The following is a 55,636-nucleotide window of genomic DNA, read 5'->3' as shown; positions in this document are numbered from 1 at the left end:
ACGCGCTCAAGGCGCTCTATCATCTGGCCGGGCAGCCCGCCTCCCAGCCGGTATTGATTTCCGACCTGGCCAAGGCCGGGAACATCCCCAAGAAGTTTCTGGAGTTCATCCTCCTGTCCCTGCGCAAGGGGGGCATCCTCCAGAGCAGGATCGGCAAGGGGGGCGGCTACTACCTGGCCTCCCCGCCCGCCAGGATTACCCTGGGCAGCGTGGTGCGGATCCTGGAGGGTGACCTGGCGCCGGTGCAGTGCTTGAGCGAGACCAACTATGCCAAGTGCGACGAATGCGACGACGAGGCGGTCTGCGGCATCCGGCTGGTGATGGTGGATGTCAACCAGGCCCTGGCCCGGGTGCTGGACAGCCTGACCCTGGCGGACATGCTCGAGCGGAGCGAAACCGAGCGGAGCAAACGGGCAAACGTGCTGGATTTCAGCATCTGAGTTTTTTTGCCCTTTTTATCTAGTATTTCTATAGGTAACAAACACCTGAAAGGAGAATAACCATGAGCACCATCTACGCAGACAACTCCCAATCCATCGGCAACACACCGCTGATCAAACTGAACCACGTCGTTGACGGGGCCAAGGCCACGGTCCTGGTGAAGGTCGAGGGGCGCAACCCCGCCTATTCGGTCAAGTGCCGCATCGGGGCCAACCTGATCTGGGATGCCGAGAAGCGCGGGGTGCTCAAACCGGGCGTGGAGATCATCGAACCGACCAGCGGCAACACCGGCATCGCCTTGGCCTACGTGGCCGCGGCCCGGGGGTATAAACTGACCCTGACCATGCCGGAGACCATGAGCATCGAACGCCGCCGGGTATTGGCCGCCCTGGGTGCCAACCTGATCCTCACCCCGGGCGCCGAAGGGATGAAAGGCGCCATTGCCAAGGCCGAGGAGATCGCCGCTTCCGACCCCAAGAAATACTTCATCCCCCAGCAGTTCAAGAACCCGGCCAACCCGGAGATCCACGAGAAGACCACCGGCCCTGAGATCTGGAACGACACGGACGGGGCGGTGGACGTGGTCGTGGCGGGGGTCGGCACCGGCGGCACCATCACCGGCATCTCCCGGTACATCAAGAACACCAGGGGGAAGAAGATCGTCTCCGTGGCGGTGGAGCCCAAGGAGAGCCCGGTCATCAGCCAGTTCCTGGCCGGGCAGCCCATTAAACCCGCTCCCCACAAGATTCAGGGCATCGGCGCGGGTTTCATCCCGGACACCCTCGACCTCAAGGTAATCGACCGGGTCGAACCGGTGGAGAGCGCCGAAGCGATCGAATTCGCCAAGCGGCTGTCCCGCGAAGAAGGCATTCTTGTGGGCATCTCCAGCGGTGCCGCTGCTGCGGCGGCGGTGCGACTCGCCACGCTGGACGAATTTGCCGGCAAGACCATTGTGGCCATCCTTCCCGACGCGGCAGAGCGCTACCTCTCCACGCCGCTGTTCGAGGGCATCTGATGGCCGCCCCGACCCCTGAGCCATGGAGCCGGGACCTGGAGCAGGTCGTGCGTGAGGCGCTGAGCTCGATCCGTTTCGGCACGGTGACCCTGGTGGTGCAGGACGGCCGGGTGATCCAGGTGGACAAGAGCGAGAAGATCCGGCTCAACAAGGTCGGGTATGTGGACGGCGGCGGGATTTAATCCTCAAACGGCTGCAACGGGGTTCCGCTTGCAACTTTATTAAACAACGATCAATCATCTCATCCGTGCTGACCGGATAAACCGGAGGCCGGGGTTCATGTCCCTTCCATGGGCATCCCCCGGCCTCTTGCTTTTCACGTATCCGGAATCCTGCGACGGATTGCCGGATGGGAAACGAGGCGACCCATGACAGAACACATCGCATTATACGGCAAGGGTGGAGTGGGGAAATCCACCTTGACCTCCAACCTCAGCGCCGCCCTGGCAGAAGCAGGTTTCAGTGTCCTGCAGGTGGGGTGTGATCCGAAAGGCGACTCGTGCAGTCTCCTCAACAGCGGCGATCCCATCCCGACGGTGTTCGATCTTTTACGGGAACGGGGCGAGATCACTGGTGATGCCGTTGCCCACAAGGGGTTCAAAGGGGTCACCTGCGTCGAGTTGGGTGATCCGTTCGGCTCGGGCCAATGCGGGTCGTCCGAGATAGCCCGCGCGCTTGCGGAGTTGAAGAGGATCGACCTGTTCGGGGCCATCGCGCCCGACTTCGTGCTCTACGACATCTCCGGCGACAGCACCTGCTCCAGCTTCTATGCCCCGATCCAGCAGATCGGCGTCCGGCGGGTATTTGTGGTCACAACGGCCGATTTCATGTCGCTGCATGCCGCCAACGCCATCTTCAGGATGTTGGACCGCTATGGCGAATCGAATGTGCCGGTCCCGGTGGGGGGACTGATCCCCAACAGCATAACCAGTTCGTTCGAGGAGTCGTTTATCGCCGATTTCGCCGTGCAGACCCGCACCCGCACCATGGGGCGCATCCCCCGTTCCCTGATGGTCAGGCAGTGCGAACTGTACGGCAAGACCGTCATCGAGGCGTCGCCCCTCTCCAACCAGTCCTATTTCTACCGCAGGCTGGCCAATCAGATCGTTGACGAGGCCACGTCCCAGCCGGGCCTGGCTGTGCCGATGCAGCCCGAAGAACTGCGGGCATGGGCGCGGACGTGGGGAGACCGGATCTATGCCCTTGAAAACGGACTGGTTACCGATGGGGCTGCGATTTGACCGCAAGGGCGCAGGTGATGTTGCTGCGCAGGGAAGTGTGGCGGGGAGGAATGGTGGGCACAGTCGGGATCGAACCGACGACCTGCCGATTAAGAGTCGGCTGCTCTACCAGCTAAGCTATGTGCCCGTTTCGGGTACACTAGCCTAATTCGAAACGACAGTCCAATTGGTATAATTAATAAATACGATTGAGGTAATTCAAAAAACCGTACCAATAGCCAGAAAGATGCATTTGGAGTGTTGTGCCGTCTACGGCAAGGGGTGGAACGTGGCATCATCGGGTGACTGTTGTGGACGTGGCAGGCAACCGGGCCGTTGGGCGGGTTTTCGTGGAGGCAGCGGCATTTCGGTCACAGCATGCCTGCTCAAAGGATATGTCGATTATTTTTCTTGACAGGTTTTATCTTCGCATGTTATTAGTCTATTAAATTTATAGTTATTATATTTTAAATAAGGAGGGGGGCGCGATGGCAGCCGTAGCCGAGAGTGTGAAACGTTATAGCCGTTTCTTCAAAAAACAGAATGCCGCAAAGGTCCTGGACTACGGGACCGGCACCATGCGCAACGCCCTTTACCTGGCACAGGAGGGGTTCCGGGTCTATGCCGCCGACCTGCCGGAACAGGTGGAAAGGCTGGGAGGGTGCCCGGCCGTTCGCCATGTGGAGCGCCTGCTTGCCACCGATGAACTGTCCCGTAGCGACCTGAACGTGGATCTGGTGCTGTCCACCTATGTGTTCAACATCATCATGAATGGCGCCGAACGGCACGCCTACCTGAAAAATGCCGTCGCCAACCTGCGGCCGGGCGGTTACCTGTTGATGGAGGTGCGGTGCCGCAAGCCGCAGGAGCGCTGCGACACGACCTGCAACGACTATTTCTCGTGTGCGGAATGCTCCAAAACCCTTACCCACGAGGAACTCGATACCCTTTTGGCCCCCCACGGCCTGCGGCGCATCAGCCATTATTACCGCAGTCATGCGGTGGCAGCCATCTACCAGATGGACCGGGCGTAGGCCCGTAACTACAGAGCGGCCCCCCACGGCCTGCGACAAACGATTCTGTGCTGACCGGAAAAACCGGAGGCCGGGTTCAATGTCCCATACTCATGGGCATTCCCCGGCCTTTTTCTATTCAAAAGGAGACGTGCCATGAACACAAAACCGATCCGTATTATTTTCACGATCCTGGCCCTGCTGAACCTGACGTTGGTCAGTGCCGTTGCCGGAGAGTCCGGCTACAAGGGGTACCCCCGGGGGAACGCCTTGATCAGCGTCCAGGAACTGAAGCGCTTGATCGATGCCCGCACCCCGAAGCTGGTGATCCTGGCGGCTGAAAACAACCTGGAGTACCGCCTGGGACACATCCCCGGTTCGTACCAGGTGGATCGCCCGGATATCGAAGCGCCCCCGGAGACCCAGAACGGCGTCGCCGGCAATATCATCGCTGCCGCCGGTTTCAGCAGGTTGGCGCAGGGGCTCGGTATCGACCGGAACTCTGTTGTGGTGGTCTATGACACCAAGTACGACGCCACCCGCCTCTGGTGGGCCTTCACCTATTACGGCAAGGGTGATGTCAGGGTGCTGGACGGCGGGGTCAAGGCGTGGCGGGCCGCCGGATATCCGGTCGATATCCTGGCCCCGGACGCCCCGGCCCGCAGAGGCGGTTTTGTCGCCCGCATCGCCGAGCCGCGGCTGCGGGTCGATACCCCGGAGATCGATGCCGTGCGGGGCAGTGCCGCCGCCCAGTTGTGGGATAACCGGGACCTGAAGGAGTTTACCGGCGAGGAGTTGAAGAAGGGGGCCTACCGCGCCGGCCGGATTCCAGGGAGCAACCACAGCAACTGGGCGCTGTTCAAGAAGAAGGATAATCAGGCCGAGTGGCTGAATGCCGCCGAAGTTGGGCACCTGCTGCACACGCTCGGCTACGACAGGAATAAGGAACAGTACTTCTACTGCCAGTCCGGGGTGCGCTCCACCCAGGCGCTCTTTACCCTGTACCTTGCCGGCTGGCCGCTGGAGAAGCTGCACAACTACGACAGCTCGTGGATCGGCTGGTCGAAAGACGCCGCGCTTCCGCTGGAGCAGGGAGCGCCGCAAGGTGTCCGCTTGACGGAAGCCCGCTAGTCATCAGGTAACCAAGCGGATCGAAGGTTCGCGCGGTTTAGCCATAAGCCAAACGCTTCGGCGTTCATCCCAGCCAATGGAGGCACACAAATGAGCGATTCTCCCGCATATCAAGCGGAAACCCTGGCCCTGCACGCAGGGCAGAAACCGGACCCCACCACCAACAGCCGTGCGGTCCCCATCTACCAGACCTCGTCCTATGTTTTCAACGACGCCGACCATGCCGCCCGGCTCTTCGGGTTGCAGGAGCCCGGCAACGTCTACACCCGTCTGATGAACCCCACCTCGGACGTTTTCGAGCAGAGGGTGGCGGCCCTGGAAGGCGGCACGGCGGCGCTGGCCACCTCTTCCGGGGCGGCGGCCATCAGCCTGGCCATCCTGACCCTGGCCCATGCCGGCGATGAGATCGTTTCCGCCACCAGCCTGTACGGCGGCACCTACAACCTGTTCCACTATACGTTTCCCCAACTGGGGATCACGGTCAGGTTCGTCGATCCCTCTGACCCGGAGAACTTCCGCAAGGCCATCACCCCCAAGACCAAGCTGCTCTACGGCGAAACCGTGGGCAACCCCAAGCTGGATACCCTGGATATCGAGAAAGTGGCGGCCATCGCCCATGAAAACAATATCCCGCTGATCATCGACAACACCGCTCCCTCCCCCTATCTGGTGCAGCCGCTCAAACATGGCGCCGATATCGTGGTGCATTCCGCCACCAAGTTCATCGGCGGCCACGGCACCTCCATCGGCGGCGTGATCGTGGACGGCGGCAGCTTCAACTGGGGCAACGGCGCATTCCCCCAGATCGCCGAGCCGGACCCCTCCTACCACGGTCTCAATTTCTGGGAGGCCCTGGGCAACGTGGCCTATATCACCAAGGTGCGCGTCCAACTGATGCGGGACATCGGGCCGACCGTGTCGCCCTTCAACTCGTTCCTGTTCCTCCTGGGGCTGGAAACCCTGCATCTGCGCATGGAGCGCCACAGCACCAATGCCCTGGCCGTGGCCCAGTTTCTCAAGAACCATCCCAAGGTCAGCTGGGTCAACTACCCCGGGCTGCCGGACCACCCTTCGTACGCGGTGGCCAAAAAGTATCACACCCGCGGCCTGTTCGGCGCCCTGGTCGGCTTCGGCATCAAGGGAGGCGGCGTGGCAGAGGGGAAAAAATTCATCGACCACCTCAAGCTGCACTCGCTTCTGGCCAACATCGGCGACGCCAAGTCTCTGGTGATCCATCCGGCATCCACCACCCATCAGCAGTTGAACCCCGATGAGCAGCTCGCCACCGGCGTAACCCCCGATTTCATCCGCCTGTCGGTGGGCGTCGAGAACGTGAATGACATCATCGCCGATCTGGAGCAGGCTCTGGCCCAGGTGTAAGGGGGGAAACCGATATGGGCATGTGGCGAACCGGGATTATCGCTGTCGGCGTTTTTGCCGCCCTGGCGGCCGGCATGGGGGGGGCGGTTGCGGCCCGCAAGGAGGCCGCCCCCGCCAGGATCATCATTGCCGACGCCAAAACAACCAACCACCTGAACCTGTATGTGGCCCAGGAGCGTGGGCTGTTCCAAAAACACGGGCTTGACGTTGCCATCGTGGAGGCCAGGGACCCGGCCCTGGCCCGCGATCTGGTGATCTCCGGCCAGGCCGACGTCTTCTGGTCCTGCCCGTCGGTAGCTGTTTCGGCTATCGCCAACGGCGCACCGCTCAAGATCATTGCCCAGGTCAAGGCCCCCTGTTCCTCGCTGCTGGTCGTTCCCAAGGGCTCTCCCATCAGGTCCTACAGGGATTTGAACGGAAAACGCATTGCCGGCAGCGCCCCGGCCTGCGAGGCGGTTATCGCCTACGAGAAAAAGGCCCGTGAAGCCGGCGCCCGCTTTGTCCTGGAAAAGTTGGCCGGAGGTCCGGCTATCGTCGCGCTGGATGCCGGCAAGGTGGATGGCGCCATCCTGGAGGACCCGCACCTCGCCATCGCCGAGATCAAAGGGTACAGGGCAATCCTGCGCGACGCTCCGCAGAAGTTCCCCTGCCGGACCATCAATGCACGCACGGCCTATCTCAAGGAAAACCCGGACGCGCTCAAACGCCTGGTTGCGGCCATCCGGGAGGCCAATACCCTTATCAACAAGGCCCCCGCCTCCCGGCAGATCGCGGAGATCGCCCAGAAATACACCGGCGCTCCGCAACAGGCCATCACGCGTGCCGCCCGCCGCTTCACCTTCAACGACAGGATCGATGAAAAAGGTTTACACGTCTTGGGCGAGGATTTGGCGGCCATTAAGGAGATTCGGGAGAATCCGAAGGAGAACCTGTATGCCGCGGCATTCAAGGGGATTACCTGGGGTGCCGCCCGCTGAATATCTGGCACGGAGTCACAGAGACAGGGAGGATTCGCAACGGATGAACCGGAAAAGACAGATGCTCGCCCCATGGATTGTGCTGCTCTTCACAACGATACTACTGTGTGCGGCGTGCCGGAAACAGAATCCGCACCAGGGTTCCCTCCAACCTGGCCCGGCTCAGTCGCCGCCGTCCGTCCGCATCGGTTACGGTGACAGCCCCCTGCTCGGGCCGCTGTACGCCGCCGATGAGCGCCAGGCGGGCCGGCCGCGTGCCTGGCAAGCGGTTCCCATCGGCAGCGGTGGCGACATCGGCTACTCCCTGATCTCGGGCGCGGTCGACGCCGGTTTTGTCGAGACCAACAAGGCGGTGAAACTGCTCAAGGCACCCGGAGGCGAGACCCTCAAGGTGGCTGGTGCCGTACAGTTTCCCTACGGTGCGACGCTGGTGATCCGCAAGGATCTCAACATCCGTCTGGGGGATCTTGCCGGCAGGACCATTGCGGCTCAGGAACCGGACTGCAAGCTGCTCCACCAGTTCAGGAGGGACGCCAAGCGCCTGGGCGTCGACGTGGATCGGATACGCACCCGTTTCATGTCCTTCGACGAGATGGTGCCCGCCCTGGAGGCGGGCAAGGTCGATGCCGTGCTGGTGAAGGGTTCCTACGCGGTGCTCGCCGAGCACCTGGGGCACAAGGTGCTCTACCAGAATTGGGACATCAAGGCCGGCGACGAGTGCTGCCCGGCCGCCCTGGCCCAGAGCGATTATTTTCTGGTGGTCAGGGGAGGGGCCGTGGAGGCGCTCAAGCCGGTGGTGCAGTCGCTGCTGGCGGCCAGCGCACTGCCCCCTGCCGAACTACGCAAGGCGGTAAGCAAACGGCTCGGTTATTCCCGGGAAGACCTGGAACGGCTGCCGACGGCAAACTTCGTGACGGTGGGCGATGACCTGCGCAAGGAGTTGGGAGATGGGCGATGCCTGGTGCTCCGCTGATCGCGGGTGGGACTGAAGGCCGCTGGCGGCGGCTGCCGGCCGAGGTGCGGCTCTTCTGGCGGTCGTCCTTCGGCAGCCTGCTGTCCCGGGAATCCCTGACCGTGCTGATGCCGTTGCTGATCCTCTGGGAACTCCTGCCCCGGCTCGGCCTGGTGCCGGCCTCCCTCGTTCCGCCACCGTCAACGCTCTTTTCCACCTTCGGCCAGATGCTCCAGAAGCAACATCTGCTGGGGCACCTGGGGGAGAGCGCGCTCCGCTTCTTCCTCGGCTTCACCCTGGCGGTGGCGACCGCTTTTCCCCTCGGGGTACTGATGGGGTGGAACCGGTTCATCCGCAAGCATTGCCTGCCCCTGTTCCAGATCCTGGCGCCGATCCCGCCGCCGGCCTGGGTGCCGGTCACCATGATCGTGCTGGGCATCGGCCTGCCGATGCAGGTGTTCCTCATCTTCCTGGGGGTGTTCTATCCGGTGCTGTTCAGTACCTACCAGGGGATCAGCGAGACCGACCCCCGGTACATCGCCTCGGCCCGCGTCTTCGGCGCCAGCGAATTCACCATCATTACCCACGTTCACATCTGGCACGCCCTCGGTTCGGTCATCATGGGGATCAGGATCGGCATCGCCCTGGGACTGGTCATGCTGGTGGTGGCCGAGATGCAGAGCGGCGGCAGCGGGATCGGCTACCTGCTGCTGCGGGGCAAGGAATATTTCCAGATCGACCGGATGGCGGTCTGCATGCTGATCCTGGGCGCTGCCGGATGGCTTATGACCGAAACAGTGAAATACGCCGAGTCGAAGCTGGCCGTATGGCGCATCGAACGGTGACGCCATGATCGAGGCGGTCGCCATCACCAAAACCTTTCCCACTTCAAGCGGGCAGGGGCGTACGGCGGACAAGACGGTGCTGCAGTCGGTGTCGCTCACCATCGCAGACGGCGCCTTTGTGTCCCTGGTCGGTCCGACCGGCTGCGGCAAGTCCACCTTTTTGGAGATCCTGGCCGGGCTTCAGGCGCCGTCCCACGGTGAAGTGCGTATCGACGGCACACGGGTATTGGAGCCGCTCCCCGCAACCCAGGCCGGGATGAAGGCGTACCGGAAAAAGCACCGCTTCCTCTCCCCCATCGCCAACAGCCTCTTCCGCAACAAGCCCCGGCACGACATCGCCATGATCTTCCAGGACTACGCCGTCTTCCCCTGGATGACCGCCCGTCAGAACGTGCAGTTCGTCCTCGGGCTGCGCGGCGTCCCCCGGGGCGAGCGCGAAAAACTGGCCCGCCACTATCTGGCCATGGTCAGTCTTGAGGAGGCCGCCGACAGCTACCCGTCCCACCTGTCGGGCGGCATGCGCCAGCGGCTGGCCCTGGCGCGGGCCTTTTCCGCGGAACCCCGGATCATCCTGATGGATGAGCCCTTTGCAGCCGTTGACGCCCTGACCCGGGAAAAACTCCAGGACGATCTGGTGCGCCTCTGGGAGACCAGCGGCATAACCATTGTCCTGGCGACTCACGACGTGGGCGAAGCGGTCTGCCTGTCCGACGAGGTCTACATCTTCTCCCCGGCGCCCGGAGCGATCCGTGGCCGGGTCGCCATCGACGTCCCTCGGCCGCGCCGGCATCGGACCGTTGCCATTGAGACGCTTAAAGAGCAGGTACTGTCCCACTTTTGGGGCCAGTAACCCGGCCGTGTGACCTGCACCCGGTCGTGGCAGTGCCACGTCACCACCCATGATTATCCCGTTGATTGCTCAACAAAACATGGCCGGAAATTGGCGTATCTTGGCCTCTTTTTTGCGAATAGTCAGATAAAATACAAAATAGATAGACATAATATTATTTTTTTTATTGACGAAATCGCATACAAATGTTAATTTTATCACCACTTAAGTAACACTGATTAAGTCAAGAAATGTGATCTGACAGTTTCCGCTTCACACACAAACACATCGATAACGGCCGACCAGACACACTGGAGGTCAAGGCAGGGCGAGAATTACGCCCATACCTTGACCTCTTTTTTTTATTTTCAACCCCAACGAGGAGTTTGGCCCATGGATGTAAAGATCGCCGTGGCAAGCAGCGACGGGACGACGATAAACGAGCATTTCGGCAGGGCGCGGGCCTTCCGCATCTACCGGCTGCACGACGAAGGGCATGAATTTCTGGAACTGCGGAAAAATACCCCGGCCTGCGGGGGGCAGCAGCATGACGACGATGTTCTGGACCGGGCCGCGCAACTCATTGCCGACTGCCGAGGGGTGGTTGCCGCCCAGGTCGGCCCCGGCGCCATCGACGCCCTCATCGGTCACCGGATTCTGGCCTTCACCATGGGCGGCCTCATCGACGAGGCCCTGGAAACATTGCGGGCGTCGAAGCGTTTCACCTACATCAAATAACCGGAGGAACAGATGGCAAAAAAACCGAAACAGATAGCGATCTACGGCAAGGGAGGCATCGGTAAATCCACCACCACCTCCAATATCACCGCCGCCCTGTCGGTGGCAGGCTACAAGGTCATGCAGGTCGGCTGCGACCCCAAGAACGACTCCACCGTCACCCTGCGGGGGGGGAACTACATCCCCACGATCCTGGATACCCTGCGGGAAAAGAAGAGCGCCAAGGCCGGCGAAGTGATCTTCTCCGGTTTCAACGGCGTCCACTGCGTGGAGGCCGGCGGACCCGCGCCGGGGGTCGGCTGCGCCGGCCGCGGCATCATCACCGCCATCGAGCTGCTCAAACAGCAACGGGTCTTCGAGGAACTGGACCTGGATTACGTGATCTACGACGTCCTGGGGGACGTGGTCTGCGGCGGCTTTGCCGTGCCGATCCGGGAGGGGATCGCCGAGCATGTCTTCACGGTGTCGTCGTCGGACTTCATGGCCATTTACGCCGCCAACAACCTGTTCACCGGCATCAAGAAGTACTCCAACAACGGCGGGGCGCTCCTGGGCGGGGTGATCGCCAACTCCGTCAATGCACCCTACGCCAAGCATATCATCGACGACTTCGTGGCCCGCACCAACACCCAGGTGATGGAGTATGTGCCCCGTTCGATCACCGTCACCCAGGCCGAGTTGCAGGGCAAGACCACCATCGAGGCCTTCCCCGATTCCGAGCAGGCCCAGGTCTATAAGAAGCTTGCGGACAGGATCGCCAACCACACTGAATCCAAGGTGCCGGAGCCGCTGAGCGCGGAGGCGCTGCGCAAGTGGGCCGCCGACTGGTCCGATCAGATCCTGGCCGTTGAAGCCGGGGAGGTGCGCAGCAACGGGGCAAGCATCTAAGAGGTTGTTGAAAAACAGCCATCTCGCCGCCCTCATCGAAAGCCCTTTCGTGCGGCGTAGCGCTGCTACGCCTCCTTAGGGCCTTCTCCGGGTGCGACGATCTGACTATTTTTGAACAACCTGAGCTTTTCAACAGTCCGATAATACCATCCTTCGGAGAGAACCATGGCCAAGAAAAAGAACGTACTGACCTGTGGCGACTGCGCCACCGTCAACTGCAACTCGCGGACCTCCGTTTTTCCCGCCTTCTGCCTGACCGAGGCCGAGGACAAACAGGAGATCGAGGAGGTCAGCCGCATCTACCGCGAAGATCCGCTGGTGTCGAAGATCTCCAACGCCGCCGCAGAGGTCGAAGGGACCTATTACGGCAGGTTGACCCGCGTGGAGGAGGTGGCCGCCTTTGCCCGCCGCATCAAGGCAAAGAAGGTCGGCATCGCCACCTGCGTCGGCCTGATCAACGAGACCAAAAACTTCATCAAGTTCCTCGATGCCCAGGGGATACAGAGCTATACCGTGGCCTGCAAGGTCGGTTCGGTGGATAAGACCGAACTGGGCATCCCGGAAGAGCACAAGATCAACAAGGGCCAGCACGAATCGGCCTGCAACCCGGTGCTCCAGGCCCGCATCCTGGCCAGGGAAAAGACCGATCTGAACATAATCGTCGGCCTGTGCGTCGGCCACGATTCCATGTTCATCAAATACTCCAAAGCGCCGGTCACCTACCTTGTGGTCAAGGACCGCGTGTTGGCCCACAACCCGGTCGGCGCGCTGTACACCAGCCACTCGTACTACAAACGGCTGGCCGACAAACGGGATCTGTGAGGATAGCTCCATGTACGAAGTGACATTGTCCAACGTTAATTATTCCTACGGTGACCAACGGGTCCTGCAGGACATCACCTTTACCGCCGAACCGGGGGATTTCGTCTGCCTGCTGGGGCCGTCCGGCTGCGGCAAGAGTACGCTCCTGCGGCTTCTGGCAGGGCTTTCCTTTCCCTCGTCGGGGGGCATCACCCTGGACGGGAAGCAGATCAGCGGTCCCGGCCTGGACCGGGGGGTGGTCTTCCAGGATTACTCCCTGTTTCCCTGGATGACCGCCGGGCAGAACATCGTCCTGGCCCTGGAACAGGCCTTCCCCGGGAAGAAGAAGGAGGAGTACCGTGAGACGGCGGCCGGCTACCTGGAGATGGTCGGCCTGCCGGATGCCTACGACAAACTCCCCGGCCTGCTTTCGGGCGGGATGCGCCAGCGGGCCGCCATTGCGCGGGCCTTTGCCATTAACGCGCCGGTGCTTTTGATGGACGAGCCCTTCGGCGCACTGGACGCCATCACCCGCGCCCGGCTCCAGGACCTGTTGCTCCAGCTCTGGCAGCAGCGGCAGGACGAGCGCAAGACAGTCTTCTTCGTCACCCATGACGTGGAGGAGGCCATCCTGCTGGCCAACCGCATCGTGGTGCTGGGCGTCAATCCCGGCACCATCAAGGGCGTATTCGAGGTTGACCTGCCCCGTCCCCGCATCCGCCAGGAACTGTACCACAACCAGACCTTCCAGGCACTGCGGGACCGCCTGGTCACGGTGCTGTACGAAAACATCCTCTCCGAGCTGGATGCCGGTCAGATAGTCGCATCCCAGGGGGATGGGATATGAGTCCCGGGCGTGTCCGCCGGATAGCGGCACCGCCTCTCATGGCGGTGCTGTTGCTGGTCTCCGGCGTCATGCCGTGCCGTGCGGCGGGAAAAATCTTCCGCCTGGGCTACCTGGACCACCCCGGCAGCGCCCTGTGCCGCGTTGCCGCGACATACGGCCATTTTCGCGAAGAAGGATTGCAGGTCAAACTGGTCAAATTTCAGGATACCGCCGGCGGCCTGGCCGCCCTCGAGGCGGGCTCCATCGACGCCGGAGCCTTCATGGTCGGAGAGGCGCTGGGGCAGATAGCCAAAGGAAAGGAATTCCGCATCATTGCCGGAGGCGGGACCCCCGCCGACGCGGGGCCGCTGGCTAACCTGGACGAAAGCGCTCAGCGCGAACAGGAGCGCAGGGGGATTGTCGTGCTCGTTCCGGCAGGCCGGCCGGCGGCCGAAAAGGGCACCATCATCGGCTTGACCGCCGCCCTGATCCGGGCCCACCGCACGCTGCACCAGCAACCGCCGGCAGTCAGACAGGCAACGCTGCAGAAGCTGGCGCAAGGAACGGTTGCCCCGAATATCCATTTCGACCCCAACCCGGACTATTGGCGCATGCTCCGCATCTGGCAGGGGCTCGGCCTCCAGGATGCCGCCATGCCGGGTGATTTCCTGGCAAACCATGTCTATGAAGAGATTTACTGCGATGCACTGGACCGCCTGTTGATGGGTCCCATGGACCCTGTCCTGCACGACCTGTTCTCCAGGGCGGTCTGCACGCCCAATTGCTGCCCGGCAAATTCCGGCAGACTATTTTCGTTACAAGGAGGCAGTACCCAATGAAGAGGATCATCGCCGCATTCCTGCTGTCAATGTTCATGGTGTCCGTCGCCGTTGCCGCAAACCTGCCCAAGCTTCGGGTGGGGTATGTCCCGGAGCCGGCCCACGGGTTGTACTTCGTGGCCAAGGAAAAGGGCTACTTCAAGGAAGAAGGGGTCGACGTGGAGCTGTTCCAGTTCGGCAGCGCCTCCGAGGGCATAGCCGCGCTCAAGGCAGAAAAACTGGACGTGGGCACCTTCGGCACCACCGCGCCGCTGTTGTTCATCTCCAAAGGGTCCGACTTCACCTTCTTCGGCGGCATGATGATCGGCGGACAGGCCATCGTCACCCGGCCGGAGCGTCTGGCCGAACTCTCGGGCAGGAACCTCAAGGTCTACAAAGGGAAGAAGATCGGCTTGGTGAAGCTTTCCACCGGTGATGTCATCTTCAAGGGCGCCCTGAAAAAGGCCGGCATCGACTGGAAAAAGGATATCACGTTCGTTGAGCTGGGCTCGGCCACGGCGGTGGTGGAGGCGATCAAGAAAGGTGCCGTGGATGCAGGGCTCCTGTGGCCGCCTCACTTTTCACTGGCCGAGAAGAACAGCGGCCTGAAGGTTGCCCACTACCTCGAAGAATACTACCCCAAGTACACCTGCTGCCGCATCGTTGCCCCCACGGCCAAGCTGAATGCCGACAAGGATACCTATCGCCGTTTCCTGGCCGCGCTGATCCGTGCCTACAGGTTCTATAAAACCAACCCCGAAGAGACGGTCCGGATCTATACCAAGTCCCTGAAGATCGACGAAGGCATCGTCCGCAACGAAACGTATGTGAAAAAGGTGTCCGAATCGAACCCCGACCCGCTCCGCAAGGGGATACTGGATTTCTGGCAGCATATCCGTGAGGCGGGCTACATCCCCCAGGACTACCCGATCGACAAGCATATCAACACCGACATCTACAAGCAGGCGCTCGATTCGGTGATCAAGAAAAACCCTAAGGACAAGGTCTATCAGCAGATGCTGAGCTTCTACAAAAAGAATGATTGAGAAGGCATTCCGGGGCTGCGGCCCGGAACCGCACATCCATACCCATCAGGATATACCCATGAACCAGATAGCAACTGCATCAAACCTGCTCTTTGTCACCCTGCTGGCGACCATTTTCTGGCCGTCGGCAGGGCAGGTCCCCTGGCATCTTTTGACCGCCGCCCTTGTGGTCAAGGCCATTGATCTGATCATGCTTGCTACCGTCAAAAATGAAGCATCACGTCGGGGAGCCGGCGATGTGAGCGCCATCATCCTTGCCATTCTTCTGGCATGGTACGTGGCCACCTCCCGCTTCATTGTGCTGGACAAGATGCTCTTCCCCCAGCCGGAAGCGGTATTGACCCTGTTTGTCGCCGAATTGCCGGACATGCTGAAAGGGCTGGTGAACTCCCTGATCCTGTTGGTGAGCGGGTATCTGCTGGCCGTGGCGACCGCCCTGCCGCTGGGGCTTCTGGTCGGCTGGCGGGTCCGGCTGTTCCATGCCGTCAACCCGTTCACCAAGGTGCTGGGCCCCATTCCGCCCATTGTCTATATCCCCTATGCCATTGCCCTGTTGCCGAGTTTCCGCGCTGCCTCGATCTTCGTGATCTTCATCGGCGCTTTCTGGCCCATTTTCATCAACACGGTCAACGGTGTCTTCAACATTCCCAAGGGGCTGTTGGACTCCGCACGGGTGCTCGGCTTGAAGGAGCGCACGCTGTTGCGGCGGGTCATCCTGCCGGGTGCCATGCCCTCCATCTGCACCGGGGCCACGCTTGCACTGGTTTTTGCCTTCGTGCTGTTGACCGCCGCCGAGCTGATCGGCGCCAACTCGGGCATCGGCTGGTATGTGAAGAACTTCGCCGACTTTGCCGACTACCCGCGGGTGGTCGTGGGCATCATCTTCATCAGCCTGGTGGTGATGGTCATCACCTTCGGCACGGAACGCCTTGAACGCCATCTACTGCGGTGGCGGAACTAACGTTAGTCCATTTTCATACTACCCAAAGGAGAATCAGATGAGGTTGAAACAAGTGGTACTGGCAGGCAACATTATCGCCCTGGTGCTGGTCGCGCTGCTGCTGACCATGGCCCGGGCCGAGGCCAAACAGCAGGGAAAACTCAAGGTCGGCTATACCCCCGGCGGCGCCAGCATCCTGGCCTTCGTCGCCCAGGATCAGAAGCTCTTTACCAAGGAGGGTGTCGAGGTCGAATTGGTGCAGTTCAGCAGCACCGGCGACGGCCTGAATGCGCTCAACAGCGGCAAGATCGACATCGGGATCTCCTTCGGCACGGCGGCGCCGTTGACCTTTATCTCCAAGGGCTCCGACTTCACCATCATCGGCGGAGCCCTGGCGGGGGGGCATCCGGTCATAGCCCTTCCCGCGCGCGCCGGACAGTTCAAATCCATCAAGGATTTCAGGGGTAAAACGGTTGCCGTTCCCCGGCTCTATACGGCGGACGTGGTCTGGCGCGGAGCGCTCAAACGTGCCGGGATCGACCCGAACAGGGACCTGAAGATCATAGAACTGAAGAATCCGCCCGCGGTCCTGGAAGCGGTCAAATCGGGCAAGGTCGATGTGGGCATCGGCGCGTCGTCCATCTTTCTGCAGGCCAAGGAATCCGGCCTCGCGATCGTCGGGTGGAGCAACGACTTTTTCCCCCAGCATCCCTGCTGCCGCATCGTCGCCAAGGGCAGGGCGGTCAACGGCGCCCCGGACGTCTACCGGGCTTTCCTGCGGGCTCTGCTGCAAGCCGAGAAGATCAAGGACACCAACCCCAAATTGGCCCAGAACATCACCAAGCGCTACATGAATATCGACGACAACCTGGCTGCCACCTTCGTGAGCGAACCGCATCAGCATGTCAGCGTCGATCCCGACAAGCACCGGGTCAAACAGATGTGGCATGAGCTGAAGGATATCAACTATGTCACGTCGGAACTGGACATCAATCGCTACATCAACACCCAGTTGTACCGCGACGCGCTCGGTGAATTGATCCGCCGCAACCCCAGGGATCGTTATTACCTGAATGCGAAAAAACACTTTGAAAAGCAGAACAGTTAGAGGAAATAGCCCGTGTTACTGACCAGAATCGCTAAAAAATACGCCGGGACAGCCGTCATCATCCTGATCTGCGTGGCCCTCTTCGAACTGGCCACCGATATCACGGGATGGCTGGAACCGGTCCTGTTCCCGGGGCTGTCCAGGATTCTCCCGGCATTCGCGGAGGCGTTCCCCAAGCTCATGGAAGGCCTGGTGAGCTCCTTTGCCCTGCTGCTGCCCAGCTATGTCCTGGCGCTCGTCCTGGGGGTCAGCCTGGGACTCTTCGTCGGTTATCACCAGGCCGTGCGGACCACGCTGATGCCGCTTTTCAGGGGCGTCAGCCCGATCCCCCCCACGATGCTGATCCCCTACGCCATCTCCGTGCTGCCCACGTTCTGGCTCTCGTCGGCATTCATCATCTTCATGGGCGCCTTCTGGCCCATACTGATGGGGACCATCCATGGGGTGGTGCTCCTGGAGGAACGCTACCTGGACAACGCCAGGGCGCTGGGGCTGCACGGCAGCCGCCTGCTCCGCCTGGTGGTCTTTCCGGGCGCGCTCCCCCATATCTTTGCCGGCGCCGGGATGGCGCTGGTCTTCAGCTTTATCCTGCTGACGGTTGCGGAGATGTTCGGGGCCAAATCCGGCATGGGGTATTTCATCCAGTACTATTCGGACTTCTCCGATTATCCCCGGGTCCTGGCCGGCATGATCTTCATGTCCCTCTTCATCATCCTGATGATGGAACTCTTCGATACGATCCAGCGCAGAGCCCTGTACTGGACCGGGAAACGATAAGGAGACCGCCATGTCCGACCAGACTTCATCTGGAAGCACGTCGCTGTTTGTCAATGAGATCCCCAAATGGGGCGAACCCTACCCGAACATCCTCAACCGCCGGTCGGTGTTCGAATGTCTGAAAGACTACATCCTCCAGGCAAACTACTATGGCTACCGGCCCGACCGGCGCAAGGTGCTTGCCGTGCGGACGGCGGACCGGACCGCCACCCTGCGCAACGCGAGTACCCCCATCCGCCAGGAGGTCTACTACTTCATCGAGGGAGAACTGTTCCCGGAAGAGGGTGCCACCCGCCTGCACGACGGGCAGAGCGCGACGGAACTGGCCGAGGCGTTGCTGGGGACTATCTACGAACAACTTTATATCTGGACCGCCTATGACTTCACCAAGGGGTCGCCCCCCGGCTTCAGAAAACCCTTTGACGCCCCCCTCATCGTCAAGGGATCGCCCCATCCCAACCCGGAGCGGAAGACCAGGAGGCGGGAGATAGCGAAGGGGATCAACCCCCAATTCTTCCTGCCCGATCCGGTGCCGGAGCATGCGGTTGACGGAGAGATTCAGCCCGATGTGCCGTACGATGAGCTGCTCGGTTTCGTGACGAACCTGGTGAAGACCGATTTCCGCAATGCCCTCCCGGAAGGGCTAAATCCGCCGATATGGTCAGAACCGCTGATCGGCATCGCCTCTGCCCATGACCCCCTGTTCGAGCGCTTCCAGGACCCGGAGGTGGTCGGTCCCGGGCACCGTCTCCCCTATGAGTGGCTGCCGGGTGCCCGCTCGGTCATCAGCGTTTTCCTGCCGTTCACGGAGCACATATCGGCAAACTATTCCAAGGAACAACGCTATTCCGCCATCGAATTCTCGTCCGGCAAATGGAACGGCTCCAAGTTCCTCAACGTGGTCCGCCGGGCCTTGATCCGTTTCGCCGGGCGGCATGGCGGCGCGGCTGTCGCGCCCAATATCGACCCGCGCTACGATTCCGACGGCTGGCGGCCGTTCTGGTCGGAGCGCCATGCCGCTTTTGCCGCCGGACTCGGCACCTTCGGCCTGCACCAGAATTTCATCTCCGAAAAGGGATGCCTTGGGCGGCTGTGCAGCGTTGTCACCACCTTGCACCTGACCCCGACGGAAAGAAACTATACGGAGGTCTACGGCTACTGTCTGTACGCCTTTGACGGAAGCTGCGATGCCTGTATCAGGCGTTGCCCCACCGGGGCCGTCACCGCTGCCGGCAAGCTGCCCGGAAGGTGCGAGACCCACGGCAACAAGGAGCATTTCAAGGAATGGAATTACGGCTCCTGCGGTCATTGCTCCACCAATATCCCCTGCTCGCGGGGCATTCCGGCAAAGATCAGAAAAACGCTGTAACGCCATACCTGAGCAGGAACGAGATGAAAACATCTGGAAAAACGGAGAAAGGAACAACCATGAGCTATATCGACCTGAAATCCCCCCCGAAGCGCGAAGACCGCCTCAAGGCCTGCATCGCCCACGGCGGCACGATCTGCGAAATGGCCGGCGCCAAGGGCAAGAAGTCCTGCCTGCACGACGACGGCGAACGCTCCTTCACCCAAGGGTCCATCTGCCTGATCCTGCCGGCCCTGGCCATGCTCAACACCCTACCGGACAATGTGGTGTTGCTGCACAGCGCCATCGGCTGCGGCGGCTGCACCCACTCCCAGAACACCAATGTCCGCTTCGGCAGCAATGCGCGCTGGGGACGCCCCAAGGACGGCGTCTGGCTCTCCACGGCCATGGATGAAACCGATGTCATCACCGGAGGAGAAGAGAAGCTGGAACAGGCCATCATCGAGGCCGACCGGCGGTACCGCCCCTTCAGCATTACCGTGGTGGCGGGCTGTGTGCCCGGCATCATCGGCGACGATATCGACGGCGTGGTGCAACGGGTTCAGCCCCAGGTGACCGCCAAGCTGCTGCCGGTGCATTGCGAAGGCTTCAAGACCAAGATCTGGGCCACGGCCTACGATGCGGTCTATCACGGCATCGGCCGCACCCTGCTCTCCCCGGGGGAACAGTCGCCGACCGGGGACGGCCTGGCGCCCTTCAAGGGGCTGGAACGCCTGCCCCGCACCGTCAACCTCATGAACGTGTCCTCCATGGGGCGTGTCGACGAGGTGGAGCTGGAGCGCCTCCTGACCACCCTCGGCCTGGATGTCAACGTCTTCCCGGTCTTCGCCCATCCCGAGAACATGGTCAAGGCCACCCAGGCGGCACTCTCCGTGAGCACGTGCCCGACCCATGACGACTATTTCCTCGGTTATCTGGAGGAGCGTTTCGGCGTCCCCTCCCTGATCCGCCACATGCCGATCGGCATCGAGAACACCGGCCTCTGGCTGCGGGACGTGGCGGCCCGTTTCGGCGAGGAGGAGAAGGCGGAGCGGATCATCGAACATGAGGAGCGGGAACTGCGGGAGGCGTTGGAGGTCTTCCGCCCCGTGTTCGAGGGCAAGCGGGTCTTCATCAGCGCGGGCGAGTTCCGCGCCTTGGCAACGGCCCGGCTGCTGGAAGAGCTGGGGCTCACGGTCACGGGCATCCGCTCCTTCCACCACGACGAATTCGCCGAGGGGGAATATCGGAAACTGGCCGATTCCAGCAAGGACGATTATGTGGTCGATGTCGCCAACGTACAGCCCTTCGAGGAGGCCAACCTGCTGAAAAGGATCAAGCCGGACCTGTTCCTGGGGCATGCCAACGGCAACGGCACCGCCGCCAAGCTGGGCATTCCCACCCATGTCATCTACAACACCGGCCTGGCCTACATCGGCTACCGCGGGGTCTACGAGGTTGCCCGCCGCCTGTACCGCCAGCTCAAAAATCCGATCTATAACCGCAAGCTGGGCGAAAATCTCCGGCTTCCCTACAGTGACGCCTGGTACACGGCGGACCCCTTTTCCCATATCGATCAACGTGGAGGTACAGCGGCATGAGTGACAATTTCATCGAACGGCCCCGTTACGTGTGCGCACTTGGCGGTGCTGCGGCGACCATCGCGGCCCTTCCCGGAGGCATCCCCATCCTTCATGCCGCCTCGGGCTGCGCCGGCAACTTCGCCTGGGCCCAGAACGGCGGCTCGGGTCTCCAGGTGGGGGGGTATTGCGGGCCCCTCTCCATCCCCAGTTCCAACGTCCAGGAACGGGAGGTGGTCTTCGGCGGCGATGCGCGCCTCAGGGAACAGGTCGAAAGCACCATAAAGGTCATGGACGGCCAGATCTACGCCGTCTTGACCGGCTGCGTCACCGAGGTGATCGGCGACGACATCAAGACGGTGGTTGCCGATTTCCGCGATCAGAACGTTCCGATCATCGGCGCCGAGACCGGCGGGTTCAAGGGCAACTCCTACTGGGGATACGATCTGGCCTTGCAGTCCCTGTTCCGGGAATTCGTGGAGCGCGGCACGGCAAAGGTCAAAAACAGCGTCAACCTGTGGGGCGTCGTGCCGTCGGCAGACCCGTTCTGGCGCGGCAACCTTGAAGGGGTGCGCCGCCTGCTGGAGGCCCTGGGGCTGACCGTCAACTCCTTCTTCACCTCGGAAGACACCATAGAGAACATCCGCAAGGCCGGGGCGGCCTCATTGAACATCGTCGTGTCCCACGTCTACGGGGTCGAGGCTGCCAAGCTGTTCGAAGAGATCCACGGCACCCCCTTTCTGAGCCTGTCGTTGCCGGTGGGCGCCAGCGCCTCGGAAGCCTTCCTGCGGAGCGTGGGCAAGGCCCTGAAGATTTCCCGGCAGAAGGTCAACACGGTCCTCAGCCGGGAGAAACAGGCCTACTTCCGCTTCCTCGAGCCGCTGACCGACTGCCTCAACGACCTGGACCTGCAACGTTACGCCGTCGTCGTGGGCGACGCCAACTATGCCACGGCCCTGACCAAGTTCCTGGCCGACGACCTGGGATGGCTCCCCGAACTGACCGTCTGCACCGACCCATTGGAGGACGAGGAAAAAGACCGGCTGACCAGCCAATTGAACGTGCTGGAGTCGCGCTACAAGACCACGCTGGTCTTCGAGACCGACGGCAGCCGCGCCATCGAACACCTGCAGAAAAAATGGCCGCCGGCCGGCGGCCAAAAGTACCATAACGCCTTCAGCCCGGCCTTTGTCATCGGCAGCTCTTTGGAGCGGGAACTGGCCCAGACCGTCGGCGCTCCCCACCTGTCGGTCAGTTTTCCGGTGTCCAACCGTGCCGTGCTCGACCGGGGCTACACCGGTTTCCGCGGAGGACTGCGCCTGACCGAGGATATCCTCAGCGCTGTTGTGGCGGGAAGGTAGACTCCTCCGGCACCGGGATGATACCGCTCCAGATGTCGCATCGTGAACCCGCCCACCCTTCCGAGGGTTGAGCGGGTTTTCCTTTTCCCGGCCATCTCTCCCGCGCACGACACGGCCATTCATGGCCTCGCATCACGGCGTTTTTGATCTGAGTCAAAGCCATGCCGGTGATTTATGCTACCTTTGAGGTGCACGCTCCCGCACCATCTTTTGCGGGCACTGAGCCCGGTTGTCAGCGGCGCATATGCTTGAAACGTATCTTGGTCATGAAATCGGAGGCGTCGGCTGAATGAAAAAACGCGTTTCAATCTTTGTGCGGAGACACCTTGCGATCAATAAGAGGCTTGCCAGACTGCCCCGCAACTGCAAAGCCCCGCTCCGGGGGCCCCGTCCACCCATGTCGCTGCGCTATGCCGTCTGGAGCTTCATCAGCGCCACCCTGGGCATTCTTGCCATTTGCGAGGTGACCACCCTGGTCGGCCATCCCTTGCTGATCGGCTCATTCGGCGCTTCGGCGGTTCTCCTGTTCGGCGCTACGGATTCGCCGCTGGCGCAGCCGCGCAATCTGGTGGGGGGGCACCTTGTCTCCGCCACGGTGGCGGTGGTTGTGGTCGCCCTCTTCGGCTCCTCGCCGGTGACCATGGCCATTGGGGTGGGGCTGGCCATTTTCGTTATGAACATGACCCACACAACCCATCCGCCCGGTGGAGCCACCGCCCTGATCGGCGTTCAGGGGGCGGCGGGCCCGAGCTTCATCCTGCTGCCGGTGCTGGCAGGGGCGTTGATCCTTCTGGCAACGGCGATCTTTACCAATAACGTGGTGTATCACCGCTCGTATCCCAAACATTGGCTCTAGCCCGCAGTTCGGTTCGTCGTAGTCGTAATCCCGTGCGGCCGTCGTTGCAACTCCTCGATGCCGGCCGGACACGGAAAAGCCCACCTCTTTCGGGGTGGGCTTTTCCGTTTTACCTGTTTTCCCGTTTTAAACGGGGGGAGAAACAATCGACTCAAACGATTGCATCCAGTTGATTGAACCGTCATCCGGGCCACCGTCCGACCCGTTGTATTTGTAGGTGAAAATAAGTTTTGTGCCCGGCGGTGCCGCGGTCGGCAATGTGATGCTGAATGGGGTAAGGTCGCCCATTTCCAGTCTCCTCGGGATCACGTAATTGACCGAACGGCTGACGGTTTTGCCGTTGGCGTCAACCGATGACACCCATATCTCGATATCCTCCATTGATGCATACCGGATATTCTGGATGACGCCGTTGATGACGGTAGTACCCTTCGCCGTCGTCACATCCCACCCCATATTCACATCAAACTGGGCATAATGCTGCGGTGACGTTTTCAACTGTTCCTTGAGCCGGTCCGAGAGCGAGGTGAATCCTCCCAGCAGGAGCAGAACCCCCATGAGCAGTAGCGCTTTGCGTATCATATCGAGCACCTCCTTATAGATTCATTTTCTCAAGTCGAGAGACAAATTTCAATACGCAATCAAAGGAAATGGTGCCGCGGGAGGGAAGCTGGGGGGACAGCTCACGCCTGTAGCCTCTCGTTTGATCGCACGCCGGAAAAGGATGCCATGAGGAGCAGGGAGCCGACCACGGTGAAGAGCAGATAATCCGTGGGCACGCCCAGTGCCCAATGCTTGTGCCAGGAGATGAATTGCGGCCTGAAATGGGCGATGCCGTAGGCCGGGTTCATGACGAACCAGAGAAAGTCCTCGATGATCCAGAAGAGCATCAACGAGCCGAGGCACCGCGCCTCCTGGCGCCAGGTGATCCGCCCCACGATGGCGTGGGGCAGGTGGAAAGCCAGGCACATGAAGGAAAATACCCAGGCGTGGTAGCCGGTCATGGCCCGGCCGCCCCAGAAAAGGTCCAGCAGCCAATGCTTTTCGACGCGCCAGGTGGGCAGAGAAGCGGCCCAGCCGTTGGCCCCCTCGATCTGGATCTCGGTCATGGCGAAGAACAGCCCCAGAAGCGTTACCCAGGTGATGAGAAACAACAGGTGCCCGGAACGAGCCCAACGGAATTTTTTCATAAACGGTTTCACCTTCTGCGTAACGTTGTGAGGAAATAAAATTCATAGCCCGCCTTGTACAATCTCCAACACCTGCCGGGCCGCATCCGGCCGCCCCAGCCCCAGGGCCTTTTTCCCCATGCGCGCCAGACGCTCCGGCTCTTGCAGCAGCATTGCCACCCGCCAGGCCAGGGCGCCGGCGTCGCAGGCCTTCATGGCCGCGCCGTTCTCCAGCAGAAAATCGGCATTGCGTTCCTCCTGCCCCGGGATCGGCGACACCACGATCATGGGCAGCCCCATGGCAAGGCATTCCGAGGTGGTCAGGCCGCCCGGTTTGGTGATGGCCAGGTCGCTGACCGTCATGGCCCGCTCGATCACCCTGGTAAACCCCAGAGGGAAGAGCCGCCCCGGATACTGCCGGGCCATGGCCCGAAGATCGGCCAGCAGCCGCTCGTTCTTGCCTGCCATGGCCACGATCTGGAAATCACCTTCCAGTTTGAGCAGCCGTTCGGCCAGGAGGTGGATACTCCCCACACCGGTGCCGCCGGACATCATCAGGAGCGTTTTTCGGTCGGGATCGAGCCCCAGTTCAGCGGCGCAGGCGGCGCGGTCCTGCTTTTCGCCGAAGGCCGGCATGATCGGGATGCCGGTCACCCGCACGCCGGCCGCCGGGATACCCCGCTCGACCATGCGCCAGGCCACCTCATCGTGGGCGGCGAAGTAGCCGCTCAGTCCTTCGTGAATCCAGAGGGCATGCACGTCGAAATCGGTCACCTGCACCCAGACTGGCTGTTTGAACTCCCCCTTGCGGATCTGGCGCGCCAGCAGTTGGGCCGGCAGGAAATGCGTGCAGATCACATGGTCCGGGGCGATCTCGGCCAGCACCCGTTTCAGCTTCCGGGTATTGAGCCGCTCGATGGCGCTCCTCAGGCGGCTCAAAGCCGAATCCACCTTGTCGCGGTCGGTCTTGTCGTAGAGATAGCCCCAAAAGGCCGGGTGGCGTTCCACCACCTTGATGTAGGTATCGGCGTAGATGGTCTTGAACAGTTTGGGCACCAGCGCCATCAGGTCCACGTGGACCGTTTCCAGGTGGGGATACCATTTCTCCGCCGCGGCCTGGAGCGCCTGGGCGGCCCGCACGTGGCCGGCGCCGGCCGAGACGCTCAGGATGGCGATTTTTTGCCGTTTACCGGTGGTGCCGGTCATGGTGATATCCGACTGTCGGTAGTTTTGCACAAATCAGGGGCCTCCGGTATTATCTCAAACAGCCGCCACGGTTGAAAAATTCCTTGCGGATGTTGGTACGGTGGGCGTAGAGGACCACGACCACCAGCAGACAGTAGAGCGCCGTTGCGGGGGACATGATCGGAGCGCCGCGCCGCAGTTGCCCTGCTACAACAAACAGGGGGGAACAGGCCAGGGCCACCAGGCCGGTCCTGGTGGTGCCGCGCAGGAACGGATAGGCCACAACGCAGAGGCCCAGGCCGGCCAGCAGCACCAGCGGCTTGAGCAGGATCATTCCCCCCGCGAAGGTGGCGAATCCCTTGCCGCCGCGCAGGCCGAGCTGTATCGGCCAGATGTGCCCGGCGACCGCCGCCAGCAGGGCGGCGCAGGGAAGCCACGGGGCGGGGCTCAGGTAGCGGGCCAGCCAGACCGCCAACAACCCCTTCCCGGCATCGCCGAGAAAGGTGAGGATAAAACCTTTGGTGCCCAACAGACGCCCCACGTTGCGGCTTCCCAGGTTGCCGCTGGCAGTGGCGCGGATATCCTGGCCGGTCGAAAGCCGCACCAGGTAGTAGCCGGTGGTGAAGCAGCCCAGCAGGTAGGCGGCGGTTATGGCGATAATGGTTTGTGTCAAGATGGAACGTCACCATTCGGGAAACGGAGTCCATGGGGGCAAACCGCCGTGCACATTCCGCAAGCGTGTCCCCGCTGGTATTGATAATAGTGTTCCTTTTTCCACTGATCGCAGGCCCAGGCATCTAGAAGTTCTTCACGGGGCAGCCCGGGATACCACGTAGGGCCCTGCAGAGCTTTTGCAGGGCACGCCTTGACGCAACGGGAACAACGGCCGCACAAACTCTGTTGCATCGGCTGTGCGCAGGGGAGAGCCAGATCGGTGAAAACCGTTCCCAGGCGAACCCATGGTCCAAAGGGACGTGTGATCGGTTGGCAATGACGTCCGATCCACCCCACTCCTGCTCGGGTTGCGGCGGTTTTATGGGGAAAATCCCCGTTCAGGTTGGCCGTGTCGGTGCGCTGGGAAGCCGCCAAAGGCGTGGCACGAGAACCTCTCTGCCCGATTTCCGCTGCCAAGGCTTCTGCACGGTCATTGATAATGCCGTTCACGCGTGCGTACTCATCGGCATATGCCTGGTTGGGGCCATTTGGGATGCCTCGCCACTACCATCGAGTTCCTGAGCAGGATGACGAAGACGGTAAAGGCGGGAAAGTAGTAGTAATGATGGACGATCCAGGAAAGGAGGGCTGCAGCATCGTACATGAGGTTCCTCCTCGGTGATGTCCCGCGTTTCAACTAGGTGGCAACTGCTTATTAAATATACTTTCTTCTACATGACAGGAACCAAGATCACAATTCAATTTCAACGTTTTAAAATAATTAACATGGATGTCACAAGCCTTGTGTAAATGAATTTCTCGGTTGTTGGAAGTCTCTATAATTTCACTATTGCTTTCGCCGAGCAATAGCAATGTCCTTAGGATTTACCTATGAGCAGATGATGTGTGGCGGTTGGCTTATGACATCTTGATGTGCGCAGCCGTCACTTTTTTGATCTCCTCCCGCAGCATTGACAGTTTGTAGGGCTTCTGAATGAATCCGGCCAGACCTTTGCCGGCGAACTTCTGCGCCACCTCCTGCTCACTAAAACCGCTGGACATAATGACCTTCACTTTTGAATCAAGCTGCCTGAGTTCCCGGAAACATTGCTCGCCATCCATGTGCGGCATGGTCAGGTCGAGGATGACAAGGGTGATTCCGGGATTATCACGGTATTTGTCTAACGCCACATGCCCGTCATTGGCGGTGATGACCTCGAAGCCCAATCCCTTGAGCATGTCTGTGCCGATGCCACGAACCGTTTCTTCGTCGTCAACCAGCAGGACAGTCCCTTCACCATGCCAGTCATCGTGACCGCTGTCTCCGTTGAACAACTCAGCGGGTCGATCAGAGGCAGGAAGCAGGATCTTGAAGGTTGTCCCCTTGTTCAGTTCACTGTAGACCTTGATTGCCCCCTTGTGGCCGCGCACGATGCCGAGCACCGCAGCCATCCCCAACCCCCGGCCGGCAAACTTGGTGGTAAAGAAGGGGTCAAAGATCTTATCCTGTGTCTCCTTGTCCATGCCGCAACCAGTGTCGGCTATTTCCAGATAGACATACAGCCCTTCGTGGATTGCGTCGGTCAGCCAGGTGCCCTGCAAGTATATTTCGTTGCACTCAAGACAACCGGTGGTGACGGCGATAATGCCGCTCTTGTCGCCGATGGCCTCCGAGGCATTGATGACCAGATTCATGATTATCTGGCGAATCTGGGTGGCATCGGCCTCAACGGCCGGGAGAGGATGATACGGATTGAGGCGGAGCACCGCTTTCTTGGATATAGAAACCTCCAACATATGCCACATCTCTTCCACCAGGTTGTTCAGGTCGAGTGGTTCCACCACGAACTTCCCCTTGCCGGAGTAGGCAAGCATTTGTTTGGCCAGATCGGCGGCGCGGGCAGACGCTTGCTCAATCTTGCGCAGGTTTTCCACAGCGGGGGATTCCTTGCTAAGTCTCATGAGGGCCATGTCGGCATTGCCCATGATGGCCATGAGAAGGTTGTTAAAGTCATGTGCGATGCCGCCTGCAAGGACCCCCAACGATTCCAACTTTTGAGCGTGCAGTAGCTGTTTCTCCAGGCCAATGCGTTCCTCCTCGACCCGTTTGCGCTCCGTGATGTCGATGAAGCTTGCCCGGATCAGATTATCATGCTCCGATGGCAGCCTGACAAGGTGCACCTCGCACAGTCTGAACCTGCCTTCAGCGGTCTGGACTTGTTGTTCAAAGGTTACGATTTTGCCGGATATGACCTGTTGATTGTGGTCTTCAATTAACTCGGCAATCAACTGTCCATCAGATTGCCCCATGGTATAAAATCGTTGCAGACCACCCTGGATAAGAACATTGCGACTACAGTCGAACAACTTTTCGGCGGCAGGGTTTGCATCAACCAGCATCAACTGATCCACTTCAAATATCAAGATTGCTTCAGGAGCCTGTTCGATCAAAGCGCGGAAACGTTTCCCGGTCTCACGCTCAGATTGGACTGCTTTCCTGGCCTCGGCGAAACTGGCGGAGAGAAACAGCCCGGTTGCAGCAAGGATACCGATAAACATTTGCACATTCAGCAGACGCTCCGGAGGAGTGTTACCTCCCCAAATAAGTGGCCCTCTGCTAATGGTATCACCGGTGGCGGCAATGATTGCCAGTATGAGGATGCTGCCTGCAACCGCGCTGATGTTCAGGCGCAAAGCCCCCCATGCAATTACTGCAAATAAGAGAAACGGGAATCGGTCAATATGCAACAGGACGATGTTATTATTAAATGCATCCAGGCTAAACATGATTATCACGACAAAGTAGCAGGCGGTTTCGGCAAGCCGACTGAGCCGTAAAGTCTTTTTGTTAATGATATGTGGCCTGAACAAGGTAACAATGGCAGGGGTGACGATCAGCAGGCCAAGGCCATCCGACACCCACCAGGTCGACCAGAATGTCTGGAAAGAATTGATACCAACAATGACAGCAAAAGCACTGCTCACTGTTGCCGTGAAGGCGTTTACCAGGGTGCTGGCGCAGATGAGGGCCAATATCTCCTTTACTCTGGAAAAGGTAATGTTGTCGCCGCACCAACGAGTAATCAGCCAGGCACTGCAATATGATTCGAGGCAATTCGCTGTCATGAAACAGAGGCTGTTGATTAGTGGACGTCCGGAGATAAGATTTGCACTATTGCCGGCTGCGAATATGACGATGAGAGTTTTTGGCCAGATTTGGCGTGGTGAGAGGAGCAGAGCTGCCAACCCTACCCCGGCAGCGGGCCAGACAGCAGCAAGAACTCTTTCGGCGTCGGGGAAAAGCAGCGCTATTTTGTTGGCAGTAAAATAGGCAAGGCCAATGATTACAACCTGGAGCGCAAAATCGCTGCCCGGTTTGCTATCAATAGAGGATTTTGGGGACAATTCATTGTTTGAGGTCATCATATCCACCAACGCAGTCGTTATGAGGGCAACTATTCCAGACGCACATTTGGCGTCAATTTCAAACACGATCTTCAAACATGATACTGAATTGGTTAAGTACAGACTTCCAATCCCTGATCGTCATGGCCTATTTCTTTGATATATTCGTCAGAGCCAGATAGAGCAACTTAAACATTGCTTCGTCATCCGGGAATGAACCACCGTTTTTGGTCACCTTCCGCAGGGACATGTTCGACGATTCAATAGTATTGGTGGTGTAAATGACCTTTCGTATGTTTTGCGGATAGGCAAAGCACGGGATGATTCGTTGCCAGCTGTTACGCCACGATTGACTCACCTTGGGATGGGTGGCATCCTACTTCTTGCCGAATGCTTCGAGGTTTGCTTCAGCCTGATCGACGGTAGCGGCATTGTATGTCGATTTCAGATCATTAGCCATTTCCTTCCGCTGTTTCCAGGATACGAAGTTCAGGCTGTGCCGGACTAAGTAGACGATGCCGAGCTGAACCTATGTCTGGGGGAGTTTACGCCGGTTGCTGCCCCATATCCAGCAATCTTTGTTGCATAAGCAACAAAGATGTATTCGTCCCGTGAGTTGCCCTTTTCTGGTCCAGTACTTGTATCAAGCGTGCTTGCGCTGCAAGTTTTATTGCAGTCCCCTTGATTGCCGAGGATGCGGCTGATACTGCAATATGCTGGTATTACTGTGCTATTTTTTATTGTATTGTTGGCGCGCATCCTGCGAATGTACCGAGAACAGTGGCAGTCGATACGCATTGTGTGCGCGGGAGCGTTGCTGCAGAGGGGGGGCGACATGATTTCGGAAACGATGCGTCAATACATTGAAAGCGCTCCCGTGGTCTATGTGGCTTCTGCGGATGCGAAGGGACATCCTCACGTGGCAGCCGGTAATCGCCTGGCTGTGAGCGGCGGGTCGCTTTTGGTGTTCGAGAACTGGTTTTGCCCGATGACGCTGCACAATATTACCCGCAACACCCATGTTGCGGTTGTGGTAGCCGCGCCCGGATCGAAGACCGGCTATCAGTTGATCGGCCGGGTCGTCAAGCCCCACGACGATACGGTCGAAGGAGAGAGCGCCGGACCCGTACCACTGGACATTACCCCCGCCTTGACCAGGTTCGTGGTTCGGGTCGAGGGAATCATGGAGTTTTCAACGGGGATACATTTCGATATCCCTGTCAATCCCGGATATTCACTGCCGGAATGCCTCGGGTAGGAATCCTCCCCGCAGCCTGTTGCTCCAATCCTTCAAACTCGCGTTGTCCCGAATAGTGCCCAGCCGTTTCGCCTGGGGGCAGGTTACAGGCTTTTTTCCACGACCTCGTAGACATCCCGGGGCAGGTTGGGAAGTGCCTGGATCCGTCGCAACTCCTGCTGCATGAGCTCCTGTCGCCCCGGCTCGAAGCGCCGCCAAGTGGTCAACGGCGCGAGCAGTCGGGCGGAGACCTGGGGATTGAGCGGGATGAGGCGGAGCAGTTGATCGACCAGAAACCGGTAACCTGCGCCGTCGGGGGCATGGAAGTGGGGCTGGTTCTGGCTGAAGGCTCCCACCAGGGCGCGGAAACGGTTGGGATTGGCCAGCTCGAAAGCCGGATGGTTCAGGAGCGCCCGGACGTCGTCAAGGGTGTCGGGGAGATCCGACAGGGCTCTGAGCGAAAACCACTTGTCCACCACTTGGCGATCCCCCTGCCAGTGACGGTAGAAATCCTCCAACACCTGGCTGCGCTCGGGGCAGTCGCACGAGGCCAGCGGCCCAAGCGCCCCCATGGTGTCGGTCATGTTGTCCGATGTACGGTACTGCTGGATGCAGAGTTCGGTGATGGCCTGCTCTTCCAGACTCATCAGGTAGGCCAGACAGAGGTTGGCCAGACGGCGTTCTCCCGATCGGCCGTCGTCCACCCCGTAGGGCCTGGTACTGCGGCACGCCTCGCGCACTGCGAGAAAATCGTTCCGCAACGGCGTTGCCAGGGCGCGGATCGTGAACCTGCGGGCGATGTGGATGGCCTCCGGGTCGATGACCGGCATCAGTTCGGCCAGGTATTTCTCCGACGGCAGGGTGAGCGCCTCGGCCAGAAAGGCCCGATCCGGCTCCCCACTGGTAAGGATGGCCCGATAGGCCGCCACGAACGCCGGGTCCGGCTTGAGTTCCCGTCCGGCCTGCTGGTCGGCCACCAGGGCGAGGATGACCTGCGCCGCCAATTGTTGGCCCGCCTCCCAGCGGCAGAAAGGATCGGTTTCGTGGGCCATGAGGAGTACGAGGTCGTCGTGGCGGTAGGGGTAATCCAGCTTTACCGGGGCTGAGAAGCCGCGCAGCAGGGCCGGCACCGGCTCGCTGTCCAGACCGGAGAAGTGGAACGTCTGTTCAGCCTTGTTCACTTCAAGCAGCCTGGTGGCGGGGCCGGGCACCGGTTCGCCGAACAGGGTGACCGGAAGCTCCCGGCCGGCCCGGTCCAGGAGGCCGACGACCAGCGGGATGTGGAGCGGTTGTTTCTCCGGCTGCCCGGGGGTGGCGGGGCAGGATTGGCGCACCGTCAGGGTGAAGACGCCGTCGGCCGCTTCAAATGAGCCCGATGCCTCCATAAGCGGCGTTCCGGCCTGACTGTACCAGAGGCGGAACCGGCCGAGGTCCATATTACTCGCATCGGCCATGGCCTGGACAAAGTCCTCAATCGTGACCGCCTGCCCGTCATGGCGTTCGAAGTAGAGGTCCATTCCCTTTCTGAAACGCTCGGCGCCCAGCAAGGTGCGGAGCATGCGGATCAACTCGCCCCCCTTGTTATAGACGGTCGCGGTGTAGAAGTTGTTGATCTCCATGTAGGATTCGGGGCGGACCGGGTGCGCCAGCGGGCCGCCATCCTCGGCGAACTGTGCGGTGCGCAGGTAGCGGACATCGGCGATGCGCTTCACGCCGCGCGATTCCATGTCGGCGGAAAACTCCTGGTCGCGGAAGATGGTGAGCCCCTCTTTGAGGGAGAGCTGGAACCAGTCGCGGCAGGTAACCCGGTTGCCGCTCCAGTTATGGAAATACTCGTGGCCGATGACCTCCTCGATGGCCTGGTAGTCCTCGTCGGTGGCGGTCTCGGGGGTGGCCAGGACGTAGCGCGAGTTGAAGATGTTGAGCCCCTTGTTTTCCATGGCCCCCATGTTGAAATCGTCCACCGCCACGATCATGTAGCAGTCCAGGTCGTATTCACGGCCAAAGGTTTCCTCGTCCCAGCGCATGGCCTTTTTCAGGGAACGGAGGGCGTGTTCCCCCTTGTTGCGGTTGGCCTCCTGGAGATAGAGCCGCAGGCTCACCTCCCGGCCCGAGCAGGTCGTAAAAGAGTCCTCGATGCAGGCCAGCTTGCCGGCCACCAGGGCGAAGAGGTAGCTCGGCTTCCTGAACGGGTCGTGCCAGGTGATGAAGTGGCGGCCATCCGGCAGTTCGCCCCTGTCCAGCGGGTTGCCGTTGGACAGAAGCACCGGGTAGCGCTCTCGGTCGGCGACGACGGTGACGGTGAAGATGGAAAGGACATCGGGACGGTCCGGGTAGTAGGTGATGGAGCGGAAACCCTGGGCCTCGCACTGGGTACAGAACATCCCGTTGGAGCGATAGAGCCCTTCGAGAAAGGTATTGTCCTGGGGGCGCAGTTCGGTTTCCACCTCCAGGGTGAAGCTGACGGGAACCGACGGCACGACGAGCGTCTCTGCCGACACCTGGAAGGCCTCCGGGACAAGGGGCGTCCCGTCGAGGCAGAGGCTGCGCAGTACGAAACGGTGGCCGTCCAGAACCAACGGCCGCTCTCCCCCGGAGCGGTCATAAGCCGCCCGCAGGGCAAGGCGGGAGCGGACGAGCGTCGTGTCCTCCCCCAACTCAAAGCGGAGGTCAATACTTTCAACGGTATAGTCGGGCGGACGGTAATCGTGACGGTGAATGGTGGTATGGGCAGTTTCTGTCATATCGGGTCCTTCATGCGGTTTTTTTTGACAACGCCGGCCTATCGTTTGATGCCGTCCCAGCATGCCGCGATGGTCTTCTCAATGAGCGCGTCGTCCAGTTCTATAAACCCGAGAATATGGTCCCGGGTCAAGGTGATCACTGGTCCGAAGGCCAGAGCAAAGAGTAAGATAGTGGGCAGGTCCTTGATGACCTGCTGGGCGACTCCCTGCTCGAACAACTCCAGATACAGGAGGTCGTCGTCCTTGAATTCTTTGGCAAACCTGCCCCGGCGCAGGTCCACTCCATAGGGGGAGTTGTGAAACTGCTCCATGTACTTGGATTCGAGGGGGTGGGCAACGAAGTACTTGAGGAAGTTGATGCCGAGGTGCAGAAAACGCTCCCTGATGGGCCGTTCCGTCTGGTAGCCAACCCGGAGCGCCTCCAGTAATTTCCCCTCTATCTCCCGATACAACTCCTTGATGAGGATGTCCTTGCTCTCGAAGTAGCAGTAGATCGTCCCGGCCGCCACCCCGGCCCGCTCGGCGATCATGGCCATGGGGGAGCCATGGAATCCCTGGTCGGCGATGATCTGCACCGCCGCACGCACTATTTCACTACGCTTATCAAGTTTTGCCATGTTCCTGACCCCAATCCCGTTGGAATTGAATGAATGGTCATTCAATGTGGCCAATTTATAATGTTTACTATGGCCTGTCAAGGGGTTCTTATGGTCCCCTCCAAGGGAGGAACTGCCGCCCGGGAGGTCGGTAGCCGTCGTATGGTTTTTCCGGCCTGCTGAGCATGAAAAGCGTCACGAAGCTGGGCGCGTACCACCTGGCGCGCAAAAGCCCCGCCTCCCATCCGGGAAACGGGGCTTTTGCAGGTAATGCCGCAGCAATCCTGTCCGGTTTGGGCCTACTCCGCCATCCAGGACGCCTTGGCCGTCGGGATGCGAAATCCATCCTCCAGGGTGGCCTGGCTCAGGCTGTTTTCCTCGGCCTGGATGCAGATGAAGTACAGGTCCTCATCGCCGGCTTTCCACGACCGCTCGCCCTGGGGGGCCACCCGTACCAAGCTTCCCTCCTGGACCGGGAATTCGTCGCCGTCCACGAAGAACGTGCCGTTGCCGCGCAGCACGATGTAGAGCTCTTCGTTTTTCCTGTGGGCATGGACAAAAGGCATGGCCTTGCCGGCCGGAAGCCGGTTGAGGGAAGCCTCGCAGCCGGTAAGTCCCAACTCTCCGCCGATGAAATACTTGCCCTTGAGTCCGCGGAAGTCGTGGTTCAAAAGGCCTTCCAACGGGCCGATATGGGCTGCCGTGAAGTTTTTCGCCTGCTCCGTCATGTCATTGCCCCTTCCCGGCAAGCCTGGCCCCCAAGTCATACGCCTGCTGGCAGTCCAGGGGAAATACCTCTTCGCGTCGCTTTGCCTTGTGAGCGGGGTCGAAACTCTCGATCAGCACCTTGGAGTAATCGCTGACCTGACAAGTGTCGAAGCTGCACAACGTTTCGGGCTGCTGCCCGAAGATCAGTTGCAGGTAACGGGCATGGGAGTTGAAAAGGTGCTCGTAGCCGTATGTCGTGCTCTGTTCGTCCGTAACATTCATCGTATAGATGAACCCGGTGGCGATCTGCTTGGGGGCGATGGATGCATAGGGCAGGGTGTAGGTCAGGTAGGGAAACAGCAGGCGCTCAAGGAAGGAGCGGGTCTCGCCGGTCACCGAGCCGAAATAGATCGGCGACCCGATGATTAGGGCGTCGGCCTCGATGATCCTGTTCAGGAGTGGCGTCAAACCGTCGGTGAAACCGCAAGTGCCATAGCTTTTGCCCCCTCGGGTCTTGCAGGCGAAACAACTCACGCACCCTTTGTAGTCAAGGTCGTAGAGGTGGACAAGCTCGGTCTCGGCCCCCTGCGCGGCGGCCCCTTCCAGGGCCTTGCCCAGCAGGGTCGCCGTGTTCCATTTTTTTCTCGGACTTCCGTTTATGGCAATGACCTTCATCAGTTACACCTCCGCACTAGGACTGTTTCTAAAATTTTCACGTCATGTTTCCTTTTGTTCGATATCAGCGCCGGCAGCCCGATTATCTCCACTGGATTCGCGCCTCCTGGCGCGGTGGGACGCGGGGGTAACGATAGCGGGGAAAACCATACATCAGCGCCCCGTAGACGCTGTGATCCTCGGGGATGCCGAGCGCCTCCTTGAGCGGAGGATGCCCGTTGGCCGCACGCATCAGGAAGCCGGCCCAGCAGGTGCCGATGCCCTGGGCGACGGCCGCCAGTTCAAACTGGGTCAGGGCGATGGTGCTGTCCACCGAGCTCCAGAGCCATTCGTCCGGGGCGTGGATAACGGCCAGGTGGGGCGCATTGCGCAGGATCGGATCCTTGCCCTGTTCCCACAGATCGATATACCGGGTGTAGCGCGGTTCCAGCCTGTTGCTCTGGCGCAGGTAATCGATCACCAGCCCGGCCAGGCGCTTCACCTCGTCCGGGGTCTGGATCACCAGCCAGTGCACCGGCTGGCGGTTCACGGCCGAGGGGGCCCAGCGGGCCACTTCGATGACCTCCCTGACCAGGGCCTGGGGCACCGGCTCATCCCGGAACTCCCTGACCGAGCGGCGGCTCCTCACGAGCTGGTCCAGGGCCGGGACGGAAACCGTCAGGGCGGGATCGATGGGGAGCGACTCCTCCAGGGGAATTCTTTCGTGGTGAACCGCCCCCTGGGGGCAGACGGCGACGCAGTGACCGCAGGTGATGCAGTCCTGCTCGCCGCCGGCGCGGAAAACGGGAAATCCCTCCCCATCCACCTCGAAAAGCGCCGGCGGGCATACTTCGCTGCACATGCCGTCACGTCGGCAGGTGCTGTGATCAATCGTTACCAGACTCATTTTCCCTCCTTGAAGTGAAACCTGCTGTTGGAATTGCAGAATGCTCGCGGCGGACGTTCGTGGCCCGTGAACTCACGTGTTGATCGTTCCGGCCGGGATTTGCCCCTCGCACGGGACCCTGGTCTGGCAGAGGCCGCACCCGGTCTGGGTTACGCCGTATTTCTCCGCGACCGCCGCCACCGCCGTGCCGTAGACGTAACGGCCGCAGGCGTCCTTATCGTGTCCCTGGTACGAAATAGCCCCGGCCGGGCAACGTCCGATGCAGGCGCCGCAACTCTTCTCCCGGTAATAGAGGCAGTTGTGATAGGGGCCGGGGTAGGGGCGCGGGCTCGGCATCAACGGCAGGTCGGTAATCACGCTGCCGCAGCGATGGGCGATCCCGCGGGGGGTGATCAGGGCGTCGTTCAGGCTGAAGGTGCCCAGACCGGCGGCATAGGCGGCGTGGCGCTCCGACCAGGTGGAGGCTCTCCCGACCGGGGTTTCGGGGTATTCGCGCCAGGTCGCTTCCAGCTGGGGCGCCACGGCGCGGTGTCCCTGTTCGGCCAGCCACTCCGTCACATGGCGGCGCAGGGCGGCGTTGAACTGCTCGCCGAAGTTCCGGGTTCGGGCCCAGGCCGGAGAAGGATGGACCTCTTCCCGGCGGTTGCTGTCCCGCGTCGGCTGGGTGATGGGCAGAATCCAGGAAATGACCGTGGCCGCCCGCACGCCGGTGCCGAAACCGAGCTCCATCACCTCGTGCGGCGTACGGTGAAACGCTCCGATGATCCGTTTGTAGTCATCGAAGAGTGGATCGTCGGCCGCGGCATAGCCGACCAGCGGTTCATCGAAATACGGCTCATCGCTCTCGGGAAAACGCCCGGTCGGGCTTTCCCCGACAAAGCGGCAGATCATGGCGCGGATGCGCTCTTCCATCCCCGTCTCCTTTCCTGCCGTAGTTATGCCATCAAGGCGCGCGCCGCTTCCTCGGCCTGTTGCAGGATGTGCCCCGGCACGACGTCGGTTCTACCGGGGCCGATGCCGCAGGCGCGGATCAGCGTGGTCTCGCCGAACCCCATCCATTTCAGGAACCCTTCGTAGCGCGGGAAGATATCGGAAAATGCCGCCTCTTCCGGCTGCCCCTGGGTCTGGACGAAGACCAGCTTTTTGGGCGCCAGGCGGCTCGGCTGCGGGTTGGTGATATAGTCGGGGACCAGGTAGGAGTAGCTGCGGTCGATGAAGCCCTTGAGTTGGCTGGTGATGTCGCCGTAATAGACCGGCGAGGCCAGCACCACCGCGTCCGCCTCGCTCACTGCGGCCAATACCTCGCTCAGGTCGTCTTTGAGCGCGCATCGGTCGAGTTTGGTCTTGCAGGCATAGCACGCCTGGCAGCCGCGGTAGGCAAGACGGTTCAATTCAAAGGACCGCGTTTCCGCCCCCAGATCCCCGGCGGTTTTCAGAAGATGGTTGGCGATGGTGGCACTGCTCCCCTTGGTGCGGGGGCTTCCCAGCAGACAAACGATTTTCATTTCATTCCCTCCGTTGTGATGGCCTTGCCGATCTCCCACGCCTTGCCCAGGAATTCCCCCAGGCCGTAGTATCCCATGTGGGCCGTGTCCCAGATCATGGGCCTGACTTTGGTGATGTCCGGGTATCCCTTGGCACCGATAAGTGCCTCGTCCGCCTTGACGTCCACGATCTCCCCCACGAACTGGGTGTGCAGGCCCAGTTCGTGGATATGCAGCAGGCGGCACTCCACCACCAGCGGCACCTCGTCCACGTAGGGGGCGTCCACCAGGTCGCTTTTCACCGCCGTCCAGCCGCAGGCGGCGAACTTGTCCCCGTCGCGGCCCGATACGGTCCCCACATAATCGGCCTGCGCCACCTGGGCCTGGGAGGGGATGCTGACGGTGAACGCCTTGCGCGCCACGATGGCGGCATGGCTGTAGGTCGCCTTGCGCAGGGAGACCGCCAGGCAGGGGGGCTGGGAACAGCAGATGCCGCCCCAGGCGGCGGTCATGACGTTTGCCGCCCCCGCCTCGTCATAGGTGCCGACCAGCCACACCGGGGTTGGGGTGGCCAGTGTCTTTGCTCCAATGGATTGTTTCATCGGTTCCTCCTTGATTGGTTCGCCAATCTGACGATAATAGACCGGTCAACTATATTTTGAATAAATAAAGGGCTTACTTCTGCCCCAGGATGGCGCTGAAGAGGAGATCGACGAAGTCCCGCATCGGCTGGGGCGATTTCATCACCTTGGCCCGCAGGATCGCACCTTCCCAGCCGGAAAGGATGAAACCGGCCGTTACCGCCGGATCGACCGCATCGGAAAGCTCCCCACGGCTCTGGGCCTCGCGCAGACAGGCGGCGAAGCGCTCCCGCCACATGCCGAAGATCTCGTCCAGCCGGGCGCGGAAGCGCTCGTTCAGATCGGCCAGTTCCTGCCCCAGGTTGCCGATCAGGCACCCCTTGGTGCACTGGTTCTGGGTCACGCGCGTCAGACCGCTCTCAAAAAAATCGCGGATGCGGGCGAGCGGCGCAAGGTTCTCGTTGCCGAGGAACTCCTCCATGCGTTGCTCGAAGCGTTCGGCGAAGTGATCGATCACCGCCAGGCCGAACTCTTCCTTGCTCCTGAAGTAGTGGTAGAACGACCCCTTGGGGACGCCGGCCTCTTTCAAAACGGCGTCGATGCCGGTGGCGTTGTATCCTTGGCGGGCGATCATCTCGGTGCCGATGCGGATGATCTCGCCTCGTGTGTCTTTCTTTTTCATGGGCATAAAAATAGACCGGTCGGTCTAATGTGTCAAGGGGAATTATCAAAATCAGAGAGGCCAGAATCCGCGACGCCTTCACGGCTTTTCTCGCTTGGCATGCCTCTGTCTCAACGGTGCCAGACGTGGTTTCTCCGTGACGGAGTACGCATGACACAGGCGGCTTGGCGCTCGCTCCGCCGTTCAGGCGCCACGGATTCTGGAATGATGCACCACGCATGTGCTCTTTTTCAATGGTATACACAACACTTTACTTCACAAGGCTTTGGGGTAAAATAGCAGCCACCGGCAGTGCCGGCGTGCCCCTGACTATCCCGACGGAGGATTGACATCATGCTCACCTTACAAGACCCGACCCTTTTTCGCCAGCAATGCTATATCGACGGCCAGTGGCTTCATGCCGCGGACGGCGGCACCATTTCGGTCAACAACCCGGCCACCGATGAAATCATCGGCACGGTTCCCCGGATGGGCGCAAGCGAGACCCGCACCGCCATCGCGGCGGCCAACGCGGCCTATCCGGCTTGGCGGGCCAGGACCGCTGCGGATCGTTCCCGGCTCCTGCGCCGCTGGTACGAGTTGCTGTTGGAAAATCAGGAGGACCTGGCGATCCTCATGACCGCCGAACAGGGCAAGCCGCTGGCCGAATCCCGGGGCGAGATCGCCTATGCCGCCTCGTTCATCGAATGGTTCGCCGAGGAGGGAAAGCGGGTCTACGGCGACACCATCCCCACCGTGCAGAACGACAAGCGGATCGTCGTCATCAAGGAACCGATCGGCGTCTGCGCCGCCATCACCCCCTGGAACTTCCCCGCCGCCATGATCACCCGCAAGGCCGGACCGGCCCTGGCCGTCGGCTGCACCATGGTCCTCAAACCGGCCAGTCAGACCCCCTATTCTGCCCTGGCCCTGGCCGTGCTGGCCGAGCGGGCCGGCATCCCGGCCGGGGTGTTCAACGTGGTCACCGGGGTCTCCGGCGCCATCGGCGGCGAGATGACCGCCAACCCCATCGTCCGCAAGCTGACCTTCACCGGCTCGACGGAAATCGGCAAACTGCTCATGCAGCAGTGCGCCGGGACGGTCAAGAAGGTGGCCATGGAGTTGGGGGGCAACGCACCCTTCATCGTGTTCGACGATGCCGACCTGGATGCCGCGGTGGAAGGGGCTATCGCCTCCAAGTATCGCAACAGCGGCCAGACCTGCGTCTGCACCAATCGCTTCCTGGTGCAGGCCGGCATCTACGACGCCTTTGCCGAAAAATTGTCCGCCGCCGTGGGCAGGCTGAAAGTGGGCGACGGGCTCAAGGGGGACACCCAGCAGGGGCCGCTGATCGACATGAAGGCCGTGGAGAAGGTGGAGGAACACATCGCCGACGCCCTTGCCAAGGGGGCGCGCATCGTCGCCGGCGGAAAGCGGCACGAACTGGGCGGCAGCTTCTTCCAGCCCACCATCCTGGCCGATGTCACCCCTGCCATGGCGGTGGCCCGGGAAGAGACCTTCGGCCCGCTGGCGCCCCTGTTCCGTTTTACCACCGACGAGGAAGCGGTTGCCATGGCCAACGACACCGAATTCGGGCTTGCCTCCTACTTCTACAGCCGGGATATCGGCCGGGTCTGGCGGGTGGCCGAGGCCCTGGAATACGGGATTGTCGGCATCAATACCGGCCTCATCTCGTCCGCAGTTGTCCCCTTCGGCGGGGTAAAGGAATCGGGGGTCGGCCGGGAGGGGTCCCGGTACGGCGTCGATGACTTTTTGGAGATCAAGTACCTCTGCATGGGCGGGATCTGATTTATCCTAAAGAGGGCAGTCATTCACCACAAAGGCACAAAGAGCACAAAAGATTCAAAGAGTTAGCGGCAAAAAGGGGGTTACCCAGAAGGTGAGTCCAGCCATCATATAACTAACTGAAATCACTATTTGTGTAACTTTGTGTCCTTTGTGTCTTTGTGGTGAACTGCTTTTTCTCGGTTTATATGCTTATTCGGCGCAGCAGGAGAGCCTGCTGATATCCCTGTCGAACCCCTGGGCGCAAAGCTTCAGCCCTTCGCCGATGGAGGGGTAGACGTGCATGGTGGTGGCCAGATCCGCCACGGTTGCCTTCAGGTGCAGGGCCAGGGCCGCCTCGTTGATCAGGTCCGCCCCCCGGTGGCAGGCCAGATGCACCCCCAGGAGCCGCCCGGTCGGCCGGTCGGCGATCATCTTGATCATCCCGGCGGTGTGGCCGGTGACGTGGGCCTTGGGAATGGCGCTGACCGGCATGACGTTGACCGCCACCTCAAAACCGGCTTGCCGGGCGCTTTCCTCGGTATGGCCCACCATGCCGATCTCCGGGTCCGTGAAGATCGCCATGGGGGCCGACAGGTAATCCATGGTGCAGCCGCACCCCTCGTTGAACATGTCGTCGACCGCCACGATGGCCTGACGGGCTCCCACCGTGGCGATCAGCATCCTGCCGGTCACGTCACCGGCCGCCCAGATGCCGCCGGTTGAGGTGCGCATGCGCCCATCGGTGACAATAAAGCCCTTCGGGTCCGTCCCCACGTTCGCCTGTTCCAGGCCGAGCCCTTCCGTGGCCGGGCCGGTCCCCACCGCCAGGAGCAGTCGTTGGGCGGTGTATTCGTGGCGCCTGCCGCACACATCGGCGGAGAGTACATTCACATCCCCCGCACGATCGGCCGAACAGATGGTCACATTCGTCACCACCTTGATGCCTTCCCCAACCAGCACCGCGCGGAGCGCTTCGGCCGCTTCCCGCTCCACGGTCGGCAAGAGATGCGGTCCGTGTTCGAGGATCGTCACGCGGCAGCCCAGGCGATGGTACATCTGCCCCAGTTCGACGGCAATGACGCCGCCCCCCACGATGACCAGGGATGGGGGAAGCTCCTTCATCAGCAGGGCGCTCCGGCTCGTCAGATAGTTGCACCCTTCGATCCCCGGAATAGGGGGGATGCGCGGCTTGCCACCCACCGCGACAAGAAAACGGGGAGAGCGATACCGTTTGTCGTTGGCTTCGATGGTGTGCGGGTCGATGAAGCGTGCGGTCCCCTTGACGAGTTCCAGACCGGACATGTTTTTGAGCACGTCCAGGTAGCGTTCCTGGCGGAGCGTGCGCACGACCTTTTCCCGGTGGGCGAAGAGCGCCTCGCAAGCGACGCCCTGCCTGCCATCCTCAAGTCCGAGCCCGAGCCTCATCCCCAGATGGGCCTCGTGATTGAACAGGGCCGCGTGGATGAGGGTCTTGCTGGGGATACAACCCCAGTTGATGCAGGTGCCTCCCAGAACGCTCTTTTCGAACATGAGCACCCGTGCGCCGTGGGAGGTGGCGCGCAATGCCCCCGCAAAGGCGGTGGAACCGGAGCCGAGGATGATCAGGTCGGGTATGCCGCTGGTTGTCATGGAGGATTCTCCTCAGTGGTTGCCGCATGACGTCGATGCTCCTGGGCGCTGTCCCGCGCCGGGCATCGGCATAAAAAAGGCTGCCGATCATCGGCCGGCAGCCTTCAGGTCCGGGTGTATTTCAGGAATCGACCGCATTGCCGTGGGTCTCCACGTCGAAGATCGTCATCAACGCCTCGGGCGTATAGGCGCAGATGTGGGTACGCACACCTTCCTTGGCCCGATGCACCCATTCGATTTTGTCCCCGGACGCCTCATGGATGAACTTCACCCGTGTCCCGCCGACCCGTTTGACTTCATCCCGCATCTCGTTCATGGTCAATAGTTGCAGGCCGCCGATCTCTTCACTTTCCGTGGCATGTTCCAGGAACCGGTCAAGCAGTTCGTAATCGAGAAAATCCTCTTCCTTGCGCCACCACTTGACGAAGCAGTGATCCGTTGTTGCCCGCTCCCTGACGGTTGCCAGTATCTCACGTCCTTTCATGGCACACCTCCTCTGCCGGCAAACGGCGGCGATGCCTCCCGCAACCGGCTTGTGCTCTGCCTCTGGATAGTATTATACGCCGGTTTTGCCGTTCAGACGGCGCTTTTTGCCGAAATATGCACCCTGCGTGGTCCTGGGCGATTCATGGGGCGGCGATGCCGCCCCTGGCCGTACAAAATCGTTTACTTTACCCGGTTGTTTGCCTATCATATTTTTCCATGTCTGCACCGGGAACCGTTGACATCCGTCCCATGACCAAGGCCGATCTGGAGAGCGTGCTGGCCATCGAGCAGGCCTCCTTTTCCCATCCCTGGCGCCATGAGCATTTCCTGCACGAACTTGCGTCACCCTATTCGTTTCCGTTCGTCGCCGTCATCGAAGGCGCGGTGGGCGGTTATGTCTGCCTGATGTCGCTTTTCGAAGAGGCCGAGATCCTGGACATCGTCGTGGCGCCGCACCTGCGGGGACGGGGTATCGCCCGGGCGCTGCTGGAGCATGCCGTTGCCATCGCCCAGGGGAAACAGGCCGGGATCATGAGGTTGGAAGTCCGCGCCTCCAATCGGGCAGCCATCGCCCTCTACGAGAGGTCCGGTTTCTCCCGGACCGGGGTGCGGACGAAGTATTACGAAGGCGTGGAGGACGCGCTGTTGATGGAAAAATCACTCTCAACAGGTTGTTGAAAAACAGCCATCGGGCCTTCATCCTCGAAAGCCCTTTTGTGCGGCGTAGCGCCCCTCATCCTATCCTTCTCCCCAAGGGAGAAGGGATACCGTTACCCTCTCCCTCTGGGAGAGGGTGGCCAAAGGCCGGGTGAGGGCCTCCGCAGGGCTTGTCGAGCGGGTGCGACGATCTGACTATTTTTGAACAACCTGGGTGTTTCAACAACCTGCTAAGGAGACTATAAATGCAGTTCAAGTCCATGATCATATCCAACGTGGAGGTCTCGCCCGGCTACTGGCGCATGCGTATGACCGCTCCCTCCGAGTTCCCCGCGGCCCAACCGGGGCAGTTCGTGATGGTACGGGTGAATGATGCCATCGATCCGCTCCTGCGGCGCCCTTTCGGCATCTTCGACGTGGGGGTCCACACCCCGGCCCAGACCGGCGCCGCATCCCAGCCCTACCTGGAGATGCTCTACCGGGTGGTGGGGAAGGGGACCGGCATGCTTTCGGCGCTGCATGATACCGACCTGCTGGATGTCTTGGGACCTTTGGGGAAGGGGTTCCAGCTCGGCGCTCCCGGGGAGGAAAAAATCATCGTGGGCGGGGGGGTCGGACTGGCGCCGCTCTACCTGTTGGCCAAGGAGTTGGTGAAGCAGTCGCCGGTGCGGCTCTTCGTCGGCGGCAGGACGCGGGACGACGTCCTCTGCATCACCGAATTCGAACGCCTGGGGGTGGAGTGCTATGTGGCCACCGAGGATGGGTCGTTGGGGGAATGTGGCCTGGTGACCGAGGCCCTGATCAGGCGGCTGGCTGCCTGCGACGGCACGCCGCGCATCTTCGCCTGCGGTCCCCATGGCATGCTGAACGCCGTGGCCGGCATCGCCGCCCAAAGGAACATCCCCTGTCAGGTCTCCCTTGAGGGGTATATGGCCTGCGGCATGGGGGCCTGCCTGGGGTGTGTCACTCCGGGGCACCACCACTCCAATGAAACCCCTGATTATCGCTGCGTCTGCGCCGATGGACCGGTCTTCGACGCTGCCGAACTGAAGTGGGAGGCCTGAAACCATGAAACCTGACCTGTCTGTATCCATTGCGGGGCTGGAACTGCGCAACCCGGTGATGACCGCTTCGGGCACCTTCGGCTATGGCGAGGAATTTGCGGAATACGTGGACCTGGCAACCATCGGCGCCTTCGTGACCAAGGGGCTGTCCTTAAGGCCCCGGGCCGGCAATCCCACGCCGCGCATCGTGGAGACGCCGGGCGGCATGCTGAATGCCATCGGCCTCCAGAACGTGGGCATCGACGCCTTTATCGAGAAAAAGGTCCCCTTCCTCCGTTCGGTCGCCACCCCGGCCATTGCCAATTTCTTCGGCAACACCATCGACGAGTACGCCGAACTGGCCCGCCGTTTGGACGCCATCCCCGAGATCGCCGGGTTGGAGGTGAATATTTCCTGCCCCAATGTCAAGCAGGGGGGCATCGTTTTCGGTACCGATCCCCAGTGCGCCTTCCAGGTGGTCACGGCCTGCCGCGAGGCCACCATCAAGCCGTTGATCGTCAAGCTCTCGCCCAATGTCACGGATATCGTCTCCATGGCCAAGGCTTGCGCCGATGCGGGGGCCGACGCCCTGTCGCTGATCAACACCCTGACCGGCATGGCCATCGACCTGGAGCGCCGTCGGCCCGTGCTGGCCAACATCACCGGCGGCCTCTCGGGCCCGGCGGTCAAGCCGGTGGCGTTGCGCATGGTCTGGCAGGTGGCCCGGGCGGTCAACTTGCCGATCATCGGCATCGGCGGCATCATGAACGCCCGCGACGCCCTGGAGTTCATCCTGGCCGGCGCGACGGCGGTGCAGGTCGGGACCGCCAGTTTCATCAATCCGGGGGCTGCTCAGGAAATCGCTGAAGGCATGGAAAAGTGGCTGGCGGAAAACGGCGTTGAAGATGTGAAGAGCCTGATCGGGGCTCTGGAGGCCTGACAGGTTGTTGAAAAACAGCCATCTCGCCGCGTCCTCGAAAGCCTCCTTGTGACTTCGGCCTGCGGCCTCACCCTTCGGGCGCCTTCGCGGTCCAATTTCACGAGTGAAATTGTGCGGCGTAGCGCTGCTACGCCTCCGCGGGGCTTGTCTAGCGGGTGCGACGATCTGACTATTTTTGAACAACCAGGTCTTTTCAACAGCCTGCTGGAGGCCTACTACCACGTCGCCTTATGAGGCAAAGGCGTAGTTGTTCTTGGCGCCTTGCTTGACGCGATACATGGCCATGTCGGCCGTGTTCATGAGGGTGTCCACGGCGTCGCCATCCTGGGGGAAGATGCTGATGCCGATGCTCGCCCCCACATGGCACTCGAGCCCTTTGAACATGAACGGCAGCGAAAGAAGCGTCAGCATCTTCTCCGCCACCTGGGTGATATGCCCGAGATCGGCAACATCCAGCAGCATGACCGCAAATTCGTCTCCCCCCATACGCGCGACCGTATCCGAGTCCCTGACGCATCCCGCCAGACGCCGGGCCGTCTCCCGCAACAGCGCATCGCCGCTGTCATGCCCGTAGGTATCGTTAATCGTCTTGAAACCATCCAGGTCCACGAACAGCAGGGCGAATCCCGTCTGACTCCTTTTGGCATGGGCCAGCGCCCGCCCGATCCTGTCAAAGAAGAGCGCCCGGTTGGGCAGGCCGGTCAACTCGTCGTGATGGGCCATGTGATCGAGCTTTTCCTGCAGCGTCTTGCGCTCGGTGATATCCTCCTTGATGGCGATGAAGTTGGTGAGCTCACCCTGTGCGTCCCAGATGGGGGCGATGGTGGCATGCTCCCAGAACAACTCCCCATTCTTCTTCTTGTTCAGAAACTCCCCATGCCAGAGTCCTCCGGCGAGGATGGTCCGCCAGAGATCGCTGTAGAATTCGGGGGGCAGGATGCTCCCGCGCAGGATGCGGGGATTCTGGCCGGCGACCTCCTCCGCCGTATAGCCGGTAAGCTCGCAGAACTTGGGGTTGACGTATTCGATTGCGCCGGCCGTGTCGGTGATGACGATCGAAACCGGACTTTGAATAATGGCCGCCGACAGTTTCCGCAGCTTTGCCTCGGCCTTGTCGCGTAACTGCATCTGATCGTTGAGCGCCGCGTTAAGGTAGTGAAAGCGAATAGCGACCACAGAGACGGCGATGATGATCGCCATGGCCGCGCCCAGGGTCCCGTAGAGCCAGTCCGGGAGCCGTGGCTGTTCGCCGGCATGGAGGAAGCTTTCCAGGGGAAACGGTTTCGCTGCCGGGATCAGTCCCAACTGGGAATAGGTGTCGGCGATGTGCTGCCACCGGCCGGGGTTCATGTAGCCGACTTCCATCAGGTCAGGCCTGATCAGCTTTTGCAGCTCTCCAGCTTCGTAGGCAAGCTGCCCCCGGGTGAGGCGGTGGGTATTGTAGCGTTTCAGGATGAGGTCGATCATTTCGTCCTGATGCTCAAGGGCGTATTTCCAGCCGCGGAGGCTTGCATCGCGAAATTGCCGCACCATTTCGGGCTGCTTTTGTACCACCTCCCGGCGCGTGAAGAGCGTATCGCCGTAAAAATCGATCCCGCTCCGCTCGGGATAGATGATGGAATAGGCGATTCTTCGTTTTTCGAGCTGATAGGGTTCGGTCGTACTGTAGACAGAGGCGGCGTCAACCTCGCCGTTCAGGAGCTTTTCAAGGGAAAATTCGTGGGGAACGACCTTGATCGCGTTGTCGGGTACCCCCTCCGCCCTGAAGAGCGCCATGACCTCGGCCGACATCGGTTCAAGCATGACCCGTCTGCCCGCCAGATCATGGACGTTTCTGATGTTGTTTGCGTTGAGGGAGAGGATGCCTAGGGGCGAATGCTGCAGGATGGCGGCAAGGGCGACGACCGGTTTCCCCTCAGCCCGCAGCAGGACCAGAGAGCTGCCTCCCACCCCGAACTGGGCCTCCCCGTTCAGGACCGCCTCAGCGGGGTCGCTCCCCTGGGTCGCCTCACGGAGCGTTACCACAAGCCCGGCATCGCGGTAGTAGCCCTTTTCCACGGCGGCGTAATATCCGGCGAATTGGAACTGGTGTTTCCACTTCAATTGCAGGGTGACCGGCGTCAGCACGGTAGTGCCGGCCAGAAGCAGGGCAGGGTGGAGGAGAAGGAGGAAAAAGGCCGCCAGGGGAATGATGCCGAACAAGATGCTCGGGAACGATGAACAGGATTTCGCCGGACAGGGTGCGATCAGGAAACGCCTCTTCATGTACACTCCCGGGTTGTGGAATCTCTGTACAATGAGCTCACGTAATGGACTGCGCCCCCCCACCTCTGGAGATAGGAGGATAATGTTCAGCGCAGGCATAAAGTATACCTCAGGTTAAATTGATGTGAAGCGATTTTGTAATTGATGTACAAAAAAGAGAAAATTTGACTGGGAGGATGGAGCAAACGGGAAGAGGAACCGCTGTCGTGCGGCTCCTCTTCCCGTTTGTGCCGCATGTGTGCTGAATCGGTCGGTAAACTTCTCTCGTTTCTTGTATTACTTCGTACCGTAAATCGACTTGATTACGATTTCGGCCTTTGTTCCGGGCGCCGGCCTCTTGTTCCAGTCAAAGCGGTAATAATTCTTGGTCTCCTTCAGGGGAAGCGAATTGTCGGCGATGATCCCCCCATTGCACCCGGGTGGGCAGACAATACAGCCCGATGCAAAGTTGATCGTCTCGGCCGTGCCATGGTAGACGAAATGCGGAGTAGAGGGCTTGATGACGTCTTTGCCGTCAACCGCAATCTTTTCTTCGGTCAGATTCTCCTGTGCCGTTTTACCAGCCGGGGAATCAGGGATACCGCGACGATGAGACCGATCCCGATAAAAAATTCGCGGGAGACCTTACCCTTGAGCAATCCCAGCAACGAGCTCGAAAACGTGATAAAGGCGATAGTGCCGGGCAGCATGAAGATAAAGGTTGCCACGGCATACTGGGGAAACGGTATCTTCGTCAGGCCGAAGGCAAAATTGAGCAGGTTGAAGGGGAACAGGGGGATCAACCGGGTAAAGGCCACCGCCTTCCAGCCGTTCTGGGCGGTTTCGCTGTCGAGTCTGTTCCACCGCGAACCGACCAGCTGCCGTTCTACCCAGTCCCGGGCGGCGTAGCGGGCGATCAGGAACGCCACGCAGGCCCCCAGGGTGGCCCCGATGATCGTGTAGACCACCCCCCAGACCGGCCCGAAGACGGTTGCCCCGGCCATGCTGATGGGGAGGCCGGGCAGCATCAACGCGGGAGCGACCGTATAGATGGCGATGTACACCAGCGGCGCCACGATGCCGAAGCCGCTAAACAGGGCACGCAGCCGTTCCGGTTCCAGGTACTGGCCGACTCCGCTTGCCCGCACCAGAACTATGGCGGCAATCATGACGCCCAGAAAGAGCAGCGGCCGGAGCATCCCGGAACCGCTGCCGGGAACGCTTCTCTCCCTGGTTGTGGCGGCGGGCACGATTTTCTTGAACCGGGATTTGAGCCGCAGGCGATTGACATAGGTGATCGGCCCCGCTGACGGTTTCGGCGCGTCGAAGACCAGGTCGAGGACATGGCTGACCGTAAGCCGTTTCCCGAGGTGATTGGCGCAGCCGGCACAGTAGGTGACCACCTGGCGGCCCGCGGCTTCACCCGACCGGAGTTCTCCCCAGGCATCGGCCAGGTCGGGGGCCAGGGCCCCCACGGTCCCCCCTTCACCGCAGCAGAGCGTTTTTGTCCGCGCGTGCGGCATCTCTGCGATCACACGGCCGGATCGGGAAACCAACCTTCGCGCCGCTTCCTGCGGCGCGGAGGCGAACCTGATTACGCAGGGGTCGTGGATGGTCACCGGAGAAGCTGACGCCTCCGCCGTTGTCTCCGGCATGATCCCGGCAAGCCGTTCGTAGACCGTCTCTGTCTGAAGGTGCGGGGCATATTCGGTAAAGACCTTGTAGCAGTTGGGGCAGGCCACCAGGACCCGTTGTATCCCGTGGGATTCCAGCCAGGCCACCATCTCGCCGAACATTTGGGAAAAATACGGTTCCCTCCCCAGGTCGTGGGACGGTTTGGTGCAGCAGTCCAGCACCAGGCCGAGGGCGGGAAACGCCTCTTTCAGCCGTTCATAAACCGCTACGGTCACGCCGGGGCGGGTGCCCGGCAAGGCGCAGCCGGGGAAAAAGATCGTGGTGCACCCTTCAGGCAGGCCGTACCACGTGAAGCGGCGGGACGTGCCGGTCCGCTCGTACCCGAGCAGCCCCTTGTGCTCGCGGAACGAGCCAAAGCCCCGATCGACCGCCTCGCGCCGCATCTCCAGAAAGAGGGCCTGGGGCTTGACGCCGCTGGGGCAGACGGCCGAGCAGAGTCCGCAGAGGCTGCACTCGAAGCAGACGACATTTTTTTTCGGGTCATCCGGGTCGTAGGAACGGGCGATATCGCGTGGGGAACCGTAGAGCTTCAGGAAGCCGCACTCCCCGACGCAGACGCCGCACCCGGTGCAGCCGCTGATTTCATCCGCAAGCAGTGCCGCCAGTTGCGGCCGCAACGCCTTGGTTTCACTCTGGATCGAACTCATTCTGTTTTACCTAGCGGAGGAGCATCCTAAAGAGTTAGCTGGTTAAGGTCAAATTGGTTTATCGGATTGAAATTATAATTTTGAAAGGTAATTACGATATTGCATCGCTCAATAGCGCAATCCCCACGGGAAAAACAGCCGCCCTATGGTACTTCGGCCCTTACGGCATGCCGAAGGTGGTGCCGTGAGGGGGACTCTATTGCTCATGTTGGCGAAGAGCCGGTTTCGGGAACTGCCGTTTGCGCCCTTCCTGGTCAACGGCCACATAGGTGTATGACGCTTCCGTGACCAAGTACAAGGCGTTTTCCTTGTCGATCGGCGCTTCCCGCAGGCTCGGCTTAACCCAAACCTCCAACCTGATGGTGATGGAGGTGTTTCCGACCCTCGTAACTTTGCCGAAGCAACAGACAATGTCGCCGGTCTTTACCGGTTTGATGAATTTCATCGCGTCCACAGCAATGGTCACGGCGCGGCCGCCGGTGATCTCTATTGCCAACATGCCGCCGGCGATGTCCATCTGCGACATGATCCATCCCCCGAAGATATCTCCATTCGCGTTCGTATCGCTCGGCTTTGCATAGGTGCGGAGAAGCAATTCTCCCACCGGGAACTCGGTGTGGTTGGCCAAGACGGTCTCCTTTGTTCCGTTCTGAAAAATCAAGGGTTAACCCTCCCGTCGATTTTAACGTGTGAATTCGTGGGCTATGGGGCTGCTGTAATGATACAGGTATCGGCAATAACCGTGCAGGCCTTTACGCTATAGTGGCGTGTCACGGGAGATGAGTCGTGGGGAACATCATTAAATATCAGATAGTCATTTGATGGAGTGTAACGGCTACTTCTTTGCCCAGTTGCGAAGCGGTCCACTGTCGTTATGCACGAAGTTCTGCCGCGGATAATAGCCGACGCCACCGTAGCCGAAATAGTTGCGCGCCAGTTGGGCATACTGGCACACCTTGCTGATCGGCACGCCAGGTATGGAGTAGTCCACCGCCTTGCCCTGCATGTGGAACGAGTTGCGCGCCACGTTCTCGCTCTTCCTGGCGAGTATGGCGTTGTATTCCGGCGTCCGGTAGGCTGAGTTGATGTAGATTTCCTTGACCCCGAGGAGCTGTGCAACGTAGTTGATCATCTCTATGGTGGCAATGTCCATGTCGGTGTATTTGTTGTCGTAATTGCAGCGCATGAAATAGTTGAGCGAGCCGAGGATTTTGGGATCATACTCCCCGTAGCCGTTCCTGAACTTGAAGAGGTACCGTTCCTTGAAGTGTGTGTTATAGAGAATGATCTTGCCCTCGTTGAACAAAGGCTGCCCCTTTATCTTGCGCTCAACCAGGCCGCCCACCAGGCTTTCGAGGGCTTTTTCGTCGCGTTGGGCGGCAATGAACTGCTCGGCGGTTATGTTCGGACCAACGGCGATGTCCTTTGGGATGTCGCCGTTCTCGACGAGGTCGCTGATCCCCGTGGATACGTTGTGCTTCAAGAGCGCTTTCGCCAGAGAACTGTGCGGCACCAACAACAATCCGGCGCCAGCTGCAATAAACTGTCTTCGTGTGAGCATGCCTATATATCCTTGTGAAAGAGAGCCTGCGGGAACCTGCCGCGGGCTCGTTTGAAGAGCGATGCGCGCCCGGAACTCCTCGATATGAATTGTCAGTGTTGCCGAATTTTTGATTCGAACGCTTTTAATACGGATATTGCCACCAGTCGGATGGCAGGGTCAAGAAAAACTGAATTAAATTATTTGAACAGAAATAATACCGGCTCAACCTTAGACGGCAACCACAAAACTTATCGTCTGACAACGCTGATCGCCATCAGGATAAGCTATCTGTGCAAGACAGACGTACTTCCCGATATCGGTTTGTTTTGAGATAAATCGTTTTTATGATCGTTTCCTTTACCTCGCAAGATAACTAGAGTATCCACCAGAGGATGTAGGAAACAATAAGGACTTAGGCAATAAAGCCTGAGCCTTTGAGGTATTGGCCCGCCCCTGGGGCTTCTCCTGGGCGGGTGGTTTCCCCGCATTCAAACGGCCACGGAGCCGCTGATGGAGCTGTTTGCCCAGGCCAATCCGGTGATCCTGGCCCATATCATCATCTTCTTGGTACACTACCCTTGGCGAAACGACCAGGCTGCCTTACAAGGAAGCCTGGTACGAGCAGGACCCCTACGCCTACATCAGGCAGACCCGGGAAGCGGCCTGACAGGAAGGGCCGCGCCGGTACCGGTGAACCATGCAGTTTTGCCGCGGCATTTGCAAACCGCTCTATCCTCTTTTGCGAGGTGGGGCGGTTTGTGTTTCCACAATTGATGGATGTGCGCTACCATGTTGCAGCTTCAGGCCCGTCGGCCGTGCGGTTCGTCCGTAGTCGTCATCCCGGATGGTCCACTACACGGAGCTGGAGTGGGCCGGGGCCTGCGGAGTGCCCCCTGCCATTGAACCATACCGAAAAGGAGCATTTGACCCGATGAACACTCAATCTTTCGATTTCGATACCCCCGTCGACCGCAGCGCCACCGATAGTGAAAAATGGGACAAGTACCAGGGGCGGGACGTCATCCCGCTCTGGGTGGCGGACATGGACTTCCGCTCTCCCCCGGCGGTGATTGGGGCGCTGCACGAGCGGATCGAGCATGGGGTGTTCGGCTACACCCACCCGCCGCAGGGGCTGGTGGAGGCGGTGCTGGATCACCTGGAACGGGATTTCGGCTGGCAGGCCCAGCCCGAATGGCTGGTCTGGCTCCCCGGCCTGGTGTGCGGCCTGAACGTGCTCAGCAGGGCCGTGGGGGAGGTTGGCGACGAGGTGATAACCTTCACCCCGGTGTATCCCCCCTTCATGTCGGTCCCGACCCTGTCGCAGCGCACCACGGTCAAGGTGCCGCTGCAACTGCACAACGGCCGCTGGGTGGCCGATATGGAAGCGCTGGAGCGGGCCATCACGCCCCGCACCAGGCTGCTCCTGCTGTGCAGTCCGCACAACCCGGTGGGACGGGCCTGGACCCGTGAGGAACTGCAACAGTTCGCCGCCGTGGCCGAGCGCCACGACCTGGTGATCGGCTCGGACGACATCCACGCCGGCCTGATCCTGGACGAGGGAGCGCGTCATCTGCCGATAGCCACCCTGTCGCCGGAGACGGCCCGCCGGACGATTACGCTGCTGGCTCCCAGCAAGACCTACAACATCCCCGGCCTGGGGTGTTCCTTTGCGGTGATCGGCGATCCCGCCCTGCGCCGCAGCTTCATCAAGGCGGCCGGCCGCATCGTGCCGCACGTCAACCTGCTGGGCTACACCGCCGCCGAAGCGGCCTACCGGCACGGCGAACCGTGGCGGCACGACCTGCTCTCGTACCTTCGCGGCAACCGCGATCTCCTGGCTGAAACCGTGGCGCGGATGCCCGGCCTGACGACCTTTCACGTGGAGGCCACCTACCTGGCCTGGATCGACACCCGTGCCGCCGGCATCGGCGATCCGGGCCGCTTCTTCGAGGAGGCCGGAGTTGGCTTGTCCAATGGCGCCGAGTTCGACGCGCCGGGGTTTGTGCGGCTCAACTTCGGATGTGCGCGGGGCCTGCTGAAGGAAGCATTGCAGCGGATGGAACGGGCGCTACAACAACGATGAAGAGACTGTACGCAATTTAATCCGCGGCCCACTCCGTATGTGATCGTTCGGTTTCGGCTCTGCCTGGCTTGTGAAAAAGGTCCCCGCTTGCGCGGGGACATAACAGGGGAGGATGCACTGCTCTTGCTTGCTTCAGAGACCCGTTGATGCTTCCGGGGATCAGGTTGTCAGGAACATTCGTCCGTCGTGCTGAATTCGCGAATCTTCAAACCTGATCATTAGTTGTTTGTCGGATGAAACAGGAGTTCGTCGAGTACGTCATTAGCATCCTCCAGCTTGTTTTTCAATTTCTGCAATTCCTTGGGGGTATAGACCTTGGTTCCCTTCTCTATCTCCTGTTTCAATCGGTCGATCTTCGTTTGGATACTCAGTGCCTGGTCCCCACAGCCTTTTGCGTTGAGTATGCAGTTGGCTTTTTGCCGTTTCGACGCATCCTCGGTTTGGCGAAATGAAAATCGCTTTCCAGTGCAGACGCAGTGTTGACGCTGCCAGCCACCAATAAGCCTCCAACAACCGCCCGAGGTGCGGCAGGCCAGGTCCCTGACCGAGCCGCTGTAGCCGGTGATGGCGTTCAAGCGCCGTTCCCGGATGGATGCTTCCGCCACATTCGTATTGATGGCCATGATTCTCTTCTCCTTATAGTGGACAGCCGCCGCCGATCAAGCCGACCGCATCGGCACGGCACTGCTGGCAGCCCCTGAACTGGCTGATGGTCTGTTCGTTGCCCGCCCGCACCGCTTCCAGGTACTCGGGCGACGGCGGAGCGACATGGGCCAACTCCGCCTGGGGGATGATCGGCATGATGTTCATGACAAATGCCCCGCACTCGCTGACCCTGTCGGCGATAAGCGGTATCTGGCTGTCGTTGATGCCGGGGGTCAGCACCGTGTTGACCTTGACCACCAGACCCTGCTCGGCGGCCCGGCGCACCCCTTCGAACTGGTTTTCGATCAGGATGGCGGCTCCCTCCTCGCCCCGGTAGTGGGTGCCGTGGTAGATCACGTGGCGATAGATCTGAGCCCCGACAGCCGAATCGACGGCATTGATGGTCACCGTAAGGCTGTGCAGGTTGATCTTTGCCAGGTCCTTGAGCCGTTCGGGGAGCAACAGGCCGTTGGTGCTCATGCAGAACATGAGTTCGGGAAACTCGGCCTTCACCAGCCGGAAGGTTTCAAAGGTCTCCTCATTGGCCAGCGGGTCGCCGGGCCCGGCGATGCCGATCACCTTGATGACCTTGCCGAGTTGCCCGTCGGCCATGGTGCCGCGCACCTGCTCCAGGGCTTCCCGGGGGGAGAACAGGCGGCTGGTGACGCCGGGGCGCGATTCATTGGCGCAGTCGTGCTTGCGGTCGCAGTAGCCGCACTTGATGTTGCAGCGCGGCGCCACGGCCAGGTGGATGCGGCCGTTTTTGTGCCGGTTCCCGCCGAAGCAGGGGTGGCCATGGGTAACGCGGTCTTTGGTGCATGATGATATGGTCATGGTGCGATCTCCCGTAGAAAACGAAACGAGGCCGAGGGAATGGTTCCCCCGGCCTCCAGTTGTCTAGTCAGCGCGGCATACGATATTTTGTTGTTGGTCTGCGGAAGTGGGGACGTTGGTTTGTTAAATCCCGCCGCCGTCCACATACCCGACCTTGTTGAGCCGGATCTTCTCGCTCTTGTCCACCTGGATCACCCGGCCGTCCTGCACCACCAGGGTCACCGTGCCGAAACGGATCGAGCTCAGCGCCTCACGCACGACCTGCTCCAGGTCCCGGCTCCATGGCTCAGGGGGCGGGGCGGCCATCAGATGCCCTCGAACAGCGGCGTGGAAAGGTAGCGCTCTGCCGCGTCGGGAAGGATGGCCACAATGGTCTTGCCGGCAAATTCGTCCAGCTTGGCGAGTCGCACCGCCGCCGCAGCAGCGGCACCGCTGGAGATGCCCACAAGAATGCCTTCTTCGCGGGACAGCCGCTTGGCGAATTCGATCGCTTCGGCGCTCTCCACCGGTTCGACCCGGTCGATTAC

The 55,636-nt window shown here is 60.6% G+C and carries 57 protein-coding genes, 1 tRNA gene and 1 pseudogene; 31 read left to right on the top strand and 28 right to left on the bottom strand.

Annotation, left to right across the window (positions count from 1 at the left end; translation table 11 throughout):
* From F6V30_RS15530 to F6V30_RS15515, 4 genes are all read left to right on the top strand, one after another.
* On the top strand, nt 1-440 hold a 440-nt coding region (locus F6V30_RS15530), incomplete at its 5' end, for an RrF2 family transcriptional regulator (protein WP_151157912.1).
* 62 nt (nt 441-502) lie between these two features.
* Entirely contained in the window at nt 503-1,456 is a 954-nt protein-coding gene (gene cysK, locus F6V30_RS15525) for a cysteine synthase A (RefSeq protein ID WP_151157909.1), read from the top strand.
* The gene (locus F6V30_RS15520) at nt 1,456-1,638 is read left to right on the top strand and encodes a YezD family protein (RefSeq protein ID WP_151157907.1); all 183 of its coding nucleotides are present in this window, start codon (nt 1,456-1,458) and stop codon (nt 1,636-1,638) included. Before cysK ends, F6V30_RS15520 begins: the two co-directional genes overlap by 1 nt.
* 186 nt (nt 1,639-1,824) lie before the next feature.
* A complete protein-coding gene (locus F6V30_RS15515) occupies nt 1,825-2,697 on the top strand; it encodes a nucleotide-binding protein (protein ID WP_191965737.1) in 873 nt (290 codons plus the stop codon).
* A 51-nt stretch (nt 2,698-2,748) separates the two neighbouring features.
* Here the strand turns inward: F6V30_RS15515 and F6V30_RS15510 are convergent.
* Nucleotides 2,749-2,824: transfer RNA gene (locus F6V30_RS15510), tRNA-Lys, on the bottom strand.
* 340 nt (nt 2,825-3,164) lie between these two features.
* On the opposite strand from F6V30_RS15510, the gene F6V30_RS15505 reads away from it, so the two are divergent.
* From F6V30_RS15505 to F6V30_RS15410, 20 genes are all read left to right on the top strand, one after another.
* Nucleotides 3,165-3,710: a class I SAM-dependent methyltransferase gene (locus tag F6V30_RS15505; protein ID WP_151157903.1), complete on the top strand. Its 546-nt coding sequence runs from the start codon at nt 3,165-3,167 to the stop codon at nt 3,708-3,710.
* Nucleotides 3,711-3,845: 135 nt separating this feature from the next.
* Complete coding sequence (locus tag F6V30_RS15500; RefSeq protein WP_151157901.1) at nt 3,846-4,820, top strand: sulfurtransferase; 975 nt, start codon at nt 3,846-3,848, stop codon at nt 4,818-4,820.
* A gap of 90 nt (nt 4,821-4,910) precedes the next feature.
* Entirely contained in the window at nt 4,911-6,200 is a 1,290-nt protein-coding gene (locus F6V30_RS15495) for an O-acetylhomoserine aminocarboxypropyltransferase/cysteine synthase family protein (protein WP_151157899.1), read from the top strand.
* Nucleotides 6,201-6,214: 14 nt separating this feature from the next.
* Nucleotides 6,215-7,177, top strand: coding sequence for an ABC transporter substrate-binding protein (locus F6V30_RS15490; protein ID WP_151157897.1), 963 nt, complete (start codon nt 6,215-6,217; stop codon nt 7,175-7,177).
* A gap of 43 nt (nt 7,178-7,220) precedes the next feature.
* A complete protein-coding gene (locus F6V30_RS15485) occupies nt 7,221-8,150 on the top strand; it encodes an ABC transporter substrate-binding protein (RefSeq protein WP_191965736.1) in 930 nt (309 codons plus the stop codon).
* Nucleotides 8,132-8,974 (top strand): ABC transporter permease, encoded by an 843-nt coding sequence (locus F6V30_RS15480; protein ID WP_151157893.1) that lies wholly within the window; start codon nt 8,132-8,134, stop codon nt 8,972-8,974. The genes F6V30_RS15485 and F6V30_RS15480 overlap by 19 nt, the downstream gene beginning before the upstream one ends.
* A gap of 4 nt (nt 8,975-8,978) precedes the next feature.
* On the top strand, nt 8,979-9,824 hold the full coding sequence (locus tag F6V30_RS15475) for an ABC transporter ATP-binding protein (protein WP_151157891.1): 846 nt from the start codon (nt 8,979-8,981) through the stop codon (nt 9,822-9,824).
* 372 nt (nt 9,825-10,196) lie between these two features.
* A complete protein-coding gene (locus F6V30_RS15470; protein WP_151157889.1) occupies nt 10,197-10,541 on the top strand; it encodes a NifB/NifX family molybdenum-iron cluster-binding protein in 345 nt (114 codons plus the stop codon).
* 12 nt (nt 10,542-10,553) lie between these two features.
* Entirely contained in the window at nt 10,554-11,429 is an 876-nt protein-coding gene (nifH, locus tag F6V30_RS15465) for a nitrogenase iron protein (protein ID WP_151157887.1), read from the top strand.
* A gap of 165 nt (nt 11,430-11,594) precedes the next feature.
* Nucleotides 11,595-12,251, top strand: coding sequence for a DUF1847 domain-containing protein (locus F6V30_RS15460; protein ID WP_151157885.1), 657 nt, complete (start codon nt 11,595-11,597; stop codon nt 12,249-12,251).
* Between the two features lie 10 nt (nt 12,252-12,261).
* Nucleotides 12,262-13,077 carry an ABC transporter ATP-binding protein gene (locus tag F6V30_RS15455; protein ID WP_151157883.1) on the top strand — a complete coding sequence of 272 codons (816 nt, stop codon included), beginning with the start codon at nt 12,262-12,264 and terminating at the stop codon, nt 13,075-13,077.
* Nucleotides 13,074-13,895 carry a substrate-binding domain-containing protein gene (locus F6V30_RS15450; protein ID WP_151157881.1) on the top strand — a complete coding sequence of 274 codons (822 nt, stop codon included), beginning with the start codon at nt 13,074-13,076 and terminating at the stop codon, nt 13,893-13,895. The genes F6V30_RS15455 and F6V30_RS15450 overlap by 4 nt, the downstream gene beginning before the upstream one ends.
* Nucleotides 13,892-14,920 carry an ABC transporter substrate-binding protein gene (locus F6V30_RS15445; RefSeq protein ID WP_151157880.1) on the top strand — a complete coding sequence of 343 codons (1,029 nt, stop codon included), beginning with the start codon at nt 13,892-13,894 and terminating at the stop codon, nt 14,918-14,920. Before F6V30_RS15450 ends, F6V30_RS15445 begins: the two co-directional genes overlap by 4 nt.
* Before the next feature lie 58 nt (nt 14,921-14,978).
* The gene (locus F6V30_RS15440; protein WP_151157878.1) at nt 14,979-15,881 is read left to right on the top strand and encodes an ABC transporter permease; all 903 of its coding nucleotides are present in this window, start codon (nt 14,979-14,981) and stop codon (nt 15,879-15,881) included.
* Between the two features lie 37 nt (nt 15,882-15,918).
* Nucleotides 15,919-16,968: an ABC transporter substrate-binding protein gene (locus F6V30_RS15435; RefSeq protein WP_151157877.1), complete on the top strand. Its 1,050-nt coding sequence runs from the start codon at nt 15,919-15,921 to the stop codon at nt 16,966-16,968.
* Nucleotides 16,969-16,980: 12 nt separating this feature from the next.
* Nucleotides 16,981-17,745 (top strand): ABC transporter permease, encoded by a 765-nt coding sequence (locus F6V30_RS15430; RefSeq protein ID WP_246163558.1) that lies wholly within the window; start codon nt 16,981-16,983, stop codon nt 17,743-17,745.
* A gap of 10 nt (nt 17,746-17,755) precedes the next feature.
* A complete protein-coding gene (locus F6V30_RS15425; protein WP_151157876.1) occupies nt 17,756-19,114 on the top strand; it encodes an epoxyqueuosine reductase in 1,359 nt (452 codons plus the stop codon).
* A gap of 59 nt (nt 19,115-19,173) precedes the next feature.
* Complete coding sequence (locus F6V30_RS15420) at nt 19,174-20,694, top strand: nitrogenase component 1 (RefSeq protein ID WP_151157875.1); 1,521 nt, start codon at nt 19,174-19,176, stop codon at nt 20,692-20,694.
* The gene (locus F6V30_RS15415) at nt 20,691-22,034 is read left to right on the top strand and encodes a nitrogenase component 1 (RefSeq protein ID WP_151157874.1); all 1,344 of its coding nucleotides are present in this window, start codon (nt 20,691-20,693) and stop codon (nt 22,032-22,034) included. The genes F6V30_RS15420 and F6V30_RS15415 overlap by 4 nt, the downstream gene beginning before the upstream one ends.
* Nucleotides 22,035-22,431: 397 nt before the next feature.
* Nucleotides 22,432-22,890, top strand: coding sequence for an HPP family protein (locus tag F6V30_RS15410; protein ID WP_275938149.1), 459 nt, complete (start codon nt 22,432-22,434; stop codon nt 22,888-22,890).
* A 126-nt stretch (nt 22,891-23,016) separates the two neighbouring features.
* On the opposite strand, the gene F6V30_RS15405 is transcribed toward F6V30_RS15410, so the two are convergent.
* The 8 genes and pseudogenes from F6V30_RS15405 to F6V30_RS17405 form a co-directional block, all read right to left on the bottom strand.
* Nucleotides 23,017-23,472, bottom strand: a complete 456-nt coding sequence (locus F6V30_RS15405) for a hypothetical protein (RefSeq protein ID WP_246163556.1) — start codon at nt 23,470-23,472, stop codon at nt 23,017-23,019.
* Nucleotides 23,473-23,573: 101 nt separating this feature from the next.
* The gene (locus F6V30_RS15400; protein WP_151157872.1) at nt 23,574-24,080 is read right to left on the bottom strand and encodes a hypothetical protein; all 507 of its coding nucleotides are present in this window, start codon (nt 24,078-24,080) and stop codon (nt 23,574-23,576) included.
* A 42-nt stretch (nt 24,081-24,122) separates the two neighbouring features.
* Entirely contained in the window at nt 24,123-25,295 is a 1,173-nt protein-coding gene (locus F6V30_RS15395) for an MGDG synthase family glycosyltransferase (RefSeq protein WP_218043340.1), read from the bottom strand.
* 19 nt (nt 25,296-25,314) lie between these two features.
* The gene (locus F6V30_RS15390) at nt 25,315-25,917 is read right to left on the bottom strand and encodes a glycerol-3-phosphate acyltransferase (RefSeq protein ID WP_191965735.1); all 603 of its coding nucleotides are present in this window, start codon (nt 25,915-25,917) and stop codon (nt 25,315-25,317) included.
* Nucleotides 25,914-26,150 (bottom strand): 4Fe-4S double cluster binding domain-containing protein, encoded by a 237-nt coding sequence (locus F6V30_RS17530; protein WP_420850294.1) that lies wholly within the window; start codon nt 26,148-26,150, stop codon nt 25,914-25,916. Before F6V30_RS17530 ends, F6V30_RS15390 begins: the two co-directional genes overlap by 4 nt.
* A gap of 268 nt (nt 26,151-26,418) precedes the next feature.
* Nucleotides 26,419-26,562, bottom strand: a complete 144-nt coding sequence (locus F6V30_RS17210; RefSeq protein ID WP_191965734.1) for a hypothetical protein — start codon at nt 26,560-26,562, stop codon at nt 26,419-26,421.
* 254 nt (nt 26,563-26,816) lie between these two features.
* On the bottom strand, nt 26,817-29,324 hold the full coding sequence (locus F6V30_RS17505) for a hybrid sensor histidine kinase/response regulator (protein ID WP_338042781.1): 2,508 nt from the start codon (nt 29,322-29,324) through the stop codon (nt 26,817-26,819).
* Nucleotides 29,325-29,382: 58 nt separating this feature from the next.
* Nucleotides 29,383-29,832: pseudogene (locus tag F6V30_RS17405) on the bottom strand (transposase); the annotation flags it as partial.
* A gap of 306 nt (nt 29,833-30,138) precedes the next feature.
* On the opposite strand from F6V30_RS17405, the gene F6V30_RS15370 reads away from it, so the two are divergent.
* Nucleotides 30,139-30,561 (top strand): pyridoxamine 5'-phosphate oxidase family protein, encoded by a 423-nt coding sequence (locus F6V30_RS15370; protein WP_151157869.1) that lies wholly within the window; start codon nt 30,139-30,141, stop codon nt 30,559-30,561.
* An 83-nt stretch (nt 30,562-30,644) separates the two neighbouring features.
* Here the strand turns inward: F6V30_RS15370 and pepN are convergent, their stop codons facing one another.
* The 9 genes from pepN to F6V30_RS15325 form a co-directional block, all read right to left on the bottom strand.
* Nucleotides 30,645-33,284 carry an aminopeptidase N gene (pepN, locus tag F6V30_RS15365; protein WP_151157868.1) on the bottom strand — a complete coding sequence of 880 codons (2,640 nt, stop codon included), beginning with the start codon at nt 33,282-33,284 and terminating at the stop codon, nt 30,645-30,647.
* A 38-nt stretch (nt 33,285-33,322) separates the two neighbouring features.
* Nucleotides 33,323-33,901, bottom strand: coding sequence for a TetR/AcrR family transcriptional regulator (locus tag F6V30_RS15360; protein ID WP_151129567.1), 579 nt, complete (start codon nt 33,899-33,901; stop codon nt 33,323-33,325).
* Between the two features lie 278 nt (nt 33,902-34,179).
* The gene (locus F6V30_RS15355) at nt 34,180-34,608 is read right to left on the bottom strand and encodes a cupin domain-containing protein (RefSeq protein ID WP_151157867.1); all 429 of its coding nucleotides are present in this window, start codon (nt 34,606-34,608) and stop codon (nt 34,180-34,182) included.
* 1 nt (nt 34,609) lies between these two features.
* Complete coding sequence (locus tag F6V30_RS15350; RefSeq protein ID WP_151157866.1) at nt 34,610-35,263, bottom strand: flavodoxin family protein; 654 nt, start codon at nt 35,261-35,263, stop codon at nt 34,610-34,612.
* A gap of 82 nt (nt 35,264-35,345) precedes the next feature.
* Nucleotides 35,346-36,149, bottom strand: coding sequence for a nitroreductase family protein (locus tag F6V30_RS15345; RefSeq protein ID WP_151157865.1), 804 nt, complete (start codon nt 36,147-36,149; stop codon nt 35,346-35,348).
* A gap of 72 nt (nt 36,150-36,221) precedes the next feature.
* A complete protein-coding gene (locus tag F6V30_RS15340) occupies nt 36,222-37,061 on the bottom strand; it encodes an epoxyqueuosine reductase (protein WP_151157864.1) in 840 nt (279 codons plus the stop codon).
* Between the two features lie 23 nt (nt 37,062-37,084).
* Nucleotides 37,085-37,654: a flavodoxin family protein gene (locus tag F6V30_RS15335; RefSeq protein WP_151157863.1), complete on the bottom strand. Its 570-nt coding sequence runs from the start codon at nt 37,652-37,654 to the stop codon at nt 37,085-37,087.
* The gene (locus F6V30_RS15330; protein WP_151157862.1) at nt 37,651-38,235 is read right to left on the bottom strand and encodes a flavin reductase family protein; all 585 of its coding nucleotides are present in this window, start codon (nt 38,233-38,235) and stop codon (nt 37,651-37,653) included. Before F6V30_RS15330 ends, F6V30_RS15335 begins: the two co-directional genes overlap by 4 nt.
* Before the next feature lie 73 nt (nt 38,236-38,308).
* On the bottom strand, nt 38,309-38,896 hold the full coding sequence (locus F6V30_RS15325) for a TetR/AcrR family transcriptional regulator (RefSeq protein ID WP_151157861.1): 588 nt from the start codon (nt 38,894-38,896) through the stop codon (nt 38,309-38,311).
* Between the two features lie 333 nt (nt 38,897-39,229).
* Here F6V30_RS15325 and gabD point away from each other — a divergent pair, with 333 nt between their 5' ends.
* On the top strand, nt 39,230-40,684 hold the full coding sequence (gene gabD / locus F6V30_RS15320) for an NADP-dependent succinate-semialdehyde dehydrogenase (protein ID WP_151157860.1): 1,455 nt from the start codon (nt 39,230-39,232) through the stop codon (nt 40,682-40,684).
* A gap of 189 nt (nt 40,685-40,873) precedes the next feature.
* On the opposite strand, the gene merA is transcribed toward gabD, so the two are convergent.
* Nucleotides 40,874-42,292: a mercury(II) reductase gene (merA, locus tag F6V30_RS15315; protein ID WP_151157859.1), complete on the bottom strand. Its 1,419-nt coding sequence runs from the start codon at nt 42,290-42,292 to the stop codon at nt 40,874-40,876.
* 121 nt (nt 42,293-42,413) lie between these two features.
* Entirely contained in the window at nt 42,414-42,776 is a 363-nt protein-coding gene (locus tag F6V30_RS15310) for a hypothetical protein (protein ID WP_151157858.1), read from the bottom strand.
* 218 nt (nt 42,777-42,994) lie between these two features.
* Between F6V30_RS15310 and rimI the strand changes: the two genes are divergently transcribed.
* The 4 genes from rimI (at nt 42,995) to F6V30_RS15295 (ending at nt 45,418) form a co-directional block, all read left to right on the top strand.
* Nucleotides 42,995-43,456, top strand: coding sequence for a ribosomal protein S18-alanine N-acetyltransferase (gene rimI, locus F6V30_RS15305; RefSeq protein ID WP_151157857.1), 462 nt, complete (start codon nt 42,995-42,997; stop codon nt 43,454-43,456).
* Nucleotides 43,457-43,649: 193 nt separating this feature from the next.
* Entirely contained in the window at nt 43,650-43,808 is a 159-nt protein-coding gene (locus tag F6V30_RS17525; protein ID WP_420850291.1) for a hypothetical protein, read from the top strand.
* Nucleotides 43,738-44,499, top strand: coding sequence for a dihydroorotate dehydrogenase electron transfer subunit (locus tag F6V30_RS15300; protein ID WP_420850293.1), 762 nt, complete (start codon nt 43,738-43,740; stop codon nt 44,497-44,499). Before F6V30_RS17525 ends, F6V30_RS15300 begins: the two co-directional genes overlap by 71 nt.
* Nucleotides 44,500-44,503: 4 nt before the next feature.
* On the top strand, nt 44,504-45,418 hold the full coding sequence (locus tag F6V30_RS15295) for a dihydroorotate dehydrogenase (protein ID WP_151157855.1): 915 nt from the start codon (nt 44,504-44,506) through the stop codon (nt 45,416-45,418).
* Between the two features lie 228 nt (nt 45,419-45,646).
* Here the strand turns inward: F6V30_RS15295 and F6V30_RS15290 are convergent, their stop codons facing one another.
* From F6V30_RS15290 to F6V30_RS15275, 4 genes are all read right to left on the bottom strand, one after another.
* Nucleotides 45,647-47,683: an ABC transporter substrate-binding protein gene (locus F6V30_RS15290; RefSeq protein ID WP_191965731.1), complete on the bottom strand. Its 2,037-nt coding sequence runs from the start codon at nt 47,681-47,683 to the stop codon at nt 45,647-45,649.
* A 536-nt stretch (nt 47,684-48,219) separates the two neighbouring features.
* The gene (locus tag F6V30_RS15285; protein WP_151157853.1) at nt 48,220-50,004 is read right to left on the bottom strand and encodes a VTT domain-containing protein; all 1,785 of its coding nucleotides are present in this window, start codon (nt 50,002-50,004) and stop codon (nt 48,220-48,222) included.
* Between the two features lie 196 nt (nt 50,005-50,200).
* Nucleotides 50,201-50,632 (bottom strand): acyl-CoA thioester hydrolase YciA, encoded by a 432-nt coding sequence (yciA, locus tag F6V30_RS15280; RefSeq protein ID WP_151157852.1) that lies wholly within the window; start codon nt 50,630-50,632, stop codon nt 50,201-50,203.
* A gap of 207 nt (nt 50,633-50,839) precedes the next feature.
* Nucleotides 50,840-51,565 carry a YcbK family protein gene (locus F6V30_RS15275; RefSeq protein WP_151157851.1) on the bottom strand — a complete coding sequence of 242 codons (726 nt, stop codon included), beginning with the start codon at nt 51,563-51,565 and terminating at the stop codon, nt 50,840-50,842.
* A gap of 913 nt (nt 51,566-52,478) precedes the next feature.
* Between F6V30_RS15275 and F6V30_RS15265 the strand changes: the two genes are divergently transcribed.
* The gene (locus F6V30_RS15265) at nt 52,479-53,630 is read left to right on the top strand and encodes a MalY/PatB family protein (RefSeq protein WP_151157850.1); all 1,152 of its coding nucleotides are present in this window, start codon (nt 52,479-52,481) and stop codon (nt 53,628-53,630) included.
* 218 nt (nt 53,631-53,848) lie between these two features.
* On the opposite strand, the gene F6V30_RS15260 is transcribed toward F6V30_RS15265, so the two are convergent.
* From F6V30_RS15260 to F6V30_RS15245, 4 genes are all read right to left on the bottom strand, one after another.
* Entirely contained in the window at nt 53,849-54,253 is a 405-nt protein-coding gene (locus F6V30_RS15260; protein WP_151157849.1) for a hypothetical protein, read from the bottom strand.
* 13 nt (nt 54,254-54,266) lie between these two features.
* On the bottom strand, nt 54,267-55,109 hold the full coding sequence (locus F6V30_RS15255; RefSeq protein ID WP_151157848.1) for a radical SAM protein: 843 nt from the start codon (nt 55,107-55,109) through the stop codon (nt 54,267-54,269).
* 123 nt (nt 55,110-55,232) lie between these two features.
* Complete coding sequence (locus F6V30_RS15250; RefSeq protein WP_151157847.1) at nt 55,233-55,415, bottom strand: YezD family protein; 183 nt, start codon at nt 55,413-55,415, stop codon at nt 55,233-55,235.
* Nucleotides 55,415-55,636 (bottom strand): pyridoxal-phosphate dependent enzyme (locus F6V30_RS15245; protein ID WP_151157846.1); only part of this gene is annotated, 222 nt, incomplete at its 5' end. The genes F6V30_RS15250 and F6V30_RS15245, both read right to left, overlap by 1 nt.

This window comes from Oryzomonas sagensis, assembly GCF_008802355.1.
GTDB classification, from domain to species: Bacteria; Desulfobacterota; Desulfuromonadia; order Geobacterales; family Pseudopelobacteraceae; genus Oryzomonas; species Oryzomonas sagensis.
Note: the sequence above shows the minus strand (reverse complement) of the source record. Positions and strands in the feature narration are given on the sequence as shown.

Excerpts from the sequence above, each read along its gene's own strand:
- F6V30_RS15255 (WP_151157848.1), bottom strand. The coding sequence starts at position 55,109 with ATGACCATATCATCATGCACCAAAGACCGCGTTACCCATGGCCACCCC.
- F6V30_RS15415 (WP_151157874.1), top strand. The coding sequence starts at position 20,691 with ATGAGTGACAATTTCATCGAACGGCCCCGTTACGTGTGCGCACTTGGC.
- F6V30_RS15250 (WP_151157847.1), bottom strand. The coding sequence starts at position 55,415 with ATGGCCGCCCCGCCCCCTGAGCCATGGAGCCGGGACCTGGAGCAGGTC.
- F6V30_RS17505 (WP_338042781.1), bottom strand. The coding sequence starts at position 29,324 with ATGATGACCTCAAACAATGAATTGTCCCCAAAATCCTCTATTGATAGC.
- F6V30_RS15420 (WP_151157875.1), top strand. The coding sequence starts at position 19,174 with ATGAGCTATATCGACCTGAAATCCCCCCCGAAGCGCGAAGACCGCCTC.
- F6V30_RS15355 (WP_151157867.1), bottom strand. The coding sequence starts at position 34,608 with ATGACGGAGCAGGCGAAAAACTTCACGGCAGCCCATATCGGCCCGTTG.
- F6V30_RS15440 (WP_151157878.1), top strand. The coding sequence starts at position 14,979 with ATGAACCAGATAGCAACTGCATCAAACCTGCTCTTTGTCACCCTGCTG.
- F6V30_RS15495 (WP_151157899.1), top strand. The coding sequence starts at position 4,911 with ATGAGCGATTCTCCCGCATATCAAGCGGAAACCCTGGCCCTGCACGCA.
- F6V30_RS15520 (WP_151157907.1), top strand. The coding sequence starts at position 1,456 with ATGGCCGCCCCGACCCCTGAGCCATGGAGCCGGGACCTGGAGCAGGTC.
- F6V30_RS15360 (WP_151129567.1), bottom strand. The coding sequence starts at position 33,901 with ATGGCAAAACTTGATAAGCGTAGTGAAATAGTGCGTGCGGCGGTGCAG.
- F6V30_RS17530 (WP_420850294.1), bottom strand. The coding sequence starts at position 26,150 with ATGCAACAGAGTTTGTGCGGCCGTTGTTCCCGTTGCGTCAAGGCGTGC.
- gabD (WP_151157860.1), top strand. The coding sequence starts at position 39,230 with ATGCTCACCTTACAAGACCCGACCCTTTTTCGCCAGCAATGCTATATC.
- F6V30_RS15285 (WP_151157853.1), bottom strand. The coding sequence starts at position 50,004 with ATGAGTTCGATCCAGAGTGAAACCAAGGCGTTGCGGCCGCAACTGGCG.
- F6V30_RS15340 (WP_151157864.1), bottom strand. The coding sequence starts at position 37,061 with ATGGAAGAGCGCATCCGCGCCATGATCTGCCGCTTTGTCGGGGAAAGC.
- F6V30_RS15450 (WP_151157881.1), top strand. The coding sequence starts at position 13,074 with ATGAGTCCCGGGCGTGTCCGCCGGATAGCGGCACCGCCTCTCATGGCG.
- F6V30_RS15515 (WP_191965737.1), top strand. The coding sequence starts at position 1,825 with ATGACAGAACACATCGCATTATACGGCAAGGGTGGAGTGGGGAAATCC.
- F6V30_RS15485 (WP_191965736.1), top strand. The coding sequence starts at position 7,221 with ATGAACCGGAAAAGACAGATGCTCGCCCCATGGATTGTGCTGCTCTTC.
- F6V30_RS15275 (WP_151157851.1), bottom strand. The coding sequence starts at position 51,565 with ATGCTCACACGAAGACAGTTTATTGCAGCTGGCGCCGGATTGTTGTTG.
- F6V30_RS15405 (WP_246163556.1), bottom strand. The coding sequence starts at position 23,472 with ATGATACGCAAAGCGCTACTGCTCATGGGGGTTCTGCTCCTGCTGGGA.
- F6V30_RS15425 (WP_151157876.1), top strand. The coding sequence starts at position 17,756 with ATGTCCGACCAGACTTCATCTGGAAGCACGTCGCTGTTTGTCAATGAG.
- F6V30_RS15350 (WP_151157866.1), bottom strand. The coding sequence starts at position 35,263 with ATGAAGGTCATTGCCATAAACGGAAGTCCGAGAAAAAAATGGAACACG.
- F6V30_RS15490 (WP_151157897.1), top strand. The coding sequence starts at position 6,215 with ATGGGCATGTGGCGAACCGGGATTATCGCTGTCGGCGTTTTTGCCGCC.
- F6V30_RS15370 (WP_151157869.1), top strand. The coding sequence starts at position 30,139 with ATGATTTCGGAAACGATGCGTCAATACATTGAAAGCGCTCCCGTGGTC.
- F6V30_RS15310 (WP_151157858.1), bottom strand. The coding sequence starts at position 42,776 with ATGAAAGGACGTGAGATACTGGCAACCGTCAGGGAGCGGGCAACAACG.
- F6V30_RS15295 (WP_151157855.1), top strand. The coding sequence starts at position 44,504 with ATGAAACCTGACCTGTCTGTATCCATTGCGGGGCTGGAACTGCGCAAC.
- F6V30_RS15475 (WP_151157891.1), top strand. The coding sequence starts at position 8,979 with ATGATCGAGGCGGTCGCCATCACCAAAACCTTTCCCACTTCAAGCGGG.
- F6V30_RS15265 (WP_151157850.1), top strand. The coding sequence starts at position 52,479 with ATGAACACTCAATCTTTCGATTTCGATACCCCCGTCGACCGCAGCGCC.
- F6V30_RS15330 (WP_151157862.1), bottom strand. The coding sequence starts at position 38,235 with ATGAAACAATCCATTGGAGCAAAGACACTGGCCACCCCAACCCCGGTG.
- F6V30_RS15410 (WP_275938149.1), top strand. The coding sequence starts at position 22,432 with ATGTCGCTGCGCTATGCCGTCTGGAGCTTCATCAGCGCCACCCTGGGC.
- F6V30_RS15260 (WP_151157849.1), bottom strand. The coding sequence starts at position 54,253 with ATGGCCATCAATACGAATGTGGCGGAAGCATCCATCCGGGAACGGCGC.
- merA (WP_151157859.1), bottom strand. The coding sequence starts at position 42,292 with ATGACAACCAGCGGCATACCCGACCTGATCATCCTCGGCTCCGGTTCC.
- F6V30_RS15500 (WP_151157901.1), top strand. The coding sequence starts at position 3,846 with ATGAACACAAAACCGATCCGTATTATTTTCACGATCCTGGCCCTGCTG.
- F6V30_RS15455 (WP_151157883.1), top strand. The coding sequence starts at position 12,262 with ATGTACGAAGTGACATTGTCCAACGTTAATTATTCCTACGGTGACCAA.
- F6V30_RS17210 (WP_191965734.1), bottom strand. The coding sequence starts at position 26,562 with ATGTACGATGCTGCAGCCCTCCTTTCCTGGATCGTCCATCATTACTAC.
- rimI (WP_151157857.1), top strand. The coding sequence starts at position 42,995 with ATGTCTGCACCGGGAACCGTTGACATCCGTCCCATGACCAAGGCCGAT.
- cysK (WP_151157909.1), top strand. The coding sequence starts at position 503 with ATGAGCACCATCTACGCAGACAACTCCCAATCCATCGGCAACACACCG.
- pepN (WP_151157868.1), bottom strand. The coding sequence starts at position 33,284 with ATGACAGAAACTGCCCATACCACCATTCACCGTCACGATTACCGTCCG.
- F6V30_RS15345 (WP_151157865.1), bottom strand. The coding sequence starts at position 36,149 with ATGAGTCTGGTAACGATTGATCACAGCACCTGCCGACGTGACGGCATG.
- F6V30_RS15470 (WP_151157889.1), top strand. The coding sequence starts at position 10,197 with ATGGATGTAAAGATCGCCGTGGCAAGCAGCGACGGGACGACGATAAAC.
- F6V30_RS15400 (WP_151157872.1), bottom strand. The coding sequence starts at position 24,080 with ATGAAAAAATTCCGTTGGGCTCGTTCCGGGCACCTGTTGTTTCTCATC.
- F6V30_RS15335 (WP_151157863.1), bottom strand. The coding sequence starts at position 37,654 with ATGAAAATCGTTTGTCTGCTGGGAAGCCCCCGCACCAAGGGGAGCAGT.
- F6V30_RS15325 (WP_151157861.1), bottom strand. The coding sequence starts at position 38,896 with ATGAAAAAGAAAGACACACGAGGCGAGATCATCCGCATCGGCACCGAG.
- F6V30_RS15505 (WP_151157903.1), top strand. The coding sequence starts at position 3,165 with ATGGCAGCCGTAGCCGAGAGTGTGAAACGTTATAGCCGTTTCTTCAAA.
- F6V30_RS15300 (WP_420850293.1), top strand. The coding sequence starts at position 43,738 with ATGCGTATGACCGCTCCCTCCGAGTTCCCCGCGGCCCAACCGGGGCAG.
- F6V30_RS15445 (WP_151157880.1), top strand. The coding sequence starts at position 13,892 with ATGAAGAGGATCATCGCCGCATTCCTGCTGTCAATGTTCATGGTGTCC.
- nifH (WP_151157887.1), top strand. The coding sequence starts at position 10,554 with ATGGCAAAAAAACCGAAACAGATAGCGATCTACGGCAAGGGAGGCATC.
- F6V30_RS15460 (WP_151157885.1), top strand. The coding sequence starts at position 11,595 with ATGGCCAAGAAAAAGAACGTACTGACCTGTGGCGACTGCGCCACCGTC.
- F6V30_RS15290 (WP_191965731.1), bottom strand. The coding sequence starts at position 47,683 with ATGAAGAGGCGTTTCCTGATCGCACCCTGTCCGGCGAAATCCTGTTCA.
- F6V30_RS15435 (WP_151157877.1), top strand. The coding sequence starts at position 15,919 with ATGAGGTTGAAACAAGTGGTACTGGCAGGCAACATTATCGCCCTGGTG.
- F6V30_RS15480 (WP_151157893.1), top strand. The coding sequence starts at position 8,132 with ATGCCTGGTGCTCCGCTGATCGCGGGTGGGACTGAAGGCCGCTGGCGG.